The sequence below is a fragment of the Rhodoluna miladensis (SeqCode) genome (assembly GCF_965234705.1).
GTDB lineage: Bacteria > Actinomycetota > Actinomycetes > Actinomycetales > Microbacteriaceae > Rhodoluna > Rhodoluna miladensis.
This window is the reverse complement of sequence record NZ_OZ248465.1, coordinates 1,031,812-1,086,749: the sequence shown is the minus strand read 5'-3', so window position 1 is coordinate 1,086,749 and position 54,938 is coordinate 1,031,812. Positions and strand designations below refer to the sequence as shown.

Here is a 54,938-nt window from a genome sequence, read left to right as displayed (position 1 = left end):
ACCGCAGAGCGCAGCGCAAGCGCTCGGTCTGGATCTCTCTTGCAAGCACTCTGGCCTTCGCGGTAATTGTTTGGTTTGGTCTAATCGCAACTCCCGGCTGGGAGCGAGTGGAGCAGTCATTTTTCAACTGGGATGTGGCGGTAGCTAGCTTTCCTAGAGTGATTGACGGGCTGCTGCTAAATCTCCGAGTGTTGGTAGCTGCGGCAATTCTGGTGCTGTTTTTTGGCTTGTTGCTTGCCATAATCCGCACACTTAAGTCCCCGGTGTTTTTCCCGCTGCGCGTGCTTTCAAAAGGTTACGTTGACCTGTTTAGAGGCTTGCCGCTAATCATTGTTTTGTACCTGGTTGGATTTGGAATACCTGGACTAAGACTTGAATTTCTTGGAAGAATTCCTGCCGAGGTACTTGGCATTGTCGCCTTGACTATCACCTACAGCGCTTACGTGTCTGAAGTCTTTAGAGCAGGTATCGAATCTGTTCACTCCTCACAGCGCCTCGCTGCCAGATCTCTCGGCCTTTCTTATTCCAAGTCGATGCGCTTGGTTGTTTTGCCCCAGGCGGTTAGAAAAGTAGTGCCACCTTTGATGAATGATTTCATCGCCTTGCAAAAAGACGTAGGCCTCATATCTGTTCTAGGAGCTATCGACGCTGTTCGTGGAGCGCAGATTGAAGTTGCGAAGTTTGCCAACTTCACACCTTATGTAGTTGCCGGTCTGTTATTTGTTTTGCTCGCAATTCCAACCATCCGACTTGCCGATAGGATTTCGGCGAAATTCACGGCCCGCGAACAGCAGGGAGTCACGCTGTGATCGACTGGAATCGCCCGAGGCTAAAAGTTGTTGGACTCAAGAAGTTCTACGGGGACCGCAGGGTCATCAACGGTGTTGACCTAGAGGTTTTCCCGGGCCAAATTGTTGCGTTGATTGGATCATCGGGTTCTGGAAAATCTACTCTGCTTCGCTGCGTGAATCAGATTGAAGATCTCACCGATGGGCAGATTTTCCTGGACGGTGAAGAAGTCTCCGCGCCGGGTGTGAATCAAGACTTGATCAGAGCCCAGATTGGTCTGGTCTTTCAGTCCTTCAATCTCTTTACTCACCTGAGCATTCTGAACAACATCACCCTTGCCCTAAGGCATGTAAAGAAGATGGATAAGGATGCCGCTAACGAGCTTGCCCAAAGCTGGCTGACCCGAATTGGGCTGGGAGATCGAGGAGATTCTTACCCAGACAAGATCTCAGGTGGACAGCAGCAAAGAGCAGCCATCATCCGAGCGGTTGCCATGGAGCCTAAAGTTTTGCTTTTAGATGAAGTAACCAGCGCACTGGATCCAGAACTGGTTGGTGAAGTGCTTGATTTGATTCGCGAGCTCAAATCCGGTGGAACAACAATCTTGATGGCAACCCATGAGCTTTCTTTCGCAAGGGAAGTTGCCGACTGGGTTATCTTCCTTGAGCAAGGACAGATCTATGAGCAGGGTGAAGCTAAGGACTTTTTCGAAAAGGCTAGTAAGCCTCGGACTATTGAGTTCCTATCTAGGATGAGATCCCGCTAACACGTTTTTTGTGATTAAGGCAAACCCCCGCAGTAAACTTCTGGCATGAAGCCAATCGGAAAACCCGCATTCATCGCTGCCATTATTGGTCCAATTCAGTCAGTTTTAGGTTGGGTAATCGCGGGCGCGCTTTGGGCTGAATACAACCCAGTTACTCAAACAATCAGCGATCTTGCTGCCCCTGAGTCTCCGGTGAATTTGATCATGTCTGGGTTCTTTGTTTTCGGCGGAGTGCTTACTCTGATCGCTTCAATTTATGCTCGGACGTTGGCTCTGCCTGGACGCATAGCTTTGTTTTTGTCGGCGATTGCAACTTTCGGACTGACAATTTACCCAACTCCCTTGATTGGCTATTCAGTGGAGCATCGGATTTTTGCGATTATTTCTTTTGCGCTCTCGGCTTTCTGGCCAATCCTTGCAATGCGATTTCGGAAAGACGCACCTTGGATAATCAGACCGACCGCATCGATAATCGGCACCACTTTACAACTGGCCCTTGCAGTATGGTTTTTGAGCACCTGGACAGATCCAGAGACCACCAACGTTGGGGTCTGGGAGCGGGTAGTGACCGTCAGTCAGGCCCTCTATGGATCAATAGTGATAATCACTATTTATCTTGGGTCTAAGCGTGGCAAGCCAACAAATAGTAGGTAAAATCGAGGAACAAGCACCCCAGCAATAAGGAGAAAAAAACCATGGCACAAAAAGAACAGAAACCTCAGAAGAGCGACAAGAAGGCTCCAGCAAAGACCCTGAAGGAAAAGCGCGCTGACAAGCAAGCCAAGAAGAACCGCGGTTAGTCAAAAGAAAAATTGGTAGGCCCCGTCGGGATCGAACCGACGACCCACGGATTAAAAGTCCGTTGCTCTAACCAACTGAGCTAGAGGCCCTAGCGCTTACTAGTCTAGCGAGTCGGGACATACCCAAGACGCGTGAGCCAAGTACTGCTGATCTACGTGAAATGCGTTTGGGTCAGCGGGCTCTTGGTTTTGCTATTTGGCCACTCGACAATAAGCATCGCAATCAACATCAGGCCTCCACCCAATACAGTGCGAAGCGCGAGGGTTTCTTGACCCACCGCTACCGCAATGGCGGCAGCAAAGATAACTTCCGTGGTCAAAATGATCGCCACCCTTGATGGGTCCATAATCGACTGAGCCCAGGTCTGCACCAAGAACGCCGCTGCGGTTGCGAACACGGCAGTGAAAACCACAACTCCCCAAACGCTTGCGTTCGGTGGTGGCTGATAGCCATCCGCTACCGCTCCGAGCGAGCAAACAGCCGCACCTGCACCAAGCTGAATAACCGTTAGTGCATAGAGGTCTTTGGCGGTGCTCCAAAAACTAAGACCGATGATGTGAAAAGCAAAAAGCAGAGCACAAGCAATCAACCAAACTTGACCGATTTCGATAGAAAAACCATTGAAGGAAATCAGCAGTAGGGCAGCAAAGGCCAGCACGGTTCCAACAATGACTTTGCCTTCGACTTTGTTTCTGGAAATTAGCCAGAACAGAATTGGAGTAAAGACAACATACAAACCGGTTAGAAAACCGCTGATGGCTGCGGTTGTTAGATCTAATCCAATTGTCTGTGTGATTAGTGCAAGCCCGAGGATAGCTCCGAGAATAGAGCCCCTAATAAGCAGCTGTTTGTTTATTGCCTTTAGAACTTGAGGTCGAACCGCAATCATCACAAGTGTTGCCAGGGTGAATCTGGTTGCCAGAAAGTCAAAGATGGGCTGTTCGTTAATTGCATCTTTCATTAACACGAACGCAGCACCCCAAGAAATGGTGACTCCGAAAAGGGCAATAACAGCCCAGGTGGTTTTTCTCATTTTGACTGTTTTCTTATCTTGCGAACCGATGGACCGGCCATGTTCTTAACCATTGATGGAAACACCAGTCCGTGCATTGGCCAAACGGCCCACCAGTAAGCGTGACCGAGCAAACCCTTCGGGGCAAATAGTGCTCGCTGAGTGATCAGAGTTCCGGTACCAGCGGAGTCTTTTTCTGCTACGAACTCCAACCAGGCAAGTCCCGGCATTCTCATCTCGGCTCTCAAGCGAAGAAGGAAAGGTCTATTGATTGCTTCTACTCTCCAGAAATCCAACGCCTCACCCTCGATTAGGGTGTTCTCGTCACGACGTCCGCGTCTAAGGCCAACTCCACCGACAAATTTGTCCATGAGGCCGCGAAGCTCCCACGCCCAGGTTGCAGTTGAATAACCGTGTTTGCCACCGATGCCTTCAATTCTTTTCCAGACAGTTTCAATGGCGTCATCTGAATGCACTGTTCGAACATCGGTATATAGAGTTCCACCAGCCCAGTCCGGGTCGGTTGGAAGTGGATCAGATGGAGTTCCAGGAACCGAGGCATTAGTCCAGCGGGTTTCAACGTTGGCTTCCTTGATTCGAGTCAATGCAAGCTCAACGGCTGTCTTGAATGGAGTAAGTCCGTTTTTGGAATCCGGAATCAATTGTCTAATCGAATCGTTGCGGGCAACGACCTCGTTTTTCAAACTCTCAACCAATCTTCTAGCAAGGGTAATTGGAACTGGTGTGACAAGACCAACCCAACCGCTGGATAGTTTTGGAGTTAGCACAGGAACCGGAATGATGATTCTTTTTCTAAGTCCTGCAGCTTCGGCGTATTTCATCATCATGTCCCGGTAGCTAAAGACCTCTGGTCCACCGATGTCGTAATCACCGGAGATGGATTTATCCAGCGCAGCTGCTCCAACCAGGTACCGCAGCACATCACGAACAGCAATCGGTTGAATCTTTGTTTCAACCCAGCGTGGGGTTGTCATGATTGGAAGGCGCTCGGTTAGGTAGCGAAGCATTTCAAAGGAAGCCGAACCACTACCGATAACTACTCCAGCACGAAGCTCGATGGTCGGAATTCCAAAGCTTCGAAGAATTGTTCCGGTATCGGCTCTGGACTGAAGGTGAGGGGAGAGCCTCTCATCTTGGGCGATGATGCCACCTAAGTAAACAATTCTTTGAATGTTTGCCTTCTTGGCTGATTCGCCAAACTTTTGAGCGATGTCTTTTTCTTCTTGTTCGAAGTCATCCTTGCTCATCAGAGCGTGCAATAAGTAGTAAGCAACGTCTATGCCCTCAAGGGCTTTATCAAGCGCCGCACTGTCATGGGCGTCTCCCGAGACAACTTCAACTCGATCAATCCAAGGGTGATCTTTTAGTCTTTCTGGGTTGCGCGCCAGAATCCTCACTCGGTAGCCATGAGCCAGAAGCTCTCTGATTAGGCGACCACCGATGTAGCCGGTTGCACCGGTCACTAAACACTTGGCTGGCTTACCGTCACGCCCAGTAAGGGTTGGAAGGTCATGGCTGACGGTTTCGATCATGTCCCAAGCCTACATTTAGCGGTGGCCGCGAAAAAACTTTGGCTAGAGACGCTCTTCTAAACTCTGTGATTCAACAGCAACAAGTCTTGGCTTTTTACCAGCGGTGGTTAGGTGAAGCACGATAAAGTCTCCAGGCTTTAGAGCTTTGGCCTCAAGAATTAGTTTGGCTAGTTTTGGCTCGGCATAGCTTGCCAACACCTGTGTGATTGTTGGCAAGGTTGGTCGATGAGTACACAAAATCGAAGACCTAGCATCAGCGAAAAGGTTTTTGGCAACCTTGGCGGTTCGAGCAGGTCCCTTAGCGTTTCCCATTTCCGAAAGCTCGCCTCTGTCAATGATCTTGTAGCGGTGTGCCTTGGCATAAGGGGTGATGGTGTCTTTGCAGCGACGCCAAGGACTCGTAAAAACTCTCTTGGGCCCATAGGCGCTCAGCAGTCGAACTAGTTCCTTGGCTTGCTTTTTGCCTTCTGGAAGAAGGGGCCGTTTGCCATCTTCGCCAACGTAGTCAGCTCGTGGTGTGGCATGAGCGTGGCGAATGATGATCAGCGGCTTAGTTTTTAGCATTCCGTTTTTGCGAAGATCAATTACTTCTTGCAGTAATTCCTTATCGTGCTTGTAGCTAAGCTTCTCAAATGCCTGCTCTGGCTTTACCCAAACTACTTCAGATACTTCCTCATTCGCTTTGAATTTGGAGCTTGCTAGTGCTTTGTCGGTAACCTTTGCGGCCCAGTAGTGAACGACCTTTGTTCTTTCCTTCTCAATCGGGTAGGAAAAGGTTGAAAGGGGAACGCCAAGCGTTACTTTTAGTCCGGTCTCTTCTTTGATTTCCCGAACAGATGCCTCGGCAAGTGTTTCACCTGGATCAACTTTTCCCTTCGGGAAACTCCAGTCTTTGTAGCGCCCCCGATAGATGATTGCCACCTTTAGGTCTTTGCCGACTTCTCTCCAGCAGACCGCTCCGGCGGCAAAGATTTCCATAGCTACTATTTGCCTCTTGGCTCTGCGATGGATTTCATGATGGTGTCTTGGAAGTCGCTCAAGGTGTTGCCTTCGGAATCAAACTGGCTTCGTGTCCAAGTGCCACTCGGGTCAAGGTTCCAGGAAGCAATTTGCTCGCTCATGGCAAGCTCAAACATTTCAATAATGCTGTTTACGTGATCAGGCTCACTTAGACGAACCAAGACCTCAACTCTTCGATCAAGGTTTCTATGCATCATGTCTGCCGATCCGAGGTAGACCTTTGGGTCTCCACCACCAAGGAAGCTAAAGATACGGCTGTGCTCAAGGTAGCGACCAAGAATTGATCGAACTCGAATAGTTTCGGAAAGACCCGGTACTCCCGGCTTTAGCGCACACATTCCTCTTACCAGGATGTCAATTGGCACACCGGCATTGGATGCTTTGTATAGCGAATCGATTATTTCCTCATCGACCAGGGCATTGACCTTGATGCTGATGCGAGCTTTCTTTCCAGCCTTGTGAAGCTGGATCTCCTGTTCGATTAGGTCTGTTAGACCTTCTCTAACTCCAACTGGAGAAACCAATAGCGACTTGAAGGTAGCTTCAGGCGCATAGCCAGAAAGGTGGTTGAAAAGTTTGGTTAGGTCTTCACCAACGGATTCTCTCGAGGTTAATAGTCCGTAGTCTTCGTAGAATCTGGCAGTTTTTGGGTTGTAGTTTCCGGTTCCGATGTGGCAATACCGAACTAGAGATCCACCCTCTTGACGAATCACGAGAGCTAGTTTGCAGTGGGTCTTTAGACCCACCATTCCATAAACTACGTGAACGCCAGCCTGCTCTAGCTTTCTGGCCCAAGTGATGTTGTTTTGCTCGTCAAAGCGTGCCTTGATTTCCACAAGTGCCAAAACTTGCTTGCCAGCCTGAGCAGCCTGAATCAACGCATCAACCACAGGAGAATCTCCCGAGGTTCTATAAAGAGTTTGTTTGATTGCCAGAACCTGCGGATCTTCCGCCGCTTGTTCCAAGAACTCCTGAACGCTGGTTGAGAAAGATTCGTAAGGGTGGTGAACCAAGACCTCGCGGCTTTTCAGCACCGTGAACATATTCAGCGGTTCATCATCGCGCGGGACCAAGTGCCGATTTGTCACCACAGGGTGTGGAGGAAAACGAAGTTCGGGTCTTGGAAGAGATCCAATATCACTTAGTCCGGTTAGGTCAAGAGGTGATGGCAGGGTGTAAACATCCTGAGTTGAAATATCAAGCTCGCGAATCAGAAGTTCAAGAACCTGCGGGTTCATATCATCCGCAACTTCAAGGCGAACCGGAGGGCCAAATCTCCTGCGAAGCAATTCTTTCTCAAGGGCAAGAAGTAAGTTCTCCCCTTCGTCTTCATCAACCTCTAAGTCTTCATTTCTGGTGACTCGGAAGTTGTGATACTGCAGCACTGTCATTCCAGGAAAGAGCAGTCCCAAGAATTCGCCAATGATGTCCTCTAGGGGAACGTAGCGAACTCCTTCGTGTTTATCTGGGTTAGGAATCAAAACGAACCTGGGAAGAAGAGGTGGCACCTTCACTCTGGCAAAGTGCTCTTTTTCGGTTCCTGGGTTCTGCAGTACAACCGCGAGGTTAAGTGACAAGCCGGAGATGTAAGGGAACGGGTGGGCAGGGTCAACAGCCAGTGGTGTCAGGACTGGAAAAATGTGTGACTGGAAGTAGTCCTGAAGCGAAAGCTTCTCGTCGTCTCTAAGCTCATTCCAGCGAACTAAGTTGATGCCGTGCTTTTCTAGCTCTGGTTCGATTACCTCAAGAAACAATTTGGCATGAGCCAGCTGGAGTTCGTGTGCTTCCTCTGAAATCTTGGTGAGGACTTCTTTGGGGGACAGTCCCGATGGGCTCTTGACCGCAAGGCCGGTGGCCAAACGTCGTTTGAGACCGGCAACTCGAACCATGAAGAATTCATCGAGGTTCGAAGAGAAGATGCTCAAGAAATTCACGCGCTCTAGTAGATGCATGGTTGGATCTTGAGCTAGTTCTAATACTCTGCGGTTAAATGCAAGCCAGCTAAGTTCTCTATCCAAGAAGCGGTCGGCGGATAACCCATCCCGTGATACGGGCAGGGTGATAGCCATGGTTTCTTCGGACATAGGCTCAATATTGACACGCCAAGGCGTCCTGGCGGTTAACTTTTATTGAACTACAGGCTTGCTAGCTCTGAATCGCTTGGATTGAAGCGGTATCCAACGTTTCTAACGGTCCCAATCAGGGCCTCAAGATCGCCCAGTTTGGCTCGAAGTCTTCGAATATGAACATCCACAGTTCTGGTTCCTCCGAAGTAGTCGTATCCCCAAACTTCACTGAGCAACTGATCTCTGGAAAATACTCTGCCCGGGTGCTGAGCTAAAAACTTCAAAAGCTCGAACTCTTTATATGTCAGATCCAATGGTCGGCCGTGAATTCTTGCAGAGTAACTTGCTTCATCAATTACAACTCCCGAAGCATTGATGGTGTCGTTCTGTCCAATTTCTTTTGAACGACTAATTGCAAGCTTTACTCGAGTTTCAATTTCAGCGGGACCTGCTGAATCCAAAATGATGTCATCGGCACCCCACTCGGAGTTCAAGGCTGCCAATCCTCCCTCGGCGATAATCACGATAAGAGGTGCAGATAGACCAGTTGCGTTTAGAAGTTTTGCCATGGCCTTCGATGCGGCAAGGTCTTTTCTGGCGTCTAGAAAAACCAGGTCGTGACCTGGAGCATTTACCAAACTTGCTGGCTCAGCTGCGATGTATCGGACCCTGTGGCTCAGTAGTCCCAGGGCAGGAAGTACTTCTGATTCGGCCGAAGCCGTAAGAACCAGAAGCTGTGCCATCGATACTCCAAATCTTTGTGCCAAGTTTAGCCATAGCTGCAAGGTGCTAAGGCATGATTGAGATATGAGTAAGCACTGGGGTCAAATCATCAGCATCTGGGTGATTGTTGCCGCCTTGGCGCTTTGGGCGATTTTGAGCCAGAGTCAATCAACTGCTCCGGCTTGGTTCGGGACAATTCTGGCGGGCTCAGTTGCGCTGGTGTCCTTGTACCACTTGTTTAGAGCTCAGCCAGAGGGCATAGTCAGAAAGCTGGTCTATGTCGGCGGGGGAAGCTACCTGATCTTGGCGGTTGCCACCGCCTATGTGTTTTTGGCAAGTTAGACTTTATTCATGCTTGCACTCGAGATTTTCTTTACCGGCCTATTGGTTCTAGCTTCCCTTGCAATCGGATCAATCTCAGCTTTGGTTTTGTATCGACTCTTCAAGGGTCAGAAATAGTTGTTTGTCTTACCAGAGGGATTGCCCCTGGAACTTACCCCCTTTGCTTTTCTAGTAGGTAAGTGGTCCGGGCCCGGTCTCATTTCCTATCAGACCAAAACGTCCAAGATTGAACTGGAATTCACACAGACCATCGAATTCAGTCACGACGAGCAGCCCTACCTGAGCTACGTGTCTACATCAAAGCTCAGTGATGGAAAATCACTTCCAACCGAGATTGGTTTTTGGCGTTTGGCAAAATCACCTGAAGGTTCAGATAGCGGCCCAGGATTACTTCCTGGCAACGGCGAGAAACTTCTTGCAAACCATGAACAACTTGAAACCCTAAGGAACAAAGACGGTGGCTTCGACATCGAGGCATCGATTCTCCACCCGAGTGGAGTAAGCGAGCTCTACATCGGACAAATCAAAGGCGCGCGAGTTGACCTCTCCACCGACGCTGTCATGCGCTCCTCCTCGGCAAAAGAATATGTAGCAGCAACCAGAATGTTTGGTCTAGTTGACGGCAGTTTGCTTTGGGCGTGGGATATGGCCGCCCTTGGAAACCCTTTGGCATCGCACGCTTCAGCCAAGCTTGAAAGAGTTGAGTAGTTGTTAGTCAAGCAGCACTTCGGCGATCCGATGATTGAGCAGCGAAAGCTTTCTGAAGGCGAGGCGCTTTGCCCGTTGGATACTCAAGGTGTAATCGCGGTCAGCGGTATCGATCGTCTTACTTGGTTGCACTCACTACTTAGCCAAAATCTCAAGAACTTAGTTCCTGGTGAATCCGCCGAGGCTTTATTGCTGGACCCGCAGGGAAGAATCGAACAAGTAATCAAGGTCATCGATGACGGCGAGACCACCTGGCTGTTAGTTGATAGCAATCAGACCGAAGCACTGCTTACCTGGCTGCAGAAGATGGTCTTTCGTATGAAAGTTGAAATCACCGACCGTTCAGCAGACTTTGCAACAGTTGGCGCAACCAAGACAACGCCTGAGATTTCTTTTTTGTCAAACGATCATCCATTGATTTGGAAAGACCAGTGGCCAGGAGTTGTTGCCGGGGGATACCGCTATTCAACTCGTGCCGTTGATTACACGTGGTTCGAGCATTTGGTTGAAGCGGAAAAGCTAGATCAACTCCTAGCTGGCAAAGTGCTAGCTGGAACGATGGCTGCTGATGGTTTACGGGTGGCAGCTGGAAGACCGAAAGCAATCAACGAAGTCGATGAGAAATCTCTTCCGCACGAACTAGATCTGCTAGCAACCGCAGTTCACCTTTCGAAGGGTTGCTACCGTGGCCAGGAGTCAGTTGCCAAAGTTCACAATCTGGGTCATCCACCAAGAAGACTTACCTTTTTGCATCTCGATGGCTCGGAGCATGCTCTTCCAGATGTTGGCGATGAAATCTGGGTTTTAGGGGAAGAAAAGACTCGAGGGAAAATCACCTCGGTAGCTCAGCACTTTGACATGGGCCCAATCGCCCTTGCCGTTATCTCCCGATCTGTCCCGGAAGATGCTGCCCTAGAGGTTGTTGGCAAGCACGGATCGATAGCCGCAACGCAAGAGATAATCGTTCCTCAGTCGGCAGGTTCTGTTGCAAACATCCCGAAGCTTCCAAAGCTCAATCTTGGAGCTAGGGCGAAATAGCCTCATAGGCAACACTTAGCTCCCCAAGCCTCCAGCGCTTCGGGGAGTTTTCAATTGGCCAACCGGCTTCTAGCAAACTCTTTGCCGTTTGCACAAATCGCTGAGCCGAACCAAAGGCACCAAAGCCGGCAGCTTTATCCCACGCCAGATCTAGTTCCTGCAGGTAGCGATGGATGTTATTTCCTGGAATGTTTTTGTGGATCAAGATTTTTGGAAGGCGCTCCGCAACTTTTGAAGGTCTATCGAGCCCTTGTAATCGCAACGAGATGGTAAAGGTCAGTGGCTTTGTTTTATCGAGCGTTATCCAACTAGCTACCCTTCCGATTTCATCGCAGGTGCCCTCGATGATTAAGCCGTCTTTGCTAAGTCGCGACTGCATAAGCGACCAGGCTGACAAAACTTCTGATTCCGAGTACTGCCTTAGGACATTCAGTGCACGAATAAGGTCAACATCTTCTCGGTCTGAGAACGCTTTTGGAATTGGAACCTCAAACCCGCCGTGCTCAAAAGCAAGCTTGGAATGCTCCAGTGCTTTGGCTTCAGTCACCCGAGCCGGATCAATTTCAATTCCTAGGACTCGAATAGTTGGGGAGACTTTCGCAAGTCTTCCCAAAAGCTCAACTGCGGTGACCGGGGTTTTGCCATATCCCAGATCAACTGCAATGGGATTAGCTACAAGCCTTAGGAAGGTGAACTGAGTTAGGTACCGATCGATGCGCCGAAGGCGGTTGGGGTTAGTGGTTCCGCGAGTTATTGCGCCAACCGGTTTTTTCAAAGCCACCACTAAAAACTACCCTGCTGACTAAACTTGAGAGTATGACTAGCCAATACACCTTGATTTTGCTTCGGCACGGCAACAGCTTGTGGAACCAACAGAACCTGTTCACCGGTTGGGTCGATGTTGACCTAAGCGATCAGGGCCGCCAGGAAGCAAAGCGAGCCGGAGAGCTATTGGCGGAATCTGGCCTAAAGCCAGACCTTCTTTATACCTCTTTACTTAGACGTGCCATCTCCACAGCAAACATTGCCCTTGATACCGCCGAGCGCAGCTGGATTGAAGTCAAGAGATCTTGGCGCCTGAATGAACGTCACTACGGGGCTCTTCAGGGCAAGGACAAAGCTCAGACTTTGGCTGAGTATGGACCGGAGCAATTTCAGGTTTGGCGCCGAAGCTTTGATGTTCCACCACCGCCAATTGAGGATTCCGATAAGTATTCCCAGGCAGGTGACGAGCGCTACGCCGGCCTTGGTTCTTCAGTTCCAAAAACTGAGTGCCTAAAAGATGTCTTGGTTCGGATGATGCCACTTTGGGATGAAATCAAAGCTGATCTAAAGGCTGACCGCACAGTGTTGGTTACCGCTCACGGAAATTCGCTACGGGCACTGGTGAAGCACCTGGATGGAATTTCTGATGAGGACATTGCCGAGCTGAATATTCCAACCGGTATGCCGCTGGTTTACAAGCTGAATGAGAATTTTGAACCAACCGTCAAGGGTGGTGCGTACCTAGATCCTGAGGCAGCTGCAGCCGGAGCTGCAGCGGTAGCAAGCCAGGGAAAGAAGTAAGCCTTACTCGGTTTCGTTCCACTCACCAGTGGTGAGGTAACTTACTTTGGATGAGATATCAACAACGTGGTCAGCGAAGCGCTCGAAGTAGCGGCTTGCCAAAGTCACGTCAACTGTAAATATTGCGTTTTCTTTCCAAGACGGGGCAAGAACAACATCGAACACAGTTCTGTGCAGTTCGTCGACTCTTTCGTCTTCAGCCTGAATAGCACGAGCTTGATCGACGTCGGTGTTGCTCAATACCCCAGCAACTTTCTTGGCAAGCTGGGCATCTAGGGCCCCCATCTCTTCAAAAGTCTTTCTTAGGGAATCTGGAACCGCGGAACCTGGAAAGCGGTAGCGCGCAATTGCAGCGATGTGTCCGGCAAGTGCTCCCATGCGCTCAAGCGACGCACTGATTCGAAGTGCGGAAACCAATACTCGAAGGTCTCGGGCAACTGGCGACTGCTGGGCCAAAACCCTGATTACTAGTTCATCAAGAGCCAAGGCCTTTTCCTCGTTGGTGTCGGCCAGAGCAATCGCTTCATCTGCCTGGCCCACATCACTGGTCAAAAATGCTTTTGAAGCCTTCTCCATGATTACCGAAGTGGAATTTGCCATCTCTACTAGGCGCTGCTGCACCTCTTGAAGCTCGCTTCTGAATACTTCTCTCAAGGAATTGCCTTTCTGGCTGATTGGTTGACTATCCCAGCCTTTGGTTAACGCAGGTCAAATAAACACCAAACCCTAGCCAAAATCCAGACCGATATGCCTTTTTGTACCTGGGAGCTTACTTTTGAGCCATATTGTTAACCTTGTGAACAACTTTAGCCTAGCGGTTATCTTCCTGACCATCGCGGTAGCGGTGGTCGGTGCAGCCATAGCCGGCTTTGCAATCGGACGCCGGGGCTTCCAGATCGACTCCAACAGCGACCCAATTCCGTTCCCAACTTTGGCTGCTGAGATCCTCGAGCTATTTGGCTCGGTTGGAATTTTGCTCGGGGCATCTAATCAAGTTGTACGAATGAACAACCGCGCTGAATCCTTTGGTCTTGTCACTCGTGGCGTGCTGGTGCAGCAAGATCTAATTGAACTTGCCCAGCTAGCAAGATCTTCAAAAGAGGTCGAGTCCTTCGAAGGAGTTTTGCGCTTTGGTCTTGCGCAAGAAAAGATTTCAGTTTCGGCAAAAGCCTCACTGGTTGCGAACGATTACGTTGTCTTGGTCCTTGAGGATCGAACAAGGGATATTCGCTTAGATAAAACAAGACGAGATTTTATCGAGAACATCTCCCACGAACTAAAAACCCCAATCGGAGCAATCGCTTTGCTATCGGAGGCAATTGCCCAGGCCGGGGATGATCGAGCAACAATTGAAAAATTCGCGGGCAATCTAAATAAAGAAGCAAGCCGGCTATCTTTTCTAGTCCAAGACATCATCGAGCTATCCAGACTTCAGTCCGAAGAGGTTCTCGCCGAAGCAGAGCTAGTTGATCTAAGCAGTGTTGTTTCTGAAGCAGTTGATCGAAACGAGCAGCTGGCTTCTAAGCGAAACATTAGATTGCTTTCTGATGGTGGAAAAGGTCCGGAAGTTTTTGGCAACAAAGAGATGTTGACGGCAGCTGTCAAGAACTTGATCGAGAATGCGATCAGTTATTCAGAACCTGGATCTCAAGTTGGAATCGGCTGCACCGTCAAAGGTCCGCTGGCGGAAATTGTGGTTACCGATTCCGGTGCCGGAATTTCTGCTGAAAATCAAGAGCGGGTGTTCGAGCGCTTTTATCGCATCGACCCTTCCAGATCCAGAGAAACTGGCGGCACTGGCCTAGGCCTGAGCATCGTCAAGCACGTGGCCAAGATTCACCGAGGCGATATAAAGCTGTTTTCCCAGCTAGGTGTTGGCTCCACTTTCACTATCAGAATTCCGTTGGCCACCGCCGCGGATCCAGTCACAGGCACCATCAAAGTAGTCCCGGAGGCAAGCTAATGACCAAGGTGCTAGTAGTCGAAGATGAGCAATCACTGAGGGAACCACTGGTGTTCATGCTCGAAAAAGAAGGCTACGAAGTGATCGAGGCCGAGAACGGTGAGATTGCCATTCAGAAATTCCAAGCCGAGGGTGCTGATGTGATTTTACTGGATCTGATGATGCCCAAGCTCGATGGCAACCAGGTCTGCAAGCAAATTCGCCTGAGTTCAAATGTTCCAATCATCATGCTTACCGCCAAGGACTCAGAAGTGGACAAGGTTGTTGGATTAGAAATCGGAGCTGATGACTACGTCACCAAGCCTTACTCGACAAGGGAGCTGCTAGCCCGCATGAAAGCAGTTCTCCGTAGAAAAATTGAGCCAGCCGTTGAAGCCGATTCGGTTTTGGTAGCCGGAGAGCTAAGGCTTGATTCCGACAGGCACCAGGTCACTCTTTCCGGAAAGACAATCGCTTTTCCCCTGAAGGAGTTTGAGCTACTTGAGCTACTTATGGAAAACGTGAACCGAGTGCTAACTCGAGGACAAATTATTGACCGGGTCTGGGGAGCTAACTACTTTGGCGATACCAAGACTCTGGATGTTCATATCAAGAGGCTTCGATCAAAGATTGAAGAAGACCCGGCCAGACCTAAATACATTCAGACCGTTCGCGGTCTGGGATACAAATTTGAAATCTAGTTAGTCGGCTCAGCTGCTTCTGTAGGCTCAGGAGTCGGTGCAACCTGCTGTTCTAAAAGCAAAAGAAGAGCCTTGTATTCCGGAAGTGTTCCATCCAGAACTGGAACTTGGACCCCGTCACTTATGGTGTCGGATTCCAGGAAGTAAAACAGTGCGGTTTGTCCTGGCACCTCAACAACTGGCATGGAAATAGCTGGATTGCCGTTGTATCCGAAGTCGAGTTTTGCTCCAGAGACAATTTCAACAAAGTAATCGGTTTTTGCTTGAGAGTTTGGGTCCACGTACTGAATCTTTACGACCTTAGGTTCAGAAGAAGAACTCACCAGCGAACCAATTAGAAAACCTTGACCTGATTCGGAGACTAAGTACATAAAGTTGCGAGCTTTGATGTTTTCTAGATCAACTTGCTGACCGTCACTTGGAGCATATGGCTTTAGAGAGGTGACATCGCCTGAGAAGCTACAAGCGCTGGTTGACAGCGCCAGGGTAGCTATCAGCGCTGAAACAGCTAAACGGCGTACAAACAAGGGTTCCTCCTGTGGTTTCCATAAGTTTATCGCACTTATAAATGGCATTAGCTGTGGTAAAATAGTGGTTTCTGAAGGGAATCCAACACATGAAGTTTGAAGTTGGCGAAACCGTTGTCTACCCTCACCATGGCGCAGCGAAGATCGTTGAGGTTAAAAACCGCAACGTACGCGGCGAGACTCAGAAATACCTACAACTAAAGGTCGCCCAGGGCGATCTGACCATTTGGGTCCCTGCTGCCAACGTTGAGATGGTCGGAGTCAGAGACGTTATTGACCGTAAGGGTGTTCAGCAGGTATTTGACGTGCTTCGGGCTGAATTCATCGAAGAGCCAACCAACTGGTCCAGAAGGTATAAAGCCAACCTGGAAAAACTTGCTTCAGGCGATGTAGTAAAAGTCTCTGAAGTAGTTAGAGATCTTTGGAGAAGAGATCAGGACCGCGGACTTTCAGCTGGTGAAAAGCGCATGCTTGCCAAAGCGCGCCAAATTCTTGTTTCCGAGCTAGCCCTTGCCAAAAAGACCGACGAGGAAAAAGCCTCGGCGTTACTTGACCAAGTTCTGGCCTCCTAGGAAAGACAAAAAGCTATGACCCCTCGCGCAGTGGCGGTGGTGCTACTGGCAGCAGGTCGGGGAGAGCGCTTAGGAGCCAATCAACCCAAAGCATTCGTTGAGCTTGCTGGAAAATCCCTTCTGGAGCACTCCATCTATCGAGCTCTAGCCACCGATAACTTACGACAACTGATCATCGCTGTTCCTGAATCTCACCTTGCTCAAATCCTCGAGCTTGAAAACCAACTTGATTCTCAAGGCGTTGACATTCGAGTTGTGGTGGGAGGAGCAACCAGGCAGCAGTCAGTTTCAGAAGCGCTCGCAGTTTTAGCTGGAGGCATCGACATAGTTTTGGTGCACGATTCAGCCAGGGCTCTTACCTCAACCAATTTGTTCAATCGCGTTGCAGACGCGGTCTTTGAAAACCAAATTGGAGTAATCCCAGCTCTAGCAGTTGCAGACACCATCAAAAAGTATCGAGGCGATCTGGTCGAAGAAACCGTCGATCGTGCTGAACTAATTAGGGCTCAAACCCCTCAGGGATTTCCCGCTGAACTAATTGTTAAAGCACATGTAGCAGCAGCTGCAGATTACACCGACGATGCGAGTTTGGTCCAAGCCTTTGGTGGAACTGTGATGATGGTTCCTGGCGAGGAAGTGGCGATGAAAATTACCACCGCGGAAGATTTAGAAACCGCGCAAGGATATTTGTTATCTGGAGCCAGAACCGGAATCGGTTCCGATTCGCACCGCTTCAGTGAAGATGCAACGAAGACTCTTCAGCTCGGTTGCCTCGAATGGCCAGGACATCGTGGCCTTGAAGGCCATAGCGATGGCGACGTCATCGCTCACTCGGTGGTCGACGCACTTCTAGCCGCAGCCGGACTAGGGGACATCGGTTCCAACTTTGGAGTGGACAGACCTGAATTTGCTGGAGCATCGGGCGAGGTTTTCCTGCGGGGAACACTTGAGCTGCTTACCAAACACGGCTTTGAGCCGGTGAATGTCTCGGTGCAACTAATTGGCAATGAGCCCAAGCTTTCTCCAAGACGGCTTGAGCTAGAAACTCACTTGGGCTCAATTATTGGTGCGCCGGTTAGCGTCTCTGCCACCACAACAGATGGGCTCGGCTTTTTAGGTAACGACGAGGGCCTCGCGGCTATCGCAACCAGTTTGGTTCGAAAGGTAGGCTTTAGCTCGTGACCCTGAAGCTTTTTGACTCCCGAAGCTCAGCACTTAGGGATTTCAAACCACTAAAAAACGGCGAAGTAGGCATCTATCTTTGCGGCGCAACTGTTCAATCAGCTCCGCACCTAGGTCACCTTCGATCCGCTTTGGTCTATGACCAGCTTCGTCGCTGGCTAGTTGCCAGCGGTTACAAAGTAAGCATGATTCGCAATGTCACAGACATCGATGACAAAGTTCTAGATAACGCAAAAGCCGAAAACCGACCTTGGTGGGAACTTGCCTTCAAATACGAGCAGCTTTTTTCTGAAAGCTATCGTCGGTTAGATATTGCAGCGCCTACCTACGAACCACGTGCCACTGCAAACATCACCGAGATGATTTCGCTCATCCAACTTCTTATTGAAAAAGGCCACGCCTACCAGGTTGAAGGTTCCGCTGATGTCTATTTCAGCGCAGCGAGCTGGAAGGAGTACGGCGAGCTAACGAACCAAAAAGCAGATGACTTAATTGACGATACTGAGGCTCAAGCTCGCGGAAAGAAAGACCCGAGAGATTTTGCCCTATGGAAATCACACAAGGACTCAGAGCCGAAGGACGCTGCTTGGAATTCACCGTTTGGACTTGGAAGACCCGGCTGGCACATCGAGTGCTCAGCAATGAGCGTTAAGTACTTGGGCACCAAGTTTGACATTCACGGTGGGGGACTAGATCTTCGCTTCCCTCATCACGAAAATGAACTTGCTCAGTCCCGAGCAGCTGGACACGAATTTGCAAACTTCTGGCTCCACAACGGTCTGGTTAATGTCAACGGTCAAAAGATGAGTAAATCCCTCGGCAATTCAATTCTGGTTAGTGATGTGCTTAACGACTCAAACGCTTTAGCGCTTCGCTATTACCTTGGTTCAGCACAGTATCGATCAGTGCTGGATTACAACGAAGGTGTCCTTGCCGAAGCCGAATCAGCCCTAGAGCGAATTAGAACATTCTTGGATCGAGCTGCCCGCGCTCTAAGCGAAAAAGGTCTGCTTGCAAAACTCGAACTAGATCAGGGAGCTTTTCCGGATAAGTTCACCTCAGCCATGAACGACGACCTGAATATTCCAGCAGCTCTAGCGGTATTGCACGAGAGTGTCCGTGAAGGTAATGCCAGCCTCGATGATCAGCTGCCTCATCAAGCAGCCCGCAACTATGCTGAAGTGTTGGCAATGGTGGATGTTTTGAACATCAACCCAACGGCTAAGTTCTGGCAAGGTTCAGGTGCAACGGCTGCGATGAGCGCACTGGATGGCCTGGTTCGATCTCTGATTGAACAGAGAAACGTTGCAAGGGATAGCAAAGATTTCAAAACTTCTGATCGCATCCGCGATCAGCTAAAAGCAGTTGGTGTGGCTCTCGAAGACTCGGCCGGCTCGACCCATTGGAACCTAGATGCCTAGCAAACCGATTCGACCAGGAGCCGCTAAGGGCAAAAAGGGACCGAACGTTGGTACCGGTGGCCACGGCCGCAAAAAGCTCGAAGGCAAGGGCCCAACCCCTAAAGCCGAGGATCGTAAAGGCCACAAAGCTTTTCGAGCCAAAAAATCTGCGGACAAAAAAAGAGCGACCGGTGTAAGAGTTTCCCGCAAGGGTGAATTTGTTGCATCGGGACCAAAGACCGCCGGTGTTGCAGGCGCTGCTGCAAGAAAAGGCAGGCGCATTACCAAAACCTCCGAGAACTTTGAAGTTCTATCGGGAAGAAACTCAGTAGTTGAGGCTTTGCGAGCAAAAGTTCCGGCTACCGCTTTGTATCTGGCATCGAGAATCGAAATGGATGATCGCGTCAAAGAGGCAATCACCTTGGCCAACCTTCGCAAGATTCCAATCAACGAAGTTACTCGTCCAGAAATCGATCGTTTAACAGGATTTGATTCTGTTCATCAGGGAGTTGCACTTCAAGTGCCGCCCTACAATTACTCTCACCCGATGGAGCTACTAGATAAAGTCTTAGCTCGCGGATCCAAGCCTTTGTTTGTTGCATTAGATGGAATCACAGACCCGAGAAACCTCGGTGCAATCATTCGCTCGGTTGCCGCCTTCGGTGGTCACGGAGTAATCCTCCCGCAGCGCCGCTCAACTGGAGTCACAGCTGCTGCCTGGAAAACTTCAGCAGGAGCTGCAGCCAGGGTTCCGGTGGCCTTGGCTGGAAACTTGAACGCAACTTTGAAGGAATTCAAAAAGAGGAAGTTGTTTGTGGTGGGCCTTGATGGAGGCGGCGATGTTTCGCTGCCAAAATTCAATCTTTCAAATGAGGGATTAGTTTTAGTGATTGGTTCTGAAGGAAAAGGCTTATCCAGACTGGTTCAGGAAAACTGCGACACTGTTTTATCTATTCCGATTGCCAAGGAAACTGAATCCTTGAACGCTGGAATTGCCGCATCTGTGGCTTTGTACGAGATCTCAAAGTCCCGCCCGAAGTTTTAGACCTTATCTCGCCAGTCGCCTTCTTCTTCCTCGTCCACTTCGATATTTCCTGATGGAATCGAGGTAGGCAGGGTTATGGCTTCAGTCATCGGACCAATGAGCGCCTCTTCGTCACGCCGATGAGCAAGCACATTCTCAACGTAGGAATTCACCGCGTCAGCTAACGGGACTCCTTTTTGCTGGTTCTCCGCCAGGGATGCGCGATGCTCAAGCACCTGATGGAACACCTCGGCTGGCTCAAGCTTGCCGGAGTACTCGCGTGGAATAGCCTTCACAACCGGTTCAAATACTTCGCTTAGCCAGCGGTGCGCCATTACCTCTTCATCGGCTTCGGCATCAAATTTGACCTTGAAAGCATCAAGGTCATTCAGCAATCTTCTGGCTTGGTTTTCTTCAACGTCTAATCCGGTTAGGCGTATGAGTCTTCGGGCATGGTGACCTGCGTCGACAACCTTTGGCTGAATCTTTACGCTGCGACCATTTTCTTCCGTTTTGATCATCAGCTCTTCAATATCGAAGCCAAGTTCGTTGAGTCTTTCAACGCGCTGGGTGATTCTCCAGCGCTCATCCTTACTGAAAACTTCAGCTGCAGTTAGTTCAACCCAGAGCTCTTTATACTTCCTCACGATTCGCTCGCTAGTTGCGTTTGGATCAACTCCAGGCTTAGCCCGTCCGCTAGCAACCAAATCCATTAGCTCTCCGGCAATGTTGACTCTTGCAATTTCCAAATCGTTTTCGCGCTGGCCGTTCGAGAGCCCGGAATCGTAAAGCTGTCCGGTTTCAGCATCAACTAGATACGCTGCGAACGAACCTGCATCTCTTCGGAAAAGTGTGTTGGAAAGAGACACATCGCCCCAGAAAAATCCTGCGATGTGAAGGCGAACCAGCAACAGAGCTAATGCATCCACAAGCCTTGTTGCGGTTTCAGGACGCAGACCCTGCGACCACATCGCACGATAGGGAAGTGAGAACTTTAGGTGTCTTGTGATTAGCACCGCAGGTAACTCGTTGCCCTCGTCATCTTTGCGGTTTTTGATGATTGCGAATGGCTCCACGCACGGAACATCCAGTTTCTGAAGGCTCTTGAGCATTTCGTATTCGCGCACGGCCAGTTCAGGCAAGGTTTCCTTAATCGCAATCACGTAGCTACTCAGGTGCGCAAAACGAACAGTGTGACGCGATAGACCTTTAGGCAGTGCTGCGATGTTCTCTTCCGGCCACTGCTCCAAAGGTAATTGCCACGGCAAATCCAGCAGAGCCGAATCGAACGTGGAAGCCTTTATATCTAATGCTTGGGCCATTTAGTTAGTTCAGGCGCTCTCCGGTTACAACATCGAATAGGTGCATGATTCCACCCTCAGGCTTTAGGAAGACGGTCTCTCCCTTGTGCGGGTGGTCACGACCATCGACCCTAGAAACCAGTTCTGCGTGAGCTCCATCAACAGTTGCCGATCCGTATAGGAATCCATCGGAGCCAAGCTCCTCAACAACGTCGACCTCAACTGAGATTCCCTCGTTCTTGGATACAGCAAGGTTTTCAGGCCTTACTCCCAAGGTCACAAGCTTGGCCGAGGTCTTGGCAAGTACTGAACTGTCAATCTTGACCACGGTGTTTCCGAACTGAACTCCGCCATCGACGATTGGAAGCTGAAGTAGGTTCATGGCTGGTGAGCCAATAAATCCTGCAACGAATACGTTCTTTGGAGTTTCGTAGAGCTCTCTGGGGGTGGCTACCTGCTGCATCACTCCGTCTTTCAAAACTGCAACGCGGTCACCCATGGTCATTGCCTCGACCTGGTCGTGGGTCACGTAAACGGTTGTGACTCCCAGGCGACGCTGAAGCGAAGCAATCTGAGTACGAGTCTGAACTCTTAGCTTGGCGTCCAAGTTCGATAGTGGCTCATCCATGAGAAATACCTGAGGCTTACGAACAATTGCTCGACCCATGGCAACGCGCTGGCGCTGACCACCGGAGAGTGCCTTTGGCTTGCGGTTTAGGTATGGCTCAAGATCTAGAAGCTTGGCTGCATCAAGAACGCGCGCTGCGCGCTCCTCTTTATCAACACCGGCAATCTTGAGTGCGAAACCCATGTTCTCCGCAACTGTCATGTGTGGGTACAGAGCATAGTTTTGGAACACCATCGCGATGTCGCGATCTTTTGGTGGGATGTTGGTGACGTCGCGGTCACCAATTAGGATCTGCCCACCATTGACTTCTTCAAGTCCTGCGAGCATTCGCAAGGTGGTGGATTTTCCGCAACCGGAAGGACCAACCAAAACTAAGAATTCGCCGTCGGCGATTTCTAGGTCAATTGCGTCTACCGCTGGGGTGGTGCCGCCCGGGTATGTTCGGGTGGCTTTCTGGAATTTAACTGATGCCATGATTTTCTCCTTCACCGGCAGGTACGTGCCGGACGATCCTTAGTGAATTCGCTCAACATAGGCACTGTTGAGTACTTCTATTATCCCACCGCTCTAGCCCCCTAAACACGGGGCCTTCGGAGGGTCTAAAACCTGTTGTAAACTACCCAAATGACCTCAAAAACCCCAAGACCAACCAGATCAGAGCAGCGTGAAGCTGCCCGCGCCAAAGCTAAGACCCTTAGGGAGCAGCAGCAAAAGGGCGATAAGCGCAAGCGCGTTCTCATCCAGCTTGGAATTGCCATTTCGGTGATTGTGGCCGTTGGAGCCGTGGCGCTAACAATCTTTAACGCCAGCACCGCCTCCACCGCAGTTCCTACAAACGCGAATTTCAATGATGGCGTCAAGGTTGGAACTGACCTGAAGGTGTTCACCGAAGATTTCACCCCAGCCCCTGCCCCAGGAGAAACCCCTGTGGAGATCATCATTTATGTTGACTACCAGTGCCCGATTTGTGCAGTGTTTGAGCTTCCAAACAGCGAGCAGATCAAGAACTGGGTTGCCTCAGGAATGGCAACGGTTGAGATGCACGCCCTTTCGTTCCTAGATGGCCGTGGCTCACCAAACGCATTTTCTTCCAGAGCCGCAAACGCAGCCCTGTGTGTTTCAGAGCACTCACCAGACAATTTCTTTGAATACAACACCCGACTGTTCAAGTCCCAGCCCACCGAAGGTGCTCCGGGACCTGAGAATGCTGAATTGATTAGCTTTGCCGAGGAAGTCGGGGCCAGCAACATTGACCTGATTTCCAGTTGTATCAATGAGAAGGCTTTTGGAAACTGGATTAAAGACTCAACCGAACGAGCTCTAACCGAGCCGATTCCGGGTACTGCCATTCAGGTCAGTGGCACCCCAACCGTTTTGGTAAACGGCGAACAGTACACCTGGGAGACTGGCGAAGAACTTGCCAGCGCAGCGCGCTTTGCTCAGTTTGTGCAGTTTGTCACTACCGGTGCCCAGGGCTAATCTAAAAATTGCTTAGAAGAGAATTCCTCGCGGCCTCGGCCGCGGGGTTTTTCTTTCCCTCGGCAGCTCACGCTGCCGGTGGTCCACTGATTGTTCCAGATCCAATCATTCGCGATAGGGTCGCTTCCCCAATTGGCCCGCTGGGTTTTCAGAGAACTGCACTCAAAGAAGGTAGGCGCATTCGCCTACCTGAATCAGAGATCAAGCGAATTGCTTGGACTGTTGATGATGGAGCAAGCGCCGCTGGGGTTCGCGACTATTTGGACTTTGTTGAGCGATACGACTTGAGGATGACATTTTTTATCAACTCTGTCTACCCAGCCTGGAAGAAAAATCGCGAGCAAATGAAGGAGCTAGTTGATGCTGGAAAGATTCAGCTAGCAAACCACACCCACTCTCACCCGAGCATGACAAGGCTCTCGACTGCTGGAATCAAGCAGGAGCTTAGAAAATGCGGCAGCTTCATCGAAGATAACTTCGGGGTAAGTGCCAAGCCCTACTACCGGCCTCCCTATGGGCGAATTGATCAGAGAGTAATAAAAGTTGCAAACGACATGGGATACACATCCCCGGTTATGTGGAGTGGATCTCTAGGGGATAGTGCTACCCAGAGAAAGCGATATATTCTTCAGCTTGGAAACAAGTGGATTAGAGATCGCACAATTTTGCTCGATCATTTCAACGACCGAACTCCAAAATACGTCTTCAAGGCCCTGGCCAAGCACCTAGAGCAAAGAGAGCTTCTAACAGTGACCCTGGATGATGTTTATTACAGCTAGCTAACTTAGGGCGTTGGCTGCTTGGCCCTGTTTTGGCTTTTTGGGTAGACTTTGGGGGTACCTAGAGGCTTGTTCTTCTAGGAACAGGCCGACCTGGCGCAATTGGTAGCGCACCGCACTTGTAATGCGGGGGTTAGGGGTTCAAGTCCCCTGGTCGGCCCCACTAAATTGAAATCAAAATCAAAGTCAGGATCGGCGCAACTATTAGCGCCGGCAGCATGTTGCCAACGGCAACCTGACGAATCTGCAGCAGCCTCAGGCCAACGCCAAGAAGCAAAACCCCTCCGGTAGCTGTCAGTGCTGAGATAACTGGGGCCGAAACCACTGAGCCAACCGCAAAAGCTAAGACAGTTAGAAGCCCCTGCCAAATTCCAACCGGAATTGCCGAGAGTGCAACACCCCAACCAAGACTTGCTGCAAAAGCCAAAGAGGCAAAGCCGTCGAGGATTGACTTGGTGGCAAGCTGCTCGATACCTTGACCTAGGCCATCACTAAGGGCACCAAGGATTGCCAGGGGACCGATGGTGAAAACAAGTGATGCATTTACAAATCCAGTTATGAACTTCTCTTTCGAGTCTTTGGATCCCTTGCCGGCAAAACGCTTTTGCAAAACCGTGCCGAATTTTTCAAGTCGCTGCTCAATTTTCAGAGCAGAGCCAATAATTCCGCCAATCAAGATTGCCCCGATGACAATCAAAAGCGGAATGCCAGGTCCCACAGAAGCCACAAACTCAGCATCCAGCAGGGAGATAACGTTTAGGCCACCGAGTACCAAAACCACAAGACCCAGACCGTCAGTGACAACGCGGGAGGTTTTTTCGCTTAGGCGATTTCCAACCAAAATTCCTGCGGCTGTTCCGATAAGTATCGCAAGCACGTTGATGATGGTGCCAAGCCCAATGATCACTTTTTCAGAACTACTTTCTTGAACTACTAGTTAGCTTGTTCAAAGGTAATGCTAACGGAGTTGATGCAGTAGCGATCTCCAGTTGGGGTTTGAGGTGCATCTTCGAAGACGTGACCCAAGTGCGAGCCGCAGGCTCGGCAGCGAACCTCGACGCGCTTCATGCCCAAAGTGTTGTCCTCAAGAAGTTCAACTGCATCGGTTGATTTTGGTTCATAGAAACTAGGCCAGCCACAGTGTGAATCAAATTTTGTTTCTGATCTAAACAATTCAGCCTGGCAACCACGGCAGCGGAAGATCCCCATACGCTTTTCATCCAGAAGTGGCCCAGTGTAAGCACGCTCAGTGCCAGCCTCGCGAAGAACGTGGTACTCAAACTCGGTCAATTCCTCGCGCCACTTGGAATCTGGCTTATCCATGGGGTAGGTCATATTGGGGCTACCTTTCTTGTGGTCTTGATGCCTAATATAAAGGGCCCCGACCTTTTTGAATTAAAGAGAAACCATGCCCAAGTCTTTCCAGGACGAATTCGACACCGCTACCGGTGTTGGAGGAAAGCACCTTGCCCCCAAGAGAGCTCTTGATTACATAGTTTCTTTCCTAACCCTTACCTTTCTATCTGCTGCTTTAGCTGGCGGAGGCATCCTGGGCCTTCAGCTCTGGGATACCGGCGTAATCCTCTCTGGTCTAGTGGCCCAGGATGACCGAGTGCCTCAGCTAGAGGTGGCAATTGTGGATGGAACCAATACCGGCAAGGCTCAAGCAATCGGGGACGAGCTCTTGGATGAAGGCTGGAACATCGTTTCTGCTACCAGCTTGTCCGATCTGGACCCAGCCCTGGAACCGGCAGCCTCGACCCTGATCTTCCTATCAAGTGAGGGCTACAGGGCTGATGCGGCGGGGCTTTTGGCCATTTTCCCGGGCGCCGCAATCACCGTTTCGGACCAGTTTTTGGCACCCGTTACGGTGCTAATTGGCACCGATTACCTTGGCTAAACCAGCCAGTTTGCCTCAAAAAAACTTCTTTACTATTGGGCCCTATTCAGGGATAGAGTAATAAACGGTCGTAGAAAAAGCCCTAGCCCCAAAAGCTGTTGGTTTAGAAATGCAATCCTGGATCCCCCGGTTTGGAAGCGACTGAGTTAGAAAACCCAAGGGTTTTCGAAGCTGCATTCAAACACAAGGTAACAGGAGAAACACATGGCACAAGGAACCGTAAAGTGGTTCAACGCTGAGAAGGGCTTCGGCTTTATTACTCAGGACGGTGGAGCGGACGTATTCGTTCACTTCTCAGCTATCCAGGGCGATGGCTACAAGGAGCTCAAGGAGAACCAGCGCGTTGAGTTCGAAGTAAAGAACGGCGACAAGGGCCCTCAGGCCGACGCTGTAAACGTAATCTAGGACCAAACTAGGCTTACTAAAAAACCGCCTTCCTTCGGGGAGGCGGTTTTTTGCTGCCCAGTCTCCACTTGCACTCCTGCCCAGAGAGTGCTAAAAATAGAGTTAGCACTCATACAAATAGAGTGCTAAAACCTACCTACATACCAACTTCGGGAGAAACCCAAAAATGGCAAAAATCATAGCTTTCAATGAAGAGGCCCGTCGCGGCCTAGAGCGCGGCCTAAACATTCTGGCTGACACCGTAAAGGTAACCCTCGGCCCTCGTGGACGCAACGTCGTTCTTGAGAAGAAGTGGGGAGCACCAACAATTACCAACGACGGTGTTTCTATCGCTAAGGAAATCGAGCTTGAGGACCCGTTTGAGAAGATCGGTGCCGAGCTTGTCAAGGAAGTTGCAAAAAAGACTGACGACGTAGCAGGAGATGGAACTACCACCGCTACCGTTTTGGCCCAGGCACTTGTTCGCGAAGGACTTCGCAACGTTGCAGCCGGAGCTGACCCGATCAGCCTAAAGCGCGGAATCGAAAAGGCTGTTCAGGCAGTAACCGTCGAGCTACTTGCTAACGCCAAGCCAGTTGAGACCAAGGAGCAGATTGCTGCTACCGCATCAATTTCTGCAGGAGATACTCAGATCGGTGAGATCATCGCCGAGGCAATCGACAAGGTTGGCCGCGAAGGTGTTGTCACCGTTGAAGAATCAAACACATTCGGAATTGAGCTACAGCTAACCGAAGGTATGAGATTCGACAAGGGTTACATCTCTGCATACATGGTCACCGACCCAGAGCGTCAGGAAGCAGTTTTAGAAGACGCTTATGTTCTAATCGCTAACTCGAAAATCACCAACATCAAGGACCTACTTCCTGTAGTTGACAAGGTCATCCAGGCTGGCAAGCCACTTCTTGTTATCGCTGAAGACATCGAAGGCGAAGCACTAGCTACCTTGATCGTGAACAAGATCCGCGGAATCTTTAAGTCTGTTGCCGTAAAGGCCCCAGGCTTTGGTGACCGTCGTAAGGCAATGCTTCAGGACATCGCTATCTTGACCGGTGGACAGGTTATCTCGGAAGAGGTAGGCCTAAAGCTTGAAAACACCGACCTAACCATGTTGGGTCGCGCTCGCAAGATCGTTGTCACCAAGGACGAGACCACAATCGTTGAGGGCTCGGGCGACCAGGCTCAGATTGCCGGCCGCGTTGAGCAGATCCGTCGCGAAATCGAAGCTACCGACTCTGACTACGACCGCGAGAAGCTACAGGAGCGTCTAGCCAAGCTTGCCGGTGGAGTTGCAGTTATCAAGGCTGGAGCAGCTACCGAGGTTGAGCTAAAGGAGCGCAAGCACCGCATCGAAGATGCAGTTCGAAACGCCAAGGCTGCCGTTGAAGAAGGAATTGTTGCCGGTGGTGGAGTTGCTCTACTACAAGCTGGCAAGACTGCATTCAGCAAGCTAAAGCTCGAAGGTGACGAGGCAACCGGTGCGAACATCGTTCGCGTTGCTATCTCAGCACCTTTGAAGCAGATCGCCATCAACGCGGGACTCGAGCCAGGCGTTGTTGCTGACAAGGTTGAGAACCTACCTTCCGGACACGGTCTAAACGCCGCAACCGGTGAGTACGTTGACATGCTTGCAGCTGGCATCAACGACCCAGTGAAGGTGACTCGTTCAGCACTTCAGAACGCAGCATCGATCGCCGGATTGTTCTTGACCACCGAAGCCGTAGTCGCCGAGAAGCCTGAGCCTGCAGCACCTGCAATGCCTCAAGGTGGCGGCGAAGGTATGGGCTTCTAACTTACAAAAACAACCTTTGGTTGGCGTACTCGATATCGCGATACTGCGAAGCCGCAAGGCTAAGAGCCACTCCAATCTCAGCTAACTGAGCATCAACTGCGCCTGCAGTGGTTCGCCAGCGATTAGCCAAGGCCTGGAAAGATTCGGCCGCAGCTCCTCGCCACGAACCCTGCAGGTTTTGCAGTTGGGTGTGAAGTGACTGGACCTCGGACTGAAGCCTAGAAATAGTTGCATTGATTGTTCCGGTGGCAGCCAGCACCTGCTCGCTGTCGACTTGAAACTGAGCCATTTTTGTTATCCCTTCTATAGGGGATAAGGCTAACTACCCAGTTGTTCACTGGGTTTGGAGAATCTAAAGCTGTGGAGAGAAACTAGACCCAGTTGTGTTGGGCCGGAAGCTTGATCCTGAAGGTCGCTCCGCCGCCAGGGGTTTCTCGAACTTCAATGCGGCCTTTATGCAAAGAGACAATTTCTTTAACAATCGCAAGGCCTAATCCGGTACCACCGGTGTCTCGGTTTCTAGAGTTATCCGCTCGGTAAAAGCGTTCAAAGACTTTGTCTCTAAGTTGTTTTGGAATACCCTCGCCGTGATCGATTACATCGAGAATTACCTCATCATCAGTTTTTTGTCCGATGGCAATTTCAATCGATCCATTGTCTGGACTGAAACGCTTGGCGTTTTCGATAAGGTTCACCAGGACTTGACGAATCTGTCCCTCGTTGACCTCGGCGCTCAGAGAAAAGTCAGCTGGCACTTTTGCTCCGCCAAGAGTCAGCAACGACAGGGAAATTTTTTGCTTGCCCTGGATGTCCCTAGCGATGATATCCCGCGCTAGCTTTGCCAGGTCTGTCGGAGCTGCATCCAGTTTTTGATTTTCATCTAAACGGGCCAGGGTAAGAAGGGATTCCACCAGCGAGCTCATCCGAATGGCTTCGGCTTCAATTCGGCCCATGGCTTCTTGAACTTCAGATTTTTTCGTAAGCGCTCCCTTTCGGTACAACTCGGCATATCCTCTAACGGACACCAGCGGGGTGCGAAGTTCATGAGAGGCATCGGCTACGAACCTGCGCATTTGAGAAACCGTTTTGTTTCTGGAAGATACTGAATCCTCTAGGGAATCAAGCATCGAGTTCAGAGATCTATTCAGTCGGGCAATCTCGGTTTTTCCTGGTCGCTCAATCAGTCTTTGAGATAGGTCACCTGAGGCAACCAGCTTCGCAGTTCTTTCAACTTCCCGAAGTGGCCTTAAGGCCTGGGCAATTGTGAGCCAGATACTAAGTCCACTGATGGCCAGAAGCAGGAATCCAAAGCCGCCTCCGATGGCCCGATACTGCCTCAAAAGCTCCAGATTGGCGCTGTTTGGCAGGGCAACAACCACCGTGGCAGCGTAGTTTCTAAAGGGTTTAGCAACCACTCGCCAGCTGTCGTGTTCATCGATTGTGACCTCACCAAGCCCGCCGTGCTGGTCAAGGTCAAAAGGCAATCCTGCAGTTGCGGCGGTACCCGCAAGATTTAGAATCGTAAGATTTGGTAGGTCATCCTCGTCGGAATCGCTGGCCATGATTCTGAAAATGGTATTTCCCTCAAGATCGAGAACTGCAATCAGGTAATCACTTGGGAGCCTTGGCAAGTTGAGTCTTTTGGCAAGAATCTTTGGCTCAATAAGACTTGGATTTTCCTGCGACAAAAGTGTTGCCGCAGAAGTAATCAAGTTGTCGGTGTTTTGCTGCAGGTAAGCGCGAAGTAGTGTCACTGTTCCAAAACTAGAAACTAAAAGCAGAAGGCCGATTAGCGCAACTGACAAACCGGTCAACTTACTTCGAAGTGAAACCAGTTCCCAAGCTTTGCCAATCTTTGACTGCATTAGTCATGTTTCTTATAGATGTAGCCAACTCCACGCTTGGTTTGAATAAGCGGACGAGAACTAATTGGGTCGAGCTTTTTGCGAAGGTAAGAAACATACGATTCAACAATTCCCATGTCGCCATTGAAGTCATATTCCCAAACGTGATCCAGAATCTGTGCCTTGGTTAGAACTCGATCTGGGTTCATAACTAAGAATCTAAGAAGTTTGTATTCGGTAGGGGATAGATCAACTAGTTTGCCTTCGATTGTTACCTCGTGCGCATCTTGATTGATTACAACCGCACCAGCATCAATTACTGAAGGCTCGGCATCTGCAGTTTTGGTTCTGCGAAGGATCGCTTGAATGCGAGCAACAACTTCATCAAGACTGAATGGCTTTGTTAGGTAATCATCGCCACCGACGGTAAGGCCAGTGATCTTGTCTTCAACATCATCGCGTGCCGTTAGAAACAGAATTGGGGCCTGGAAACCGGCTGAACGAAGTTTCTTGGTGACGCTGAATCCATTCATATCCGGAAGCATGACATCAAGCAAAATGATGTCAGGCTCGGACTCAGTCACTGCAGCTACGGCCTGCGCGCCGTTGGCTGCTGATTGAATCTCGTACCCGGCGAACCTAAGGCTGGTAGCTAATAGGTCGCGGATGTTGGGCTCGTCATCGACGATTAGAACTCGTGTTTTGGCCATAGCTGAAGTGTCGCAGTTTTAGCTGGGAGAAACCTGAGAGTTAGTTGAGTGTCCTAAATGCTTGAGACATCAAGGATTTGGTAGCTGTAGCCCTGCTCAGCCAGGAAGCGCTGGCGGTTCTGGGCAAAGTCCTGATCGACTGTATCCCTGGCAATGATTGTGTAGAAACTAGCGGTTCGACCATCGGCCTTTGGCCTTAGAAGTCGCCCCAGCCGTTGCGCCTCTTCTTGCCTCGAACCATAGGAGCCGGAAATTTGGATTGCCACTGATGCCTCGGGTAGATCCACCGAGAAGTTGGCAACTTTAGAAACCACCAGGGTTGGCTCGGCGCCTTCTCTAAATGCTTGAAACAATCTCTCGCGTTCATTCACTGGCGTCTCACCGGTGATTCTAGGAATCTTCAGCAAGGTCGCAACTTCATCAATCTGATCTAGATACTGTCCGATGATTAGAGTCGGTTCACCTTTGTGCTTTGCCAGTAATTTGTGAATAACAGGAATCTTTGTTTTCGATGTGGCCGCCATTCGATAGCGATCTTCTTGCTCAGCGATTGCGTAGTCGAGTCTTTCTTGCTCTGGAAGGTCAACTCGAATTTCAAAACACTCAGCAGGAGCGATGTAGCCTTCTGCTTCAATTTCTTTCCAAGGAGCGTCAAAGCGCTTAGGTCCAATCAGCGAAAAGACATCCCCTTCTTTTCCATCCTCACGAACCAAGGTTGCAGTAAGCCCAAGTCTTCTTCTAGCTTGAAGATCTGCAGTCATTTTGAAAATAGGTGCTGGCAGAAGGTGTACTTCGTCGTAGACAATCAGTCCCCAGTCCTTGGCATTTAGTAGTTCAAGGTGCGCGTACTCACCTTTTCTTTTTGCGGTAAGGATTTGGTAGCTCGCAATTGTCACTGGCTTTACTTCTTTGACAGATCCGGAGTACTCACCAATTTCGTCTTCGGTCAAAGTGGTGCGTTTCAAAAGCTCTGCTCGCCACTGTCTAGCGGCAACGGTGTTTGTCACAAGAATCAAGGTATTGGTTTTTGCTCTCGACATTGCAGCTGCACCAACAATTGTCTTTCCCGCACCACACGGTAAAACCACAACTCCGGAGCCACCGTCCCAGAATTTCTCGACGGCTTTGGTTTGGTAGTCGCGGATGTTCCAACCGGTTTCATTCAGGGCGATTTCGTGAGGTGCCCCCGGGGTATAGCCGGCCAAATCCTCGGCTGGCCAACCAAGTTTTAGAAGCTCCTGCTTCAAAGATCCCCGGGCAAAGGCCAACACTTCGAAGCTGTCTTCTGAGACCCTTGGGCCCAAAAGGGCTGCAATTCGGGGGCTTCTGGAGGCCTCGAGCAAGATGGGCGTGGATTCGCTAGTTAGCAAAAGCACCCCATCAGGGTTTCTGCGAATTACAAGTTTCCCGTAGCGATCCATGGTCTCTGAGATATCGACCCGAACTGATGAGGGGATTGCGAACTTGGCGTATTTATCCAGCACCCCGAGCACGTAGTCACTGCCGTGGCCTGCTGCCCGAGCGTTCCAAAGACCAAGCTTGGTGATTCGGTAGGTGTGGATGTGCTCAGGTGCTCGCTCTAGCTCAGCAAAGATTGCCAGGTCGTGGCGAGCATCGGATGCTTGCGGGTGGTCAACTTCTAGCAGCGCAGTTTTATCGCTTTGAACAATCAGTGGGCCTGTTGTCATCGCTAACCGATCAAAATTGATGTGATGGCGGAAACTGGAAGTGTTCTTTCAATGTCAGCTTTGCGATCTCGTGCTCGAAGTCTTCCGTTGGCGATTCCGATTGGCTCGAGCAGAAAATCCATAATCTTGCCGTTGGCGTTGATCTGAACCTGCAGAATGCTCTTGGTCTTTAGGGCAAGCAGAATCTTTCTTTCCATGTCCGATGCAGGGGCCGCATCCGCCATCTCAACATCTTGAGCGCGGAGTCTTTCAATCTGCTGCAAGAACACCGCTGCCTCATTTGAGGTTTTGTGAACTGACGAAGGGGCAATTACCTTGCCCTTGTCATCTACCCGCACTGCTAGATATCCGCTTTCTCTCAATGAGTGATACAGCGCCTGCGCATCAAGGGGTGAAGTAATTCCTTGCGGCCTTGCCTCTAGCATTAGAGGCTTGAGCTTTGAGTCCATGGTGATTTGCTTGGCTAGTAGCTCATCGCTTGAAACTAATAGGCTGCCTTTTTCCTGCGCTGAAATTTTTAGGCGACCGAAGCGCTCTGCTGTTTCACGAATCAGGTAATCAACCGGCTGAGGCAAAGAAGAGCCGTTGAGTTTTTGCAGTAGCTGACGGATTTGGTTTTCGGTTAAGCCTTCCTCAAGACCACAGCTGATGCTCAAAGGGGAGATTCGGTAGCTGGAGGCAAGGCCAATGCTCTCGGTGTCAGCGAATTTTCGAAGCTGCACCTCAAGCGAGCTAACCAGGGGCCCTGGGGTAATGATCGATAGGTCAGCCTGGATGATGATGCGCTCCTGCTGGGATGGAAGCCTGGATTCCAGGGCCTTGGCGGCCGGGGCTAGCTTGTGGGCAAGCACGTCAGCTAGCCAACTGGCAGGCACTCCTGCTGAGCTAAGTCCGATTTGATCTGCCATTTCAGCCAGCCGGTTGACCCTTGAGGCCGGGGCCAGGCTCGAGAACGGAAAGCTGATTTGAATTAGGTCTTTGAGTTTTTTGGATTTGTGTTGGGTCAGCTGAGCCAGAACTTCTTTGGCACCTGCAACTCCCAGCATCGAGCTCCAAGCTTCACAAAGAATCAACCAGCGAGCCTTGGGGCTTGCGGTGATCCAGCTGTCGGCCAGGGCAGTGGGTTGGAATCTTTTATCGCTGGCAGATACTAGGCCGGCAACTTTAGCTAATTCAAATATTGTTTTGACGTACTCTTTGCTCTTGCCAAGGTGGGTCGATGCTCGCTTGACATCCGGCAGACCCAAGGAGCCTTTGGCTACCTCTCTTACCAGATGCTGATCGAGATCGAAGATCAGCTCGGTCACTGCCTGCATAGCTTCGAAGGCATGAATACCGCAGTCAAGATCAACTGCATTCTGATCATTCTCAATTGGGTTATCCGAAACTACGCTCAGCGAAGAAGTCCTTGGAGATTCACTCAGTCGATCTTTGAGCCAGTCGTAAACGCTTGGTTCGTCGGTGCTCCAAATCAGAAGCTCTTTGCCCAAAAGACCAACTTGTTCTTTGGAGACTTTTTCGCTGGCAACAAGTGATCGAAGGGAGATAAGCATTTGGTTTGTGATTCCGGCCACCGTTAGGGCTTGTGATTTTGGTGCCAGCAGAGCGTTGGCTAAATCGAAGAAGTCTTTATAGTCGCTAAGGGATAATCCGCGCTCGTGGACAACCAACCCTAAGGTGGCATCGGGGGCCGACCTAAGTGCGGTTGCTAAACGGTAGAGGTCGCTCATTTTTTGTTTTCGCGTCCCTTGCGCCTAAGGGCTAGGCCCAGCAGCACCATGATCAAGACGAAGCCGGCCGGTAATCCCAGCAGCGGGATCTGGGCAAAAATGGCCAAATTACTTGTCGAGCCCAGGTAGCTTGCGACCAGGGTGATCAGGATTGAGACCAGTGACAATCCAATGATTCCGGCTCCCATGTAAGCAAGAGTGGTTTCAAGCCGGGATGGGCCAGGGCGCTCAGATTTAGTCATCCTTATAGGATACCTGAGCTTTAGAGCCTGTGCCTTGGGGGTTTAAACCAAAGCAGTCGGTCAGTCGGTAAAATGGAGGTTCTCTAGAAAGAGGTATCGAATGCCAACCGGCAAAGTGAAGTTCTTCGACGAAGAAAAGGGCTTTGGCTTCATCGCATCCGATGAAGGCCAAGAGGTTTTCTTACACATCAGCGCTCTGCCTGAAGGTGTCAGCGAGGTTAAGCCTGGAACCCGGGTTGAGTTTGGAATCGTCGATGGCAAAAAAGGCGCTCAGGCGCTGTCGGTTCGCGTGCTCGAGGTACCGCCATCGCTAGTAAAGATGTCTCGTAAGCCAGCCGACGAAATGTCGGTAATTGTTGAGGACCTAATTCGCCTGCTGGATAACATCGGCGGGGGACTAAAGCGCGGCAAGCAGCCAGAGCCAGCTCAGGGCAGAAAGATTGCCTCCTTGCTTCGCAAGCTCGCTGAAGAGCTAGATGCTTAAGCGCCTCAAAAAACCTCAGCACCAAGGCTTCGCCGAGAAAGCTGCCAAAGAGTTTGCCCCTAATGGGGGCGTAGGTAAGTTTCTGGGAACAGTCGACGAAGAAACTAACGTTGTCAGTTATCGCTTTCAAGCAAACATGAAAGAGTATCTCGGCTGGGAATGGAACGTTGTTGTTTTCCAAGCCAAGAAAGCTGACCCGACTGTTTCAGAGGTGGTTTTGCTTCCCGGCAAAGAATCCATCGTGGCACCGGACTGGGTGCCCTGGTCTGAGCGTCGCGCAGAGCTGGACAAGTCCGAAGCTAAAGACCTAGCGGTTGCGGACCTTGAAGAAACCGAAGATCCCAAGGCAGATGCCGAAGATACAGGTAAGCGCCCACCACTCGGGAAGAGGCTCAGAAAGCGTTTGATTAAGAAGCAAGATAGCAACAAGGCCAAGAAGCCACGCAAGGGTGCCAAGTAATACTGCCAGAGAAGCGTTTGATTCAATCGGCTCAGGATCTGGCTTAGCCTCAGATTCCTTCACTCGAAATTTCATTAGCCTAGCTCCGCTACCACGTAATCGATACAGGCAATTAGTGCCTCGATGTCAGCTTGGTCGGTTGAAGTGAAAGTTGCAACTCGAAGCTGGTTTCTTCCAAGCTTGCGATAAGGATCCACATCCACCACACCGTTTGACCGAAGCACCTTGGCAATCTCGGCTGCGTCGATTGCCTGATCAAAATCGATTGTGACAACCACCTGGGAGCGGTGCTTCGGGTTAGCAACAAAGGCGCTCGCAAAGCTAGTTGCATCAGCCCAGTCATACAACAGCTTCGAAGACGCTTTGGTCTTGGCATCGGCCCAAGCCAAGCCGCCGGATGAGTTAATCCACTTGATTTGCTCGTTTAGCAAAAATAGCGTCGAGATCGCAGGGGTGTTCAATGTCTGATTCAGTCTGGAGTTATCAATGGCGATCTGGAGAGATAAGAACTCAGGGATGTAGCGATCCGTGGCAGCAATCTTGTCTGCGCGCTCCAAAGCCTTGGGGCTCATCAGAGTTAACCAGAGCCCGCCGTCAGAGCCAAAGTTTTTCTGGGGAGCGAAGTAGTAAACATCCGTATTCGATGCTTCGAAGTCGATTCCTCCAGCAGCCGAGGTGGCATCGGTCAAGAAAATCGCATCTTGGTCCGCTCCGGCTACTTTTTCAACTGGTGTCACAACCCCGGTTGAGGTTTCGTTGTGCGGGTATACATATGTATTGACGCCGGCTGTTGCCGAAAGCTCAGACCTGGATCCAACTTCACCTTTTTTGATATCCATTGACCCCAAGAAGGGCGCTGAAAGGGCCTTGGCGAATTTGGCCCCGAACTCACCATGAACCAAAGCTTGAGAGTTACCATCAGCTAGAGAGTAAGCAGCCACGTCCCAAAAGGCAGTTGAGCCACCATTTCCTAAAACGATTTCGTAGCCCTTTGGAGCCCTAAACAACTCAAGAAGTCCACTTTGGACCTCAGAAACCATGTCTTTTATGGGTTTTTGGCGGTGAGAGGTGCCCATAAGCTTCGACCCCGCCGAGCCAAAGGCGGCCAGCTGTTCTGGGCGCAAAATGGACGGTCCGCAGCCAAAACGGCCATCTTTAGGCAGTAAATTGCTGGGAATTAGGATTTCGGGCATACCGATGAGTTTAGTAGCCTGCGAGTTTCCCGATAAGGGCACGTGGCGGGTTGCCCCCGAAATTCATGGGTTAGACTTGTCAAGCTGTCCAAATCAATCCATTTGGGCAGTCGGATCTGAAATGTTTCCACCGCCTGGAATCAGATCTTTAGAACTTATAGTTTCGATTCAGGACTGACTTCTTTATAGAGGTCATTGGAGCACCGGAGGTAACGGTTTGGCCAGTACTGGTTCAGGCAGACACAGAGCAGACGTTGAGATTAACGTCCTTGAATCCTTTGAGGTTCGCTCAAGACGTTCAATTCGCGAGGCTGAAAAAGCCAAACTCGATAGAACCTCTCGTCGCGCTCGCCGTGCCCTTGCTCGCATGGAAGCCCGGGCCATAAAGCGCGAAAAGGCCCTAGCTAGACCGGTTGCCCTTTCAGCTGGCGATCACAGACTCCGCTCCAACCCAACTTTCAGAACTGCCATAACTATGCTTACCGCCTCAGGGCTTCTGGCAACCGTGGCCCTTCCGGCCTATGCCTACGACCCAGAAATTGCCGCCATGGCAAGACTTACCACCACTAACCAGGCTGATATTGTTCAGACCGATGGCACTCAGAACCTCACCGTGGCAGCAGCCAACACCATCAAGTTCGTTCGAGGCGAATATGCCTCGGCCAATGCTGAGTCGGTACTTCGCCAGCAGACCCTAAATAACTACCTGGCATACAACGGTCCAACAGCGGCCGAGTTTGTCAAAAACCCTCCCTACAGCATCATCTCCTCCGACCAGGTTCTTCAGGTCGCATCGAAGTACGTTGGAACTCCTTACGTATTTGGTGGGTCAAACCCTCGCGGCTTTGACTGCTCTGGGCTGATCTTGTTCGTCTATGCCCAGTTCGGTGTTCCTCTTCTTCACTCGGTGACCGCTCAGGCTCGATCGGGAATTATCGTTTCTCCAGCCGACGCCCTACCTGGCGACCTAGTCATTTATAACGACCACGGCCACAACGGTATTTATGCCGGCAACGGCCAGATGTATCACGCCCCACAGCGCGGTGACTACGTAAAGCTTGGACCAATCAACTCTCTGGTTGAAGCTGGCGGTCACTACTTCGTGCGCCTGGGAACCAACTAGCCTCCAGGCCTAAAAAAACACAGATCCGATTTGGTTTGGCATTGCCCCAGCCTGGGCTAATCTAAGAGACAAGTTATTCATTGTTTTCTTTTTGAAAGGCCAGGGGTTTAGATGACAGGTATGCTTCCCAAGCATTGCTTCCAATCTCGGCAACCCCAGCCAATCGGATCGATACGGGTCCAGTAATCGCGCGTCGTCATTTTTATGACGGCGCTTTTTTTGTGCCCAGGCAGTTAATAACTTGCGAAAACGACCCACAATCCGTGTGGGTCACATTCGAAAGGAATTAAAAAATGAGAACTCTCGTTCTAAATGCCGGCTACGAGCCGCTTGCCGTGGTCAGTTTCAAGCGGGCCATTATCTTGGTGCTCAATCAAAAAGCCACAGTTCTAGCCCAGGCTGGAGTCAGCGTGGTTAGAAGTGCCACCGGTGAATACAAGCTGCCTTCAGTTATCTTGCTATCTCGCTACGTGCGAATCCCTGGATCTCGGGTGATTCCGGTTTCCCGAAGGGGAGTGCTAAGAAGAGACGGCCACCGCTGCGGCTACTGCAAACGCTCAGCCTCAACCGTTGATCACATCCAGCCTCGATCAAGAGGCGGGGATGACTCGTGGGAAAACCTGGTGGCATGCTGCCTTCGCTGCAACAACAAAAAAGGCGATAAGACCTTGGGTGAGATGGGTTGGAGTCTGGATTTTGCTCCAAAGATGCCAGCTGGAAATGTTTGGATGGTTCGCGGTGCGGAGAGATTCGAGCCGGAATGGAATGAGTACTTGGCATTTGCCAGCGCTGCTTAGCCCACATAGCTAAAACAAAAAAAGTGACCCCGAGAAGAATCGAACTTCCGCACAAGGTTTAGGAAACCTCTGCTCTATCCACTGAGCTACGGGGCCATACCCATCAAAGATACCCCAACACTAAGCCGGGCTAGCTGAGTAAAAATCAGTCCCAAAGTTAGTCTTGAAGCATGTCCGAATCTCAAATCCCCGATCTAGCAATTGCTGGTGACAGCTTTGATTTGTGGCTATCGGAAATCAAGCAAATCGGCTGCTCCGATCCACTCAGTCACTTTCGTGACAACTCTTACGGACAGATAAATCTAGAACGAGCTCACCCAGGAGGACTAGCACAGTTCGTAACCGGTCGGCCAGCTTTGTTATCAAACCTGGTTCGAGACCCGCTGTCGTTTTCTAGGGCGCTTTCAGCAGCCCGGCGAATAAAGGCCAAGCAGGCCGCACTGTCTGAGCACTTCGGCCTCGACACTTTGTATATGGCAAGCGGACTAGTTGACCTTAGCGCCGATGGCAAAGAGCTTCGGATGCCGGTATTGCTATGGCCGGTCAACCTTGTGCGTAAGCATGACGATTTTGAACTGAGCCTTTCTCGAAAAGCCATCGTAAATCCAGCCCTTGCCCCAGCTCTCTATGCCGCCTATGGCGTCAGGCTAAACAACGAGGATTTACTCTCCCATGTTCAGGTTGGATCTGACCCGATTCCCATTCGAGTTCTCGATCACATAGCTGCTCTAACCGATTCGGCCGGCTCGCCTGAGCTTCGTCGGATTCTTGTAATTTCAAACTTCTCTTCAGCTGCCATAGAGCTGGCTGCCGATTTCAGAAGATCCGATAACCCAGTGCTAAAGCTGCTCAGCGGAGATTCGACTGCCGATACTTCAAACGAACTTGGCGTTGCCGATCCGATTGCAGTCACCGACTCTGACGCGACCCAAACCAAGATCGTCTCCCGCGCGCTAGCAGGGGCCAGCTTTGCTGTTGAGACCCTGCCAGGTTGTGGATATACCCAGACCGTCTTACTTCTTATTGCAGCGCTGGCTCACCAGGGCAAAAGAGTCTTGGTGCTGGCACCTAGAAGACAAACCCTCAACGAACTAAGCGATCGGATGGCACAGCTCGGCCTTCAAGGACTAGGCATCAGATCAAATGCCACCTGGATGGACATGATTGGTGCCATTTCTCGAAACGAGAAGGCAAAGATCGCCAACTACTCATCTCTTGCAACTCTTAGGGATAGCTCCAGAGAGCAAGTCTCAAATTACTTCGCTTCTTTTTCTAAAGTTGACGGCGAGCTAGGGGTAAGTATCGAGCAGGCGCTCGAGCAACTCTCGAGGCTAGCTGCTAGCCGCAAGCCCCCGCTGAACGAAGCTCGCATTGATGCCGATCAGCTTGGAAGACATCGGGATCTAACCTTTGCGATGACACTGCTTCGCCAAGCCCAAGAACTTGGGGAGTTTGAGATTGGTCCTGAGGACTCGAGTTGGTTTAGGGCAAAATTTGAAAACCCTCAAGAGATTCCTGCTCGGATTGCACTAGCCAAGGCTTTGCACCAGGGAAGCTTCCAGGAGTTGTCCGACCAGCTAGCCGATTTCACAAAAACAGTTGAGTTTGTTCCAGCTAGAAGCGTCACCGACTGGGTGAGCTATTTGGAGTTGTTTGTCGGGGTTCGAGAAACACTGGATAAGTTCAAGCCAGAGGTGTTTGATCGCCCACTAACCGAATTAATCTTTGCTACCGCCCCTAGAAAAGACAAGTCAGTGATGAGCGGTGCCAACCGTCGTCGCCTGAAAAAACTTGCCAAGGAATACTTGCGTCCTGGAATGCACGTAGCGGATATGCACCTGGCACTAAAAGAGATCCAATCCCAGCGCGATATCTGGGCAAAGCACTGCCTGGTTGCCAAAGCCCCTCAGGTTCCCCTCGGTATTGCTCAGGCTCAATCAGCAGTGAACACCTTCGTTGAAGAGCTCAAGGTGCTGCAACTTCACTTAGATTCCGAATCAGTGAACCCAGATCTTGTTGACCAGCCGCTAGAAAAATTGCGCGGTATTCTTCGATCACTTGCCGACGACACTTCGATATTGGATAACTACCCAGAGCGCGCGATGACCCAATCGCGTTTGGACGAAGCCGGTCTTGGCCAGCTCTCGGTGGAGCTAGCCAAGCTTCACACCACCAAAGATGCTCTGCAGTCCGAACTAGAACTGGCCTGGTGGAAATCAGCTCTTGAGACTCTATTGCAAAGATCGGGTAGCTCCCTGGCTGGAGACCACAATCAAGTTGTCGCTAACGAGCAAAGATTTGCCCAGTCGGAAAAAGACCTGATTCACGAGGGCGCGAAGACCGTGGCATTTGAACTTGCCACCTCTTGGAAAAATTCTCTTGAGATATTCCCGACTGAGGCACAAACCCTAAAGGGGCTGCTCAAGCTCAAGCGTGCGGTGTTGTCAGAAGTCCAGGCTCTGGCTCCAAATGTTTATAAGGCACTTGCGCCAGTTGTGATGTGCTCGCCATACGAAGTTCCAACTGTCTTGTCTCGCAGCGACAGCTTTGATGTGGCGATAGTGCTCGATGGAGCTGGGTCTTCTATTGCCGAAAACTACAGCGGTTTAGCAAGAGCCAGCCAGGCAATTATCTTTGGCGATGACGCGATTGCTGCAGCTACCGGCTTCAATCTGGAGTGCCTCCCTGATGAATCCATCGAGCGGGTACCTCCCGAGTCGATTTTCACGGCTGCTAGAACTGTCATGCCAGTTGAGGTTCTAAAAAGAAGCTACCGCTCAAGCGGGCAGGTGCTTGGCGACTACATCAACTCAGAGTTCTACGGCGACCGAATAATCTTTGAACCATCCAAAGATTCCTACTTCGGTCGCTCAAACGCTGTGCTGGTAAAAGTAGCTGCGGCAAAAGCGGCTGAACCTGAGAGCCTAGATGCCGAGGTGGCGCAAGTTATTGATCTGATCTTTAGCCACGCCACTTGGACCCCGCAGGATTCATTGCTGGTTGCAACCGCCAGCCAAAAGCATGCGGAGCGTTTGGATCAGGCTCTGCAAGCTGGCATGAGGGACAAGGCTCACCTGGCTGAGTTTTTCGAAGGCCATGGCCGCGAGAAATTTGAAATCACAACCATTCAGGACCTGGCTCACCGCATCGCCGATCGGGTGATTTTCTCGGTGGGCTTTGGCAAGGGCTCTAATGGTTCTGCACCTAAATCCCTAGGGTTTATTTCTCACCGCGACGGCAATCGCTACCTTGCCAACTGCTTGGTCTCGGCTCGAAAGCACCTCACTGTAGTAAGCGCTCTAGAGGCAGTGGACCTGGTTGACCCGAGCATTATCGGCTCAGATGTGTTGAGGGAAATGCTAAGTGAGATTTCCAAGCCAACCCGAAAAGTCTTAGAGGCCGATGTGAATCCAATGGTTGCTGATTTGGCCATTCGATTGACCAAGCTCGGTGTCACCACCCGAACCAACTTCTCCTCAAGACTGAAGCTGGTTGCCTCAGTGGGAGAAAAAGCTGCGGTAGTTGAACCGGACTGGGGATTGTTGGGCTACAACCTTTCAGAGCGCCACAGACTGCGCCCGATGATGCTTGAATCCCTTGGTTGGGAATACATTAGGGTTCCGAGCTTTGAATTATTCGCTGACCCGGAGCTTGTGGCACAGCGAATTGCCATCGCCTTAGGAATTGAAGTTAGTAAGAAGCCACAGCCGCTTTTTGAAATGGAGCCAAGGGCTTTTGAGGATACCCACTCTGCTTGGGGCGATCCGGTTGATTCAAACGACCAGCGGCTGCGTGAAGACAAACCGCCTCACTGGTCTTAGTCCGAAGATTTAGGAGTGGAGGGCTTTGACCCTTTGGTGCCTGAGTCCCTGGAATCAGTTCTGTAAAAGCCGGTGCCCTTAAAGCTCACACCCAACTGTCCAAACACTTTTCTCAATTCCCCGCCACACTCTGGGCAGAGTGTTTCTTGCTCTGCCGAGAACTCTTGCCAAATATCAAAGCTGTGTTCGCAAGCCTTGCAAACGTAGCTGTAGGTAGGCATTAGTTGTTCTTTCGCTAGGGTAAGGAAGAACTATAAGTTTACCGCTTTGGGCTAAGGGCCAAGATGCCAGTTGGCGTGACCGCATATTGAACCGGGCGATCGTGTGATTCGCTCGGTAATTCAGCCACCAATTCATGTTCGTAAACCACAGCTGCAACGGGACCCTCGAAATTATCTAGGTAGCGATCAAAGAATCCTCCACCTCGGCCTAATCTGTTGCCGAAGGCATCAACCGATAGGGCCGGAGCAATAATCAAATCCAAACCAGCCGGTTCAATCACCTCACCCACTGGCTGCAAAAATCCAAGCTCAGTTGATTCGGTTGCACCCTCGAGGCGAGCAAAATCAATGGTTGATTCAGGTCCAGTCCTTGGGGCAAATAGTGTTATGCCGGCAGCTTTCGCACCGATGACAAATACATCGGTGACTGGCTCGCTTCCAAAGGACAGGTAGATTCCAACAGTTCTTGCGCCAAGTTGCTCACAGAGTTGAAGTAGCTGCGAGCCAATTGCATTTGCAGTTTCAGAAGCTAAAGCTTGAGAGCGTTTGGTGAGCACCTGCGTCCTAAGGCGGGACTTGGCCTCCGAAACATTCTCAGTCATGGCACTAATCTAGCCATCGTGGCCACTTCCCCGATACTCACTCATGGCGATCTGAAGCTTCGCGTTGCGAAGATGAGAGATTCCAAGCAGCTCGAGAAGCTAATCCTCGGCAATCGGGATTGGCTAAGGCCCTGGGAGGCAACTAACCCACACGCCCCAAATTCCTTTGATGTTCGATCACAGCTTCGAGGCTTACTTCGTCAGTTGGATGATCAATCGGGCATGCCATTTGTTATCGAGGTTCAAGGACAGCTTCAGGGTCAGTTGAATGTTGCAAACGTGATGTACGGATCAGTTTCTTCTGCTGTTTTGGGTTATTGGGTTAGTCCTGAGGTCGCAGGGCGTGGAGTAATGCCAACAGCGGTTGCACTGGTGACAGATTATTTGATGGACCAAGTGGGCCTTCACAGAGTGGAAATCAACATCAGACCAGAGAACGTAGCGTCGCTAAGAGTCATACAGAAGCTGGGATTTAGGTACGAAGGGCTCAAGCAGCGCTACATCCACATCAACGGCGACTGGAGAGACCACTACGTATTTGCGCTGACCAAAGAGGAGTTGCCAGAGGGTCTGATGAAAATTTTCATCAGCGGTGAGACCAAATCTCAAAAATATCCTTGGAATTAGAAAAATCAACACGCCCAAGTAAATCCGCAACACGCCGTGTTAACTTCTCTAACTTTGATACATGGATCAAAGCGCAGCACTTGGGGGACTGATGATGCTAGTCATCGCCGGCCTCTTCGTTCTGGTTTTCATCCCGTCCTGGTTTCAAAATCGAGTTGATCGAGCGGACAGTCGTCAAGGTGCGGCTGCGTTGAGAAACCAGGTAAAAGAAGTAAAGTCTTCCTCCCCTGCACCAGCTACCTCAAAGCTTCGGCTGGCAGCTGATCAGGGTCGAAGGCTCTCAATGACAAAAAACACGATGTCGGTTTTGGCAGTCCTGGCCTTTTCAGGATCAGCCACGTCGGCGTTTTTCGCTCTCCAAACCCCGCTACTTTTTGTAGCCACCGGGGCTGGTTTGCTAGTGGGAATGTTCACGCTGCTGGTTGCGATAAAGGCTTCCAGCGAAATTAGAAAGTTGCTAATCAGGGTTGCCCTGTCGAAAACCGAAATGACAGCCAACCTTGCTAGATCCTGGAAAGAACCCGTTCTGGCCAGTGTTTTAGCGGAAAGTGACCCTAGAGCATGGACTCCGAACCCACTACCCTCACCTGCATATACAAGTCGAATTGGTGAGCTCGAAATACCAAACGTTGCGACTGTGACCGAAATTAATCACTCGGGGAAGAATTTCGACACGCAAGACGAAATAAATAAAATCTTGCGCAAAAGACGCGCTACAGCGTAATTTCGTGCTAAAACGCTAGGCTTTTAACAATCTAAGTAGGAGAGCAAAAGAGTGAACACATTTGAACGAGTATCAAAACGAGTATCAAAAAGAGTAAACAAAATATTCCGCGATAACGCACAGCCGGTTTCGAAGGCAATGGGCAAACTTGCCCGCGACATCGCCGACGAGACTGTAGCTGAAGTAGAAGAGGTAAAAAAAATGGCAGTAGCCAAGAAGAAGACCGCAGCTAAGCGCAAGCCAGCTGCCAAGAAAGCAGTAGCAGCAAAGAAGCCAGCGAAGCGCAAGCCAGCTGCGAAGAAGACTGCAGCGAAGCGCAAGCCAGCTGCTAAGAAGACTGCAGCTAAGAAGCCAGCAGCGAAGAAGACTGCAGCGAAGCGCAAGCCAGCTGCTAAGAAGACTGCAGCGAAGCGCAAGCCAGCTGCTAAGAAGACTGCAGCGAAGCGCAAGCCAGCTGCTAAGAAGACTGCAGCGAAGCGCAAGCCAGCTGCGAAAAAAGCAGTAGCAGCGAAGAAGCCAGCGAAGCGTAAGCCAGCCAAGCGTAAGCCAGCTGCATCAGCTGCTGCAAAGCCAGCTGCAAAGCGTAAGCCAGCAAAGCGCAAGCCTGCTGCGAAGAAGAAGTAATTCTCTTTTTCATTTGCTTTAGGAAAACCCCACTCGAAAGAGTGGGGTTTTTCTTTTGTGTAGGTGATCCTAAATTTGTGAGATTACTTGGGGCTAGCTACAACCCAGTCGATTGACGATTTTAGGTCCGGGTAGCGGAACCTAAAGCCCGAGGCAAGAAGCTTGTTTGCTGTCATTTTTTGACTGACCAGGAGCAGCTCTTGGGCAGCTTCGCCAATAAAGAGCGTCATTAGAAACTCTGGGATTCTAAAAAACGTTGGCCGACGAATAGCCTTACCCAATCCAACGATCATCTCTTCGCAGGTGGCCGGTTCTGGGGCGGTGAGGTTGTATGGACCATGTGTCCCCGGGGTGGTGATCAGGTGAATGATTGCCGCGGCCTCGTCGACAAGATTGATCCAAGCCCAGAACTGTTTGCCTGAACCAATTGGGCCGCCTACCCCAAGTTTCAGAAGTGGCATCAGCGGGCCAAGCGCTCCCTTTTTTCGGCTCATGACCAAAGTTGTTCTAACTAGCACCACACGGGCTCGAGCCTTCATGGCCTCCTGCTCCCAGTTGTGAGCAAGATCAGATAGGAAACCTTTCCCCTTCGGGGATTCCTCGCTGAGCCAGGTGGAGCCGCCTTCGCCATAAAAACCGGAAGCCGATCCACTGATTAGTACCTTGGGGGGATTACCGGCCCGGTTGATTGCCGTGACCAGTGTTCTGGTGGAATCAATTCTTGAGGAGACTATTTCTTTTTTGTACTTGGCGGTCCAGGGAATTCGTCCAGTGGTTGCTCCCGCTAGGTTCACAACCGCGTCAACGCTTTCCATAATCTCTGGATCAATTTCACCTTTGGAAGGATTCCAGCTAATTTCGTCAGCGGCCCTAGCGGTTCTTCGAACGAGCCTGATGGCTTCATGGCCGCCTTCTCGTAGCTGACGAGCTAATTCAGTGCCAACTAGCCCACTCGCGCCAGATATAAGTACGCGCATTAGTCCCCAATCGGTGGTTCTCAAGATGGTTCATTCGTAGTCTTGTACAATTCAGAGCTAAACACTAATCCCCAAGGGGCCAACTAAGAAATGGGTGCGCATTGTCCGAGGTCATGAACGTAGAAGCCTGGATCTGGATCGTCTCAATCGCAGCCATTGCGGTAGTTATCATCGGGGATCTGATTGTTCAGGTCAGAAAGCCGCACGAGCCTACTTTCAAAGAATCCGCTATTCAATACGTGGTCTACTTCGGTCTTGCCCTGATGTTCACACTCTTGGTTACCGAAGTTTGGGGTGGTCGATTTGGCGGCGAGTACCTGGCTGGATATATCACCGAGTGGTCCCTGTCAGTTGACAACCTATTTGTCTTTCTAATCATCTTTACTAAGTTCAGGGTTCCAAGGCACCTGCAGAGCGAAGCTCTGCTAGTTGGAATCGTTCTGGCTCTAATCCTTCGTGGAATCTTCATCGCTCTCGGCGCTGCTGCAATCGAGAACTTCAGCTGGGTGTTCTACCTATTCGGCGCATTCTTGCTCTACACAGCCATCCTGCTGGTTTGGGACACCTTCAAAGAGGAAGAAGAAGATAAGGTCCCCGGCGGCAAGATTGTCGCTTTGATCAAGACCAGATTCCGCACCGTTGACGAATTCCACGGCACCAAGCTGACCATCATTCAAAAAGGCAAGCGCTACATCACCCCGCTACTTTTGGTGATGGTTGCAATTGGCTTTACAGACTTGCTGTTTGCACTGGATTCCATCCCAGCCGTTTATGGACTCACCAGTGAGCCATACATCGTGTTTATGGCAAATGCATTCGCACTTCTTGGTCTGCGTCAGCTGTTCTTCTTATTGAGCGGGCTAATGGAGCGCCTGAAGTACCTGGGAGTCGGCCTATCTGTAATCCTCGGATGGATTGGAGTCAAGCTAGTTATCCACGCCCTTCACAAGAACGAGCTTCCATTTATCAATGGTGGAGAACCGATTAAGGTGATTCCCGAAATTACAACCGAGCTCTCTCTTGGAGTTATCGTCTCGACTTTGATTCTCACAACAATCATTAGCTTGATCGCTACCAGCGGTGAAACCAAGTCTGAGAAGAACAAATCGAAGAAGGCCCCAGCAAAAAAGAAGAGCTCTAAGAAGAGCTAAAGGGCCCGAACACCGGATTCCACTGCTGAATAGAGCGAGATCCAATAAAGCCTGCGATGTCAAATGGATCGTTGTCCAAAAGGCTTGATAGCTCGGTTGCTGATTCTGAACTAAAGATAAGTAGTGCTTCTGGGTTATCAATCATCGGACCAGAGGCCAGCAGCTGACCGGTTTCTAATAGAGATGCCAACCACTGCCTGTGTATTGGTCGAATCTCGTTTAGCTGCTCTGGAGTTGCAGCGTAAATGTAAGTGACTGCAAATACTGGCATGGCTTCTTTCTTGATCAGATAAGTACCCCGCTAGCTTATTGGCGAAGAGGCTAGACCCAGCTGGGAAGCCACATCCGAAGCTGCCAGAGCTCGAAGGGCAAATACATCCCGGTGTTCACTGGATAAAAGAAGACAAATGCCCCAAAGACCAAAGACACAAAACCTATGGTTGTGGCATTAGCAAGGGCCGAGGATTTAAGTAAGAGTATTCGCCGCAGCTGTTGAATTACCAACACCAATCCCAGAATTAGCCAAGGCTGGAAGCTCACCACATAGAACTGAAACACGGTGCGCTCAGACAAAACAATCCACGGCAGGTAGAGACTTGCTGTTCCAAGAAGTAGTAACCCTAAAACTCGTTCGCGGTGCCTTACGTATCGATAGATGATGTAGACAAGCGCTGCAGTTGAGCCAAGCCAAATAAATGGGTTTCCTAAAGCAGTAATTGCACTGGAGCAGCCCTCTGCTATCTCACACCCATTTGTTCCCATTGAATACGTCTCATAGAAAAATGCGGTTGGGCGAAGCCCAATTAGCCAACCCAGCGGGTTTGCTTCGTATGGGTGCTCACTTCTGAGATTGACATGGAAGCCATAAATCAGTTCGTGATAGTTCCAAAGTGAGATCATCCAATCCGGCAGCAGCCCAAAGATTCCATCAGCCGGGTTCTCGGTGGCCGAGTTTCGCATATACCCACCGGTGCCAAAAATCCAACGAACCCAAGTCAAAAGGTAGGTTGCCAGTGCCGCGGGGACCAGTGAAACAAAAGAGTATGAACCCTGGAACAAAACGCCCCGCCGAAGCCAATTTGTCTCACCAGAATTTTTACGAAGCAAGCTCTCCGAAAACACAACGTATAGCCCAATGCCCGCAAGCAGGTATAGCCCCGACCACTTGATAGAGCTTGCCGCACCTAGCGCTACACCGGTCAAGATAAGCCATGGCCTAAAGATAAGAATTGACTTCTTCGATTGTTCAATGGCCCGAGAAATTCTCACCCTCGATCTTTCCTGATCAATTAGGAACAGCCAAAACCCCAGCAGTAAAAAGAAGGTAAGCGAAGCATCCAATAAAGCTGTGCGTGAAAGTGTGATAGCCAGGCCATCAACTGCCAGAAAAAAACCTGCCAGTATCGACAACGGAACTGAACGGAAAAGTTTAAATGCCACCAGCATCAAAAGGGCAACTGTTGCAATTCCAAGAATCGCGGTGCTAAGGCGCCAACCGGTGGTTTGATCGGGACCCGTAAACCACATCCCAGAGGCGATGAGCCACTTACCCAACGGTGGGTGAACTACGAATGCGGCATCGCTCAAGTAGCCAGAAACATCACCTGATTGAAAAGCCACATCGGCACCTTCGGGCCAGGATTTCTCATGCCCTTCGGCACTCAGTGTCAAGGCGTCTTTTACGTAATAGGTCTCGTCAAAAACTAGCTTTGCTGGGTAGCCCAGATTCCAAAGACGCGTAAGTGAGGCAATCACCATCACGGAGGCAAATCCGATTGCTTCCACAATTGATCTTTTGGCCAGGAGCATAAGCCCATGCTAATGAACCTTGAGCTTAGGTTTCTGCGAGAATGATGCAATGCTCATTCTGGCCGCCACTCCAATTGGAAACATTGGCGATGCATCGGAAAGACTCAGGCTCACCCTGGCAGCTGCCAAAGTAATTGCAGCCGAAGACACTAGAACACTGCTCAAGCTTGCAAATCATTTGGGTGTAAAACTATCAGCAGAACTAATTAGCCTTCACGAACACAACGAATTACAAAAACTCGACCGCTTAGTCGAAATTGCTCAGAGCGCGGATTTACTTTTGGTAAGCGATGCCGGAATGCCAACCATTAGCGATCCGGGATTTGCGTTGGTGCGAGCGTGCGCCGAAGCAGGTGTTGAGATCCAGGTTGTACCGGGGCCATCGGCAGTTATCTCAGCGCTGGCTGTATCCGGATTGTCAACCGATCGTTTTTGCTTCGAAGGCTTCCTGCCTAGAAAATCTGGAGAGCGAACTAGAGTCTTCGAGTCTCTAATTTCCGAAACTCTCACCATGGTGTTTTTCGAATCCCCGCATCGAATAGTTGATTCGCTGGGGGATGCAGCCAAAGTTTTTGGGCCTGATCGAAAAGCGTCGGTGTCCAGGGAGCTGACCAAGAAATTCGAAGAGACCAAGCGCGGCACGTTGGCAGAACTTATCGATTGGGCCAAGGATCAAAAGGGTGAAATGGTGCTGGTTATTTCTGGCGCGGAGCCGGTGGTTTTTAACCTTGAGGACCTAGTGGCAAAGGTTATCCAGCTCAAAAGTGAGGGAACTGGACTCAAGCAAGCTTGCTCGAGTGTTGCTAAGCAATATGGAGCCTCAAGCTCTGAGCTCTATGCTTTGGCTCTCAAACGGGAATAGCTAGCCCTGCTCGGTTAAGCTTGTATCCATGTCTAGCGTGAGCCCATCGGGAAAGTCGTTTTATGTCACGACGCCCATTTTTTACGTAAACGACGCCCCCCACATCGGCCACGCTTACACAGAAGTTGCCTCGGATGTTCTTACCCGCTGGCAACGCCAAAAAGGCAGCAACGCATTCTTGCTTACCGGTACCGACGAGCACGGCGAGAAGATCCTTCGAACAGCCAGTGCCAACAATTCATCCCCGCAGGACTGGGCTGACAAGCTGGTGCACGATTCTTGGTTGCCGTTGCTTGAGACCTTGGATATCGACAACCAAGACTTTATTAGAACCACTGAGCCCAGACACAAGCAAAACGTCCAGAAGTTCTTGCAGGACCTGCACGACAAGGGCTTTATCTATCAGGGTTCCTACGAAGGAAACTACTGCGTGGGCTGCGAAGAGTTCAAAACTGATTCCGATTTAGTAGAGGGTGAAGGCGCCTTTGCCGACGAACTTGTTTGCGCAATCCACTCAAAACCCGTTGAACGTCTAGAAGAAACCAACTACTTCTTCAAGCTAAGTGAATTCCAGCAACCTCTGCTTGATTACTATGAGCAGAACCCAAACTTCATCCAGCCAGAATCAGCACGAAATGAAGTTATCTCTTTTGTTAAGCGTGAGCTAACAGATCTTTCGATTTCCCGTTCCAAAGACAAGTTTGACTGGGGTATCGATATTCCTTGGGACACCAACCACGTTATCTACGTTTGGTTCGATGCGCTGTTGAACTACATCACAGCAATCGGTTACGGCGAAGATCAAGAGAAGCTAGATAGTTTGTGGCCTGCATCAATCCAGGTAGTTGGAAAAGACATCTTGAGATTCCACGCAGTGATTTGGCCAGCGATGCTTATGGCTGCCGGACTAAAACCTGCTGAAAGAGTCTTTGCCCACGGCTGGCTTTTGGTTGGTGGCGAGAAGATGTCGAAATCTAAGCTCACTGGAATTGCGCCAACACAAATCACCGACGTCTTTGGTTCAGATGCATTCCGCTACTACTTCATGAGGGCAATTGCATTTGGTCAAGACGGGTCTTTTTCTTGGGAAGACCTTTCAGCCAGATATCAATCAGAGTTAGCTAATGGATTTGGAAACCTTGCCTCCCGCGTGGTTGCAATGATTCACCGATACTTCGGCGGGGCAGTTCCAGAGGGCAAGAATCTAATCGAGGCTGACAAGAAAATTGCAACCGTGGCCGAAGCTTGCGTTCGAGCAGCCGATAAAGCCATGGATCAAGTTGCAATCCAAGATGCGCTGGTTGCCATCTGGGAGCTAGTGGATCAACTAAATGGCTACCTCACAGAACAAGAGCCATGGATTTTGGCCAAGGACGAAGCTAATTGGGAGCGGCTTGCCACCATCCTGGTCACCTCCCTTGAAGGCGTTCGAGCCTTGGCTGTGTTGCTTGCACCTTTCACTCCAAAAGCCAGTGCAAAACTCTGGGCGGCAATCGGGGGCTTACTAGGCGATCTTGCTGATCAGCCACTGTTGGAAGCTGCCAGTTGGGGACAGCTGAAACCAGGAACTCAGATTGGCGAATTGGAATCGCTGTTTCCAAGGATTGAACAAGAAGAAAAGGCTTAGCTTAAGCGCGTGAACGAGCACATTAGATCTCGGCAGTTCTTTGACGCTGACGGAAACCGAAAAAACCTTAGCTACCCAGAACTTCCAGAACCACTTTTGGTTGGAACTTACGACAATCACACCCATCTTGAAATAGCCGATGGCGATCAGCCAATGGATTATCAGGACCACATGAGCCTTGCTGGGCAAGTTGGAATTCTTGGAGCGGTCCAAGTTGGTGTGACATTGGAAAGTTCGAAGTGGTGCGCAGAGGTAGCAGCCAAAGACTCCAGATTGCTTGCAGCCGTTGCAATCCATCCGAATGAAGCTGCCAAATATGAATCTAAGCAAGCCCTCGATAACGACATTGAGGGGATTAATAAGTTAGCAAGTGAACCAAGAGTTCGCGCCATTGGTGAGACTGGTTTGGATTTTTTCAGAACTGAAGATTCTCAGGGTATTGAATTTCAGCAATACTCGTTCGAGCGGCACATTGATATTGCTAAGCAGCACAATCTTGCACTGCAAATCCATGATCGTGACGCCCACGACAAAGTGGTAGAAACTTTGCTTCGAAATGGCGCACCAGACAAAGTCGTCTTTCACTGCTACTCGGGAGATCTAGAGTTGGCAAAAATCTGCACCGATAACGGTTGGTACACATCTTTTGCCGGGAACATCACTATCAAGCGAAACCAGCACCTTCGTGACTCACTAAAGGCGATGCCAAAAACCAAGATTCTTGTTGAAACCGATGCGCCATTTTTAACCCCCGAGCCACTGCGTGGCCGCCCCAACGCTCCGTACCTAGTCCCAATCACCGTGCGCTTTATGGCGCAGCAGCTGGAAATGGATGCCAACGAGCTCTCTGGCCAAATAGCCCAAAACACCATTGAGGTCTACGGATCCTGGGACAACTAATGGTTGAGCTACTGGGTTCTGGGGAAATAAGACGCTTAGCCGCAGAGCTTGATCTAAGACCAACCAAAAAGCTCGGTCAGAACTTCGTGATAGATCCGAACACCATCCGCAAAATTGTTGGCGCTGCAAATCTTTCTCCCAGAGACAAGGTTGTTGAAATTGGACCAGGACTTGGCTCATTGACACTTGGATTGTTAGAAAAGGTCAATTCGCTAGCAGTTATCGAATTCGATAGCCGTTTGGCAGATCGGCTCAAGCAGACCCTGGACCAAAGAGCCTCGGGGCATAAGTGCCACATCATCTCTGCCGATGCCATGAACGTCACCGAGTTGCCCTTTGAACCAGATGCGCTGGTGGCAAATCTTCCATACAACATTTCAGTTCCGGTACTTCTGCACTTCATGGAAACCTTTCCAACTCTGACAAAGGGTTTGGTTCTAGTCCAAGCAGAAGTCGCCGCTCGGTTGATTGCCCCTCCGGGGTCAAAAACTTATGGTTCTCCAAGTGCCAAGTTGGCTTGGTACGTAAAGGCTTCATCAGGGGGAGTAGTCTCAAGAAATATCTTCTGGCCGATTCCCAATGTTGATTCCGCACTGGTCTATTTCGAAAAACGAGAAGATGAATTCCCTGCTGCACTTCGCCTAGAAGTGTTTAGAGTTATTGACGGAGCATTTGCTCAGCGGAGGAAAACTCTTCGACAGGCACTTTCGGATTGGGCAGGTTCGCCTGCCGAAGCGGAGCGCATATTGCTCGAAGCTGGAATCTCCCCTCAAGCACGCGGTGAAGATTTGATTATTGATGATTTTGTAAGGCTGGCGAGTAAGAAGTGATTTTTGAAACGGACTTTCGACAGTCAACGGCGGCTCTAGTTGCGACAACATATTTCTCGGCTAGCGCGGCCAGGGTTTTCAATATTCTCAACGATCCTACTTCGTGGGGCCAAATTAGAACTCCAAGAGTTTCCTCGGTTACCTTGCCCTCCAAGATAGTTTTGTCCTTCGATGGCATTGAGCGCGCTACCGTTTCGATAACTTCCTGGAACACGGACTTTAGTCAGCTAGAGGTTGTACTGGATGGCTTCCCAGACGATTCCGCAAAATCAGCACTTGAGTCTTACTGGTTGGAAATTTGGAAGATGTTGGTTGGCAGATTGGGCCCCCGCACTTCTGTAGTTGCCTCGAGCCCTGCGAAGGTGAATGTTTACTTCGCGGTTGGGGCCTTTTTGAAAGACGGCTTTCATGAGGTCGCCAGCTGCTACCAAGCTTTGAGTCTTCGAGAGGTCGTGAGCGTTGAATTAGAAGGCAAGTTCTCAATTAGCTTTGCCGGCCCCTTCGCAGAGTCAAGCAAGCAGCTAGTGCCCACAGATGCCACTAACTTGGTCTACAAAGCAGGTCTTGCTCTGCAGGAGCTCAGCCCGGCCGTTCAGCCTAAATTAGTGGCCTTCACAATTCACAAATCAGTTCCAATTGCCGGAGGTATGGCTGGAGGCTCCGCTGACGGTGCAGCTGCACTTGTGGCCCTAAACCAGTTGTTCTCAGCTGGTTTAGAAGACAAGCTCTCAAAAGCCGCTGCCAAGCTTGGATCGGATGTCCCGTTCTCAATGCAGGGTGGAACAGCTATCGGAACAGGTCGTGGCGAGAATCTTTCGAAGATTGAAACCGCTGCAGTCTTGCACTGGGTCATGACCCCATCTCAAGTTGGACTTTCCACCCCTGATGTTTATCGCAAGCTTGACATCCTGCGAACCGAGGCAGGAGTTGATGTGTCAACTTTGGAAATACCCGAGGTGCCATCAGAGCTAGTAGCAGCCCTGATTGCAGGAGACGCGGTGGAAGTTGCAAACTACATGCACAACGATCTCGAAATTGCTGCTTTGGCTCTAAGGCCAGAACTTGCAGAAACCATCGAGGCTGGAAGAAAAGCAGGAGCATTGAAGTCGATGGTCTCCGGATCTGGACCAACCATCGCTCATCTTGCTAAGGATCGAATTCACGCGGAACAAATTGCTAATCGACTAGCTGGCGCAGGCTTACCTTCGATTGCAACTTACACATCCGTTTCCGGCACGAGCTTGGAGAACTAGTTGGCGCATCTACTTGGAGCTGAGCGAATTCGGCTCAGCTTTGCAACTACGGAAGTGTTCAAAGATCTAACTATTGGTGTACAAGACGGCGACCGTATTGGCATAGTCGGTAAAAACGGCGACGGTAAATCAACTCTGCTTCGACTCTTTGCGAAAACTCAGGAACCGGATTCGGGCCAGATTACTAAGCGAAGTGATGTGCGCATTGGAATGCTTGACCAGGTGGATGACTTCCTGCCGGATCAGAGCATTTCACAGGTTGTCATTGGGGATCTTGCCGAGCACGAGTGGGCCGGTAATCCAAAAATTCGCGATATCTTTGCAGGTCTTCTAGCTGACTTCGATTTCGACCAGAAGGTAGCGCAGCTTTCGGGTGGCCAAAGACGACGGGTGGCATTAGCGGCTTTGTTGGCAGGCGATTGGGACATCCTGATGCTGGATGAGCCAACTAACCATTTGGACATCGAAGGCGTGGCCTGGCTTGCACAGCATTTAAAGACTCGCTGGGGCAAAGCTAGCTCGGGATTGCTGTTGGTCACCCACGACCGCTGGTTCTTGGATGAGGTTTGCAATCTGACCTGGGAAGTGCACGACGGAGTTATTGATATCTACGATGGCGGCTACGC

57 protein-coding genes, 3 tRNA genes and 1 pseudogene (2 of these 61 only partly in view) are annotated in these 54,938 nt (G+C 50.5%); 34 read left to right on the top strand and 27 right to left on the bottom strand.

Annotation, left to right across the window (positions count from 1 at the left end; translation table 11 throughout):
- The 3 genes in view from AC8GDC_RS05470 to AC8GDC_RS05460 are tightly spaced (at most 45 nt apart) and all read left to right on the top strand, a layout consistent with a single transcriptional unit that may run on beyond the window.
- On the top strand, positions 1-809 hold the 3' portion of the coding sequence (locus AC8GDC_RS05470; RefSeq protein ID WP_506557650.1) for an amino acid ABC transporter permease. 52 nt of this gene lie to the left of the window's left edge; 809 of the gene's 861 nt are visible here — the last part of the coding sequence; the start codon falls outside the window, past its left edge; it ends in the stop codon at positions 807-809.
- Entirely contained in the window at positions 806-1,555 is a 750-nt protein-coding gene (locus AC8GDC_RS05465) for an amino acid ABC transporter ATP-binding protein (protein ID WP_506557649.1), read from the top strand. The genes AC8GDC_RS05470 and AC8GDC_RS05465 overlap by 4 nt, the downstream gene beginning before the upstream one ends.
- Positions 1,556-1,600: 45 nt before the next feature.
- Positions 1,601-2,209 carry a DUF998 domain-containing protein gene (locus AC8GDC_RS05460; RefSeq protein WP_506557648.1) on the top strand — a complete coding sequence of 203 codons (609 nt, stop codon included), beginning with the start codon at positions 1,601-1,603 and terminating at the stop codon, positions 2,207-2,209.
- Between the two features lie 159 nt (positions 2,210-2,368).
- On the opposite strand, the gene AC8GDC_RS05455 is transcribed toward AC8GDC_RS05460, so the two are convergent.
- The 6 genes from AC8GDC_RS05455 to AC8GDC_RS05430 form a co-directional block, all read right to left on the bottom strand.
- A tRNA-Lys gene (locus tag AC8GDC_RS05455) sits at positions 2,369-2,445 on the bottom strand.
- Positions 2,446-2,507: 62 nt separating this feature from the next.
- Positions 2,508-3,389 (bottom strand): DMT family transporter, encoded by an 882-nt coding sequence (locus AC8GDC_RS05450; protein WP_506557647.1) that lies wholly within the window; start codon positions 3,387-3,389, stop codon positions 2,508-2,510.
- A complete protein-coding gene (locus tag AC8GDC_RS05445; protein ID WP_506557646.1) occupies positions 3,386-4,921 on the bottom strand; it encodes an SDR family oxidoreductase in 1,536 nt (511 codons plus the stop codon). The genes AC8GDC_RS05450 and AC8GDC_RS05445 overlap by 4 nt, the downstream gene beginning before the upstream one ends.
- A 42-nt stretch (positions 4,922-4,963) precedes the next feature.
- Positions 4,964-5,899, bottom strand: coding sequence for an NUDIX hydrolase (locus AC8GDC_RS05440; RefSeq protein WP_506557645.1), 936 nt, complete (start codon positions 5,897-5,899; stop codon positions 4,964-4,966).
- Positions 5,900-5,904: 5 nt separating this feature from the next.
- Positions 5,905-8,025, bottom strand: coding sequence for an RNA degradosome polyphosphate kinase (locus AC8GDC_RS05435; RefSeq protein ID WP_506557644.1), 2,121 nt, complete (start codon positions 8,023-8,025; stop codon positions 5,905-5,907).
- 50 nt (positions 8,026-8,075) lie between these two features.
- On the bottom strand, positions 8,076-8,750 hold the full coding sequence (locus AC8GDC_RS05430) for a response regulator transcription factor (RefSeq protein WP_506558474.1): 675 nt from the start codon (positions 8,748-8,750) through the stop codon (positions 8,076-8,078).
- A 64-nt stretch (positions 8,751-8,814) separates the two neighbouring features.
- On the opposite strand from AC8GDC_RS05430, the gene AC8GDC_RS05425 reads away from it, so the two are divergent.
- The 3 genes from AC8GDC_RS05425 (at position 8,815) to ygfZ (ending at position 10,818) form a co-directional block, all read left to right on the top strand.
- A complete protein-coding gene (locus AC8GDC_RS05425; protein WP_506557643.1) occupies positions 8,815-9,072 on the top strand; it encodes a hypothetical protein in 258 nt (85 codons plus the stop codon).
- Positions 9,073-9,189: 117 nt separating this feature from the next.
- Positions 9,190-9,780 (top strand): heme-binding beta-barrel domain-containing protein, encoded by a 591-nt coding sequence (locus AC8GDC_RS05420; protein ID WP_506557642.1) that lies wholly within the window; start codon positions 9,190-9,192, stop codon positions 9,778-9,780.
- The gene (gene ygfZ, locus AC8GDC_RS05415) at positions 9,781-10,818 is read left to right on the top strand and encodes a CAF17-like 4Fe-4S cluster assembly/insertion protein YgfZ (protein WP_506557641.1); all 1,038 of its coding nucleotides are present in this window, start codon (positions 9,781-9,783) and stop codon (positions 10,816-10,818) included.
- Here ygfZ and AC8GDC_RS05410 read toward each other — a convergent pair.
- Positions 10,805-11,599: a class I SAM-dependent methyltransferase gene (locus AC8GDC_RS05410; protein ID WP_506557640.1), complete on the bottom strand. Its 795-nt coding sequence runs from the start codon at positions 11,597-11,599 to the stop codon at positions 10,805-10,807. The genes ygfZ and AC8GDC_RS05410 overlap by 14 nt on opposite strands.
- 35 nt (positions 11,600-11,634) lie before the next feature.
- On the opposite strand from AC8GDC_RS05410, the gene AC8GDC_RS05405 reads away from it, so the two are divergent.
- Positions 11,635-12,384, top strand: a complete 750-nt coding sequence (locus AC8GDC_RS05405) for a phosphoglyceromutase (RefSeq protein WP_506557639.1) — start codon at positions 11,635-11,637, stop codon at positions 12,382-12,384.
- 3 nt (positions 12,385-12,387) lie between these two features.
- Here AC8GDC_RS05405 and phoU read toward each other — a convergent pair whose 3' ends face one another.
- The gene (phoU, locus tag AC8GDC_RS05400; RefSeq protein WP_506557638.1) at positions 12,388-13,038 is read right to left on the bottom strand and encodes a phosphate signaling complex protein PhoU; all 651 of its coding nucleotides are present in this window, start codon (positions 13,036-13,038) and stop codon (positions 12,388-12,390) included.
- 121 nt (positions 13,039-13,159) lie between these two features.
- Here phoU and AC8GDC_RS05395 point away from each other — a divergent pair, with 121 nt between their 5' ends.
- Both AC8GDC_RS05395 and AC8GDC_RS05390 read left to right on the top strand, forming a co-directional pair.
- Entirely contained in the window at positions 13,160-14,347 is a 1,188-nt protein-coding gene (locus tag AC8GDC_RS05395; RefSeq protein WP_506557637.1) for a sensor histidine kinase, read from the top strand.
- Positions 14,347-15,027, top strand: coding sequence for a response regulator transcription factor (locus AC8GDC_RS05390; RefSeq protein ID WP_506557636.1), 681 nt, complete (start codon positions 14,347-14,349; stop codon positions 15,025-15,027). The genes AC8GDC_RS05395 and AC8GDC_RS05390 overlap by 1 nt, the downstream gene beginning before the upstream one ends.
- Here the strand turns inward: AC8GDC_RS05390 and AC8GDC_RS05385 are convergent.
- Positions 15,024-15,554, bottom strand: a complete 531-nt coding sequence (locus AC8GDC_RS05385) for a hypothetical protein (protein ID WP_506557635.1) — start codon at positions 15,552-15,554, stop codon at positions 15,024-15,026. The genes AC8GDC_RS05390 and AC8GDC_RS05385 overlap by 4 nt on opposite strands.
- An 89-nt stretch (positions 15,555-15,643) precedes the next feature.
- Between AC8GDC_RS05385 and AC8GDC_RS05380 the strand changes: the two genes are divergently transcribed.
- Genes AC8GDC_RS05380 through rlmB form a run of 4 tightly spaced genes read left to right on the top strand, consistent with a single transcriptional unit; the run spans position 15,644 to position 19,753 of the window.
- Positions 15,644-16,126: a CarD family transcriptional regulator gene (locus AC8GDC_RS05380; RefSeq protein ID WP_506557634.1), complete on the top strand. Its 483-nt coding sequence runs from the start codon at positions 15,644-15,646 to the stop codon at positions 16,124-16,126.
- A 15-nt stretch (positions 16,127-16,141) separates the two neighbouring features.
- Positions 16,142-17,308, top strand: a complete 1,167-nt coding sequence (ispD, locus tag AC8GDC_RS05375; protein WP_506557633.1) for a 2-C-methyl-D-erythritol 4-phosphate cytidylyltransferase — start codon at positions 16,142-16,144, stop codon at positions 17,306-17,308.
- Complete coding sequence (cysS, locus tag AC8GDC_RS05370; protein WP_506557632.1) at positions 17,305-18,729, top strand: cysteine--tRNA ligase; 1,425 nt, start codon at positions 17,305-17,307, stop codon at positions 18,727-18,729. The genes ispD and cysS overlap by 4 nt, the downstream gene beginning before the upstream one ends.
- Positions 18,722-19,753: a 23S rRNA (guanosine(2251)-2'-O)-methyltransferase RlmB gene (gene rlmB / locus AC8GDC_RS05365; RefSeq protein WP_506557631.1), complete on the top strand. Its 1,032-nt coding sequence runs from the start codon at positions 18,722-18,724 to the stop codon at positions 19,751-19,753. Before cysS ends, rlmB begins: the two co-directional genes overlap by 8 nt.
- On the opposite strand, the gene AC8GDC_RS05360 is transcribed toward rlmB, so the two are convergent.
- Both AC8GDC_RS05360 and AC8GDC_RS05355 read right to left on the bottom strand, forming a co-directional pair.
- Positions 19,750-21,054, bottom strand: a complete 1,305-nt coding sequence (locus AC8GDC_RS05360; protein ID WP_506557630.1) for a DUF4032 domain-containing protein — start codon at positions 21,052-21,054, stop codon at positions 19,750-19,752. The genes rlmB and AC8GDC_RS05360 overlap by 4 nt on opposite strands.
- Before the next feature lie 4 nt (positions 21,055-21,058).
- Entirely contained in the window at positions 21,059-22,135 is a 1,077-nt protein-coding gene (locus tag AC8GDC_RS05355; RefSeq protein ID WP_506557629.1) for an ABC transporter ATP-binding protein, read from the bottom strand.
- A gap of 150 nt (positions 22,136-22,285) precedes the next feature.
- On the opposite strand from AC8GDC_RS05355, the gene AC8GDC_RS05350 reads away from it, so the two are divergent.
- From AC8GDC_RS05350 to AC8GDC_RS05340, 3 genes are all read left to right on the top strand, one after another.
- Positions 22,286-23,140, top strand: coding sequence for a DsbA family protein (locus AC8GDC_RS05350; RefSeq protein ID WP_506557628.1), 855 nt, complete (start codon positions 22,286-22,288; stop codon positions 23,138-23,140).
- An 8-nt stretch (positions 23,141-23,148) separates the two neighbouring features.
- A complete protein-coding gene (locus AC8GDC_RS05345; RefSeq protein ID WP_506557627.1) occupies positions 23,149-23,919 on the top strand; it encodes a polysaccharide deacetylase family protein in 771 nt (256 codons plus the stop codon).
- A gap of 87 nt (positions 23,920-24,006) precedes the next feature.
- Positions 24,007-24,082 (top strand) — tRNA-Thr (locus tag AC8GDC_RS05340).
- On the opposite strand, the gene AC8GDC_RS05335 is transcribed toward AC8GDC_RS05340, so the two are convergent.
- Both AC8GDC_RS05335 and msrB read right to left on the bottom strand, forming a co-directional pair.
- Entirely contained in the window at positions 24,083-24,826 is a 744-nt protein-coding gene (locus AC8GDC_RS05335; protein WP_506557626.1) for a DUF554 domain-containing protein, read from the bottom strand. It lies immediately after the preceding tRNA gene.
- Positions 24,827-24,852: 26 nt separating this feature from the next.
- On the bottom strand, positions 24,853-25,254 hold the full coding sequence (gene msrB, locus AC8GDC_RS05330) for a peptide-methionine (R)-S-oxide reductase MsrB (RefSeq protein ID WP_506557625.1): 402 nt from the start codon (positions 25,252-25,254) through the stop codon (positions 24,853-24,855).
- A gap of 73 nt (positions 25,255-25,327) precedes the next feature.
- Here msrB and AC8GDC_RS05325 point away from each other — a divergent pair, with 73 nt between their 5' ends.
- From AC8GDC_RS05325 to groL, 3 genes are all read left to right on the top strand, one after another.
- Positions 25,328-25,819, top strand: a complete 492-nt coding sequence (locus tag AC8GDC_RS05325) for a LytR C-terminal domain-containing protein (RefSeq protein WP_506557624.1) — start codon at positions 25,328-25,330, stop codon at positions 25,817-25,819.
- 204 nt (positions 25,820-26,023) lie between these two features.
- Positions 26,024-26,224, top strand: coding sequence for a cold-shock protein (locus tag AC8GDC_RS05320; protein ID WP_506557623.1), 201 nt, complete (start codon positions 26,024-26,026; stop codon positions 26,222-26,224).
- A gap of 166 nt (positions 26,225-26,390) precedes the next feature.
- Positions 26,391-28,013 carry a chaperonin GroEL gene (groL, locus tag AC8GDC_RS05315; protein ID WP_506557622.1) on the top strand — a complete coding sequence of 541 codons (1,623 nt, stop codon included), beginning with the start codon at positions 26,391-26,393 and terminating at the stop codon, positions 28,011-28,013.
- Between the two features lies 1 nt (position 28,014).
- On the opposite strand, the gene AC8GDC_RS05310 is transcribed toward groL, so the two are convergent.
- The 6 genes from AC8GDC_RS05310 to AC8GDC_RS05285 all read right to left on the bottom strand — a co-directional run bounded on the left by AC8GDC_RS05310 (position 28,015) and on the right by AC8GDC_RS05285 (position 34,227).
- The gene (locus AC8GDC_RS05310; RefSeq protein WP_506557621.1) at positions 28,015-28,302 is read right to left on the bottom strand and encodes a WXG100 family type VII secretion target; all 288 of its coding nucleotides are present in this window, start codon (positions 28,300-28,302) and stop codon (positions 28,015-28,017) included.
- Between the two features lie 82 nt (positions 28,303-28,384).
- On the bottom strand, positions 28,385-29,878 hold the full coding sequence (locus AC8GDC_RS05305) for a sensor histidine kinase (protein WP_506557620.1): 1,494 nt from the start codon (positions 29,876-29,878) through the stop codon (positions 28,385-28,387).
- Positions 29,878-30,567, bottom strand: coding sequence for a response regulator transcription factor (locus AC8GDC_RS05300; protein ID WP_506557619.1), 690 nt, complete (start codon positions 30,565-30,567; stop codon positions 29,878-29,880). The genes AC8GDC_RS05305 and AC8GDC_RS05300 overlap by 1 nt, the downstream gene beginning before the upstream one ends.
- 53 nt (positions 30,568-30,620) lie before the next feature.
- A complete protein-coding gene (locus tag AC8GDC_RS05295) occupies positions 30,621-32,255 on the bottom strand; it encodes a DNA repair helicase XPB (RefSeq protein ID WP_506557618.1) in 1,635 nt (544 codons plus the stop codon).
- A gap of 2 nt (positions 32,256-32,257) precedes the next feature.
- Positions 32,258-33,985 carry a helicase-associated domain-containing protein gene (locus AC8GDC_RS05290; protein ID WP_506557617.1) on the bottom strand — a complete coding sequence of 576 codons (1,728 nt, stop codon included), beginning with the start codon at positions 33,983-33,985 and terminating at the stop codon, positions 32,258-32,260.
- Positions 33,982-34,227 (bottom strand): hypothetical protein, encoded by a 246-nt coding sequence (locus tag AC8GDC_RS05285; RefSeq protein ID WP_506557616.1) that lies wholly within the window; start codon positions 34,225-34,227, stop codon positions 33,982-33,984. Before AC8GDC_RS05285 ends, AC8GDC_RS05290 begins: the two co-directional genes overlap by 4 nt.
- A gap of 100 nt (positions 34,228-34,327) precedes the next feature.
- Here AC8GDC_RS05285 and AC8GDC_RS05280 point away from each other — a divergent pair, with 100 nt between their 5' ends.
- Both AC8GDC_RS05280 and AC8GDC_RS05275 read left to right on the top strand, forming a co-directional pair.
- Positions 34,328-34,711 (top strand): cold-shock protein, encoded by a 384-nt coding sequence (locus AC8GDC_RS05280; RefSeq protein WP_506557615.1) that lies wholly within the window; start codon positions 34,328-34,330, stop codon positions 34,709-34,711.
- Positions 34,704-34,973: pseudogene (locus tag AC8GDC_RS05275) on the top strand (DUF3027 domain-containing protein); the annotation flags it as partial. The gene AC8GDC_RS05280 and the pseudogene AC8GDC_RS05275, both read left to right, overlap by 8 nt.
- Before the next feature lie 45 nt (positions 34,974-35,018).
- On the opposite strand, the gene AC8GDC_RS05270 reads toward AC8GDC_RS05275, so the two are convergent.
- Positions 35,019-35,246, bottom strand: a complete 228-nt coding sequence (locus tag AC8GDC_RS05270) for a DUF2530 domain-containing protein (RefSeq protein ID WP_506557614.1) — start codon at positions 35,244-35,246, stop codon at positions 35,019-35,021.
- Positions 35,246-36,364 carry a phosphoserine transaminase gene (gene serC / locus AC8GDC_RS05265; protein ID WP_506557613.1) on the bottom strand — a complete coding sequence of 373 codons (1,119 nt, stop codon included), beginning with the start codon at positions 36,362-36,364 and terminating at the stop codon, positions 35,246-35,248. Before serC ends, AC8GDC_RS05270 begins: the two co-directional genes overlap by 1 nt.
- A 217-nt stretch (positions 36,365-36,581) precedes the next feature.
- Between serC and AC8GDC_RS05260 the strand changes: the two genes are divergently transcribed.
- Positions 36,582-37,487, top strand: coding sequence for a C40 family peptidase (locus AC8GDC_RS05260; RefSeq protein WP_506557612.1), 906 nt, complete (start codon positions 36,582-36,584; stop codon positions 37,485-37,487).
- Positions 37,488-37,780: 293 nt separating this feature from the next.
- A complete protein-coding gene (locus tag AC8GDC_RS05255) occupies positions 37,781-38,284 on the top strand; it encodes an HNH endonuclease (protein WP_506557611.1) in 504 nt (167 codons plus the stop codon).
- Between the two features lie 24 nt (positions 38,285-38,308).
- On the opposite strand, the gene AC8GDC_RS05250 is transcribed toward AC8GDC_RS05255, so the two are convergent.
- Positions 38,309-38,380: transfer RNA gene (locus AC8GDC_RS05250), tRNA-Arg, on the bottom strand.
- A gap of 74 nt (positions 38,381-38,454) precedes the next feature.
- Here AC8GDC_RS05250 and AC8GDC_RS05245 point away from each other — a divergent pair.
- Positions 38,455-42,105, top strand: coding sequence for a DUF4011 domain-containing protein (locus tag AC8GDC_RS05245; protein ID WP_506557610.1), 3,651 nt, complete (start codon positions 38,455-38,457; stop codon positions 42,103-42,105).
- On the opposite strand, the gene AC8GDC_RS05240 is transcribed toward AC8GDC_RS05245, so the two are convergent.
- Together AC8GDC_RS05240 and AC8GDC_RS05235 are read right to left on the bottom strand one after the other, a co-directional pair.
- Entirely contained in the window at positions 42,102-42,326 is a 225-nt protein-coding gene (locus tag AC8GDC_RS05240) for an FmdB family zinc ribbon protein (protein WP_506557609.1), read from the bottom strand. The two genes, AC8GDC_RS05245 and AC8GDC_RS05240, sit on opposite strands and share 4 nt — an antisense overlap.
- A gap of 38 nt (positions 42,327-42,364) precedes the next feature.
- Complete coding sequence (locus AC8GDC_RS05235) at positions 42,365-42,928, bottom strand: 5-formyltetrahydrofolate cyclo-ligase (protein WP_506557608.1); 564 nt, start codon at positions 42,926-42,928, stop codon at positions 42,365-42,367.
- A gap of 18 nt (positions 42,929-42,946) precedes the next feature.
- Between AC8GDC_RS05235 and AC8GDC_RS05230 the strand changes: the two genes are divergently transcribed.
- The 3 genes from AC8GDC_RS05230 to AC8GDC_RS05220 all read left to right on the top strand — a co-directional run bounded on the left by AC8GDC_RS05230 (position 42,947) and on the right by AC8GDC_RS05220 (position 44,903).
- Complete coding sequence (locus AC8GDC_RS05230) at positions 42,947-43,555, top strand: GNAT family N-acetyltransferase (protein ID WP_506557607.1); 609 nt, start codon at positions 42,947-42,949, stop codon at positions 43,553-43,555.
- A gap of 61 nt (positions 43,556-43,616) precedes the next feature.
- A complete protein-coding gene (locus tag AC8GDC_RS05225; RefSeq protein ID WP_506557606.1) occupies positions 43,617-44,279 on the top strand; it encodes a hypothetical protein in 663 nt (220 codons plus the stop codon).
- Positions 44,280-44,330: 51 nt separating this feature from the next.
- Positions 44,331-44,903 carry a hypothetical protein gene (locus tag AC8GDC_RS05220; RefSeq protein WP_506557605.1) on the top strand — a complete coding sequence of 191 codons (573 nt, stop codon included), beginning with the start codon at positions 44,331-44,333 and terminating at the stop codon, positions 44,901-44,903.
- 83 nt (positions 44,904-44,986) lie between these two features.
- Here AC8GDC_RS05220 and AC8GDC_RS05215 read toward each other — a convergent pair whose 3' ends face one another.
- Complete coding sequence (locus AC8GDC_RS05215; protein ID WP_506557604.1) at positions 44,987-45,904, bottom strand: TIGR01777 family oxidoreductase; 918 nt, start codon at positions 45,902-45,904, stop codon at positions 44,987-44,989.
- A gap of 77 nt (positions 45,905-45,981) precedes the next feature.
- Here AC8GDC_RS05215 and AC8GDC_RS05210 point away from each other — a divergent pair, with 77 nt between their 5' ends.
- Positions 45,982-47,031, top strand: a complete 1,050-nt coding sequence (locus AC8GDC_RS05210) for a TerC/Alx family metal homeostasis membrane protein (RefSeq protein WP_506557603.1) — start codon at positions 45,982-45,984, stop codon at positions 47,029-47,031.
- On the opposite strand, the gene AC8GDC_RS05205 is transcribed toward AC8GDC_RS05210, so the two are convergent.
- Positions 47,018-47,302: a YciI family protein gene (locus tag AC8GDC_RS05205; protein ID WP_506557602.1), complete on the bottom strand. Its 285-nt coding sequence runs from the start codon at positions 47,300-47,302 to the stop codon at positions 47,018-47,020. The two genes, AC8GDC_RS05210 and AC8GDC_RS05205, sit on opposite strands and share 14 nt — an antisense overlap.
- Before the next feature lie 50 nt (positions 47,303-47,352).
- Positions 47,353-48,840: a dolichyl-phosphate-mannose--protein mannosyltransferase gene (locus AC8GDC_RS05200; RefSeq protein ID WP_506557601.1), complete on the bottom strand. Its 1,488-nt coding sequence runs from the start codon at positions 48,838-48,840 to the stop codon at positions 47,353-47,355.
- Between the two features lie 49 nt (positions 48,841-48,889).
- Here AC8GDC_RS05200 and rsmI point away from each other — a divergent pair, with 49 nt between their 5' ends.
- The 6 genes in view from rsmI to AC8GDC_RS05170 are tightly spaced (at most 28 nt apart) and all read left to right on the top strand, a layout consistent with a single transcriptional unit that may run on beyond the window.
- On the top strand, positions 48,890-49,702 hold the full coding sequence (gene rsmI, locus AC8GDC_RS05195) for a 16S rRNA (cytidine(1402)-2'-O)-methyltransferase (RefSeq protein WP_506557600.1): 813 nt from the start codon (positions 48,890-48,892) through the stop codon (positions 49,700-49,702).
- A 28-nt stretch (positions 49,703-49,730) separates the two neighbouring features.
- A complete protein-coding gene (gene metG / locus AC8GDC_RS05190; protein WP_506557599.1) occupies positions 49,731-51,329 on the top strand; it encodes a methionine--tRNA ligase in 1,599 nt (532 codons plus the stop codon).
- A 9-nt stretch (positions 51,330-51,338) separates the two neighbouring features.
- Positions 51,339-52,229, top strand: coding sequence for a TatD family hydrolase (locus AC8GDC_RS05185; RefSeq protein ID WP_506557598.1), 891 nt, complete (start codon positions 51,339-51,341; stop codon positions 52,227-52,229).
- Complete coding sequence (gene rsmA / locus AC8GDC_RS05180; RefSeq protein ID WP_506557597.1) at positions 52,229-53,059, top strand: 16S rRNA (adenine(1518)-N(6)/adenine(1519)-N(6))-dimethyltransferase RsmA; 831 nt, start codon at positions 52,229-52,231, stop codon at positions 53,057-53,059. The genes AC8GDC_RS05185 and rsmA overlap by 1 nt, the downstream gene beginning before the upstream one ends.
- Positions 53,056-54,312 (top strand): 4-(cytidine 5'-diphospho)-2-C-methyl-D-erythritol kinase, encoded by a 1,257-nt coding sequence (locus tag AC8GDC_RS05175; RefSeq protein ID WP_506557596.1) that lies wholly within the window; start codon positions 53,056-53,058, stop codon positions 54,310-54,312. Before rsmA ends, AC8GDC_RS05175 begins: the two co-directional genes overlap by 4 nt.
- On the top strand, positions 54,313-54,938 hold the 5' end (the start) of the coding sequence (locus AC8GDC_RS05170) for an ABC-F family ATP-binding cassette domain-containing protein (RefSeq protein WP_506557595.1). 1,138 nt of this gene lie beyond the right edge of the window; 626 of the gene's 1,764 nt are visible here — the first part of the coding sequence; it begins with the start codon at positions 54,313-54,315; the stop codon falls past the right edge of the window.

Excerpts from the sequence above, each read along its gene's own strand:
- AC8GDC_RS05460 (WP_506557648.1), top strand. The coding sequence starts at position 1,601 with ATGAAGCCAATCGGAAAACCCGCATTCATCGCTGCCATTATTGGTCCA.
- AC8GDC_RS05450 (WP_506557647.1), bottom strand. The coding sequence starts at position 3,389 with ATGAGAAAAACCACCTGGGCTGTTATTGCCCTTTTCGGAGTCACCATT.
- AC8GDC_RS05445 (WP_506557646.1), bottom strand. The coding sequence starts at position 4,921 with ATGATCGAAACCGTCAGCCATGACCTTCCAACCCTTACTGGGCGTGAC.
- AC8GDC_RS05440 (WP_506557645.1), bottom strand. The coding sequence starts at position 5,899 with ATGGAAATCTTTGCCGCCGGAGCGGTCTGCTGGAGAGAAGTCGGCAAA.
- AC8GDC_RS05435 (WP_506557644.1), bottom strand. The coding sequence starts at position 8,025 with ATGTCCGAAGAAACCATGGCTATCACCCTGCCCGTATCACGGGATGGG.
- AC8GDC_RS05430 (WP_506558474.1), bottom strand. The coding sequence starts at position 8,750 with ATGGCACAGCTTCTGGTTCTTACGGCTTCGGCCGAATCAGAAGTACTT.
- AC8GDC_RS05425 (WP_506557643.1), top strand. The coding sequence starts at position 8,815 with ATGAGTAAGCACTGGGGTCAAATCATCAGCATCTGGGTGATTGTTGCC.
- AC8GDC_RS05405 (WP_506557639.1), top strand. The coding sequence starts at position 11,635 with ATGACTAGCCAATACACCTTGATTTTGCTTCGGCACGGCAACAGCTTG.
- AC8GDC_RS05390 (WP_506557636.1), top strand. The coding sequence starts at position 14,347 with ATGACCAAGGTGCTAGTAGTCGAAGATGAGCAATCACTGAGGGAACCA.
- AC8GDC_RS05380 (WP_506557634.1), top strand. The coding sequence starts at position 15,644 with ATGAAGTTTGAAGTTGGCGAAACCGTTGTCTACCCTCACCATGGCGCA.
- ispD (WP_506557633.1), top strand. The coding sequence starts at position 16,142 with ATGACCCCTCGCGCAGTGGCGGTGGTGCTACTGGCAGCAGGTCGGGGA.
- rlmB (WP_506557631.1), top strand. The coding sequence starts at position 18,722 with ATGCCTAGCAAACCGATTCGACCAGGAGCCGCTAAGGGCAAAAAGGGA.
- AC8GDC_RS05360 (WP_506557630.1), bottom strand. The coding sequence starts at position 21,054 with ATGGCCCAAGCATTAGATATAAAGGCTTCCACGTTCGATTCGGCTCTG.
- AC8GDC_RS05355 (WP_506557629.1), bottom strand. The coding sequence starts at position 22,135 with ATGGCATCAGTTAAATTCCAGAAAGCCACCCGAACATACCCGGGCGGC.
- AC8GDC_RS05350 (WP_506557628.1), top strand. The coding sequence starts at position 22,286 with ATGACCTCAAAAACCCCAAGACCAACCAGATCAGAGCAGCGTGAAGCT.
- msrB (WP_506557625.1), bottom strand. The coding sequence starts at position 25,254 with ATGACCTACCCCATGGATAAGCCAGATTCCAAGTGGCGCGAGGAATTG.
- AC8GDC_RS05325 (WP_506557624.1), top strand. The coding sequence starts at position 25,328 with ATGCCCAAGTCTTTCCAGGACGAATTCGACACCGCTACCGGTGTTGGA.
- AC8GDC_RS05320 (WP_506557623.1), top strand. The coding sequence starts at position 26,024 with ATGGCACAAGGAACCGTAAAGTGGTTCAACGCTGAGAAGGGCTTCGGC.
- groL (WP_506557622.1), top strand. The coding sequence starts at position 26,391 with ATGGCAAAAATCATAGCTTTCAATGAAGAGGCCCGTCGCGGCCTAGAG.
- AC8GDC_RS05310 (WP_506557621.1), bottom strand. The coding sequence starts at position 28,302 with ATGGCTCAGTTTCAAGTCGACAGCGAGCAGGTGCTGGCTGCCACCGGA.
- AC8GDC_RS05305 (WP_506557620.1), bottom strand. The coding sequence starts at position 29,878 with ATGCAGTCAAAGATTGGCAAAGCTTGGGAACTGGTTTCACTTCGAAGT.
- AC8GDC_RS05300 (WP_506557619.1), bottom strand. The coding sequence starts at position 30,567 with ATGGCCAAAACACGAGTTCTAATCGTCGATGACGAGCCCAACATCCGC.
- AC8GDC_RS05295 (WP_506557618.1), bottom strand. The coding sequence starts at position 32,255 with ATGACAACAGGCCCACTGATTGTTCAAAGCGATAAAACTGCGCTGCTA.
- AC8GDC_RS05290 (WP_506557617.1), bottom strand. The coding sequence starts at position 33,985 with ATGAGCGACCTCTACCGTTTAGCAACCGCACTTAGGTCGGCCCCCGAT.
- AC8GDC_RS05285 (WP_506557616.1), bottom strand. The coding sequence starts at position 34,227 with ATGACTAAATCTGAGCGCCCTGGCCCATCCCGGCTTGAAACCACTCTT.
- AC8GDC_RS05280 (WP_506557615.1), top strand. The coding sequence starts at position 34,328 with ATGCCAACCGGCAAAGTGAAGTTCTTCGACGAAGAAAAGGGCTTTGGC.
- AC8GDC_RS05270 (WP_506557614.1), bottom strand. The coding sequence starts at position 35,246 with ATGAAATTTCGAGTGAAGGAATCTGAGGCTAAGCCAGATCCTGAGCCG.
- serC (WP_506557613.1), bottom strand. The coding sequence starts at position 36,364 with ATGCCCGAAATCCTAATTCCCAGCAATTTACTGCCTAAAGATGGCCGT.
- AC8GDC_RS05255 (WP_506557611.1), top strand. The coding sequence starts at position 37,781 with ATGAGAACTCTCGTTCTAAATGCCGGCTACGAGCCGCTTGCCGTGGTC.
- AC8GDC_RS05245 (WP_506557610.1), top strand. The coding sequence starts at position 38,455 with ATGTCCGAATCTCAAATCCCCGATCTAGCAATTGCTGGTGACAGCTTT.
- AC8GDC_RS05240 (WP_506557609.1), bottom strand. The coding sequence starts at position 42,326 with ATGCCTACCTACAGCTACGTTTGCAAGGCTTGCGAACACAGCTTTGAT.
- AC8GDC_RS05235 (WP_506557608.1), bottom strand. The coding sequence starts at position 42,928 with ATGACTGAGAATGTTTCGGAGGCCAAGTCCCGCCTTAGGACGCAGGTG.
- AC8GDC_RS05225 (WP_506557606.1), top strand. The coding sequence starts at position 43,617 with ATGGATCAAAGCGCAGCACTTGGGGGACTGATGATGCTAGTCATCGCC.
- AC8GDC_RS05205 (WP_506557602.1), bottom strand. The coding sequence starts at position 47,302 with ATGCCAGTATTTGCAGTCACTTACATTTACGCTGCAACTCCAGAGCAG.
- AC8GDC_RS05200 (WP_506557601.1), bottom strand. The coding sequence starts at position 48,840 with ATGCTCCTGGCCAAAAGATCAATTGTGGAAGCAATCGGATTTGCCTCC.
- rsmI (WP_506557600.1), top strand. The coding sequence starts at position 48,890 with ATGCTCATTCTGGCCGCCACTCCAATTGGAAACATTGGCGATGCATCG.
- metG (WP_506557599.1), top strand. The coding sequence starts at position 49,731 with ATGTCTAGCGTGAGCCCATCGGGAAAGTCGTTTTATGTCACGACGCCC.
- rsmA (WP_506557597.1), top strand. The coding sequence starts at position 52,229 with ATGGTTGAGCTACTGGGTTCTGGGGAAATAAGACGCTTAGCCGCAGAG.